This window comes from Shewanella indica (genome assembly GCF_033842865.1).
Taxonomy (GTDB): Bacteria; Pseudomonadota; Gammaproteobacteria; order Enterobacterales; family Shewanellaceae; genus Shewanella; species Shewanella indica.
Map to the genome: position 1 here is coordinate 2,719,886 of NZ_JAWXXR010000001.1, position 57,671 is coordinate 2,777,556.

Annotated in this window: 51 protein-coding genes, 1 pseudogene and 1 riboswitch (2 of these 53 running past the window's edge); of the genes and pseudogenes, 26 read left to right on the top strand and 26 right to left on the bottom strand. The window is 51.9% G+C overall.

Annotated features, from left to right (window positions below; all coding sequences use genetic code 11):
* On the bottom strand, positions 1-429 hold the 5' portion of the coding sequence (locus SIL79_RS12235) for a trimeric intracellular cation channel family protein (RefSeq protein ID WP_039034237.1). 213 nt of this gene lie to the left of the window's left edge; only the first 429 of its 642 coding nucleotides appear in the window; it begins with the start codon at positions 427-429; the stop codon falls past the left edge of the window.
* 362 nt (positions 430-791) lie between these two features.
* On the opposite strand from SIL79_RS12235, the gene ltaE reads away from it, so the two are divergent.
* The gene (gene ltaE, locus SIL79_RS12240; RefSeq protein WP_039034238.1) at positions 792-1,808 is read left to right on the top strand and encodes a low-specificity L-threonine aldolase; all 1,017 of its coding nucleotides are present in this window, start codon (positions 792-794) and stop codon (positions 1,806-1,808) included.
* Positions 1,809-1,974: 166 nt separating this feature from the next.
* Positions 1,975-2,343, top strand: a complete 369-nt coding sequence (locus SIL79_RS12245) for an acyl-CoA thioesterase (RefSeq protein WP_025009448.1) — start codon at positions 1,975-1,977, stop codon at positions 2,341-2,343.
* Between the two features lie 91 nt (positions 2,344-2,434).
* Here the strand turns inward: SIL79_RS12245 and SIL79_RS12250 are convergent, their stop codons facing one another.
* The 3 genes from SIL79_RS12250 to trhP all read right to left on the bottom strand — a co-directional run bounded on the left by SIL79_RS12250 (position 2,435) and on the right by trhP (position 4,528).
* Complete coding sequence (locus SIL79_RS12250) at positions 2,435-2,632, bottom strand: hypothetical protein (RefSeq protein ID WP_373297519.1); 198 nt, start codon at positions 2,630-2,632, stop codon at positions 2,435-2,437.
* 10 nt (positions 2,633-2,642) lie between these two features.
* A complete protein-coding gene (locus SIL79_RS12255) occupies positions 2,643-2,894 on the bottom strand; it encodes a YfhL family 4Fe-4S dicluster ferredoxin (RefSeq protein ID WP_028779037.1) in 252 nt (83 codons plus the stop codon).
* Positions 2,895-3,163: 269 nt separating this feature from the next.
* Positions 3,164-4,528, bottom strand: coding sequence for a prephenate-dependent tRNA uridine(34) hydroxylase TrhP (gene trhP, locus SIL79_RS12260; RefSeq protein WP_039034240.1), 1,365 nt, complete (start codon positions 4,526-4,528; stop codon positions 3,164-3,166).
* 430 nt (positions 4,529-4,958) lie between these two features.
* On the opposite strand from trhP, the gene SIL79_RS12265 reads away from it, so the two are divergent.
* The gene (locus SIL79_RS12265; RefSeq protein ID WP_039034241.1) at positions 4,959-5,801 is read left to right on the top strand and encodes an HDOD domain-containing protein; all 843 of its coding nucleotides are present in this window, start codon (positions 4,959-4,961) and stop codon (positions 5,799-5,801) included.
* Between the two features lie 47 nt (positions 5,802-5,848).
* Complete coding sequence (locus tag SIL79_RS12270; protein WP_039034242.1) at positions 5,849-7,342, top strand: putative bifunctional diguanylate cyclase/phosphodiesterase; 1,494 nt, start codon at positions 5,849-5,851, stop codon at positions 7,340-7,342.
* 11 nt (positions 7,343-7,353) lie between these two features.
* Here the strand turns inward: SIL79_RS12270 and SIL79_RS12275 are convergent, their stop codons facing one another.
* Both SIL79_RS12275 and SIL79_RS12280 read right to left on the bottom strand, forming a co-directional pair.
* Positions 7,354-7,779 (bottom strand): thioesterase family protein, encoded by a 426-nt coding sequence (locus SIL79_RS12275; RefSeq protein ID WP_101095192.1) that lies wholly within the window; start codon positions 7,777-7,779, stop codon positions 7,354-7,356.
* A gap of 62 nt (positions 7,780-7,841) precedes the next feature.
* The gene (locus tag SIL79_RS12280) at positions 7,842-8,588 is read right to left on the bottom strand and encodes a substrate-binding periplasmic protein (RefSeq protein ID WP_052248088.1); all 747 of its coding nucleotides are present in this window, start codon (positions 8,586-8,588) and stop codon (positions 7,842-7,844) included.
* 189 nt (positions 8,589-8,777) lie between these two features.
* On the opposite strand from SIL79_RS12280, the gene SIL79_RS12285 reads away from it, so the two are divergent.
* A complete protein-coding gene (locus tag SIL79_RS12285; RefSeq protein WP_039034245.1) occupies positions 8,778-9,203 on the top strand; it encodes an OsmC family protein in 426 nt (141 codons plus the stop codon).
* A gap of 208 nt (positions 9,204-9,411) precedes the next feature.
* On the top strand, positions 9,412-9,765 hold the full coding sequence (locus SIL79_RS12290) for a DUF1428 domain-containing protein (protein ID WP_162206959.1): 354 nt from the start codon (positions 9,412-9,414) through the stop codon (positions 9,763-9,765).
* Positions 9,766-9,848: 83 nt separating this feature from the next.
* Here SIL79_RS12290 and SIL79_RS12295 read toward each other — a convergent pair whose 3' ends face one another.
* On the bottom strand, positions 9,849-12,968 hold the full coding sequence (locus SIL79_RS12295; protein WP_101095190.1) for a multidrug efflux RND transporter permease subunit: 3,120 nt from the start codon (positions 12,966-12,968) through the stop codon (positions 9,849-9,851).
* Positions 12,968-14,059, bottom strand: coding sequence for an efflux RND transporter periplasmic adaptor subunit (locus SIL79_RS12300; protein WP_162206958.1), 1,092 nt, complete (start codon positions 14,057-14,059; stop codon positions 12,968-12,970). Before SIL79_RS12300 ends, SIL79_RS12295 begins: the two co-directional genes overlap by 1 nt.
* Before the next feature lie 525 nt (positions 14,060-14,584).
* Here SIL79_RS12300 and SIL79_RS12305 point away from each other — a divergent pair.
* Together SIL79_RS12305 and SIL79_RS12310 are read left to right on the top strand one after the other, a co-directional pair.
* Entirely contained in the window at positions 14,585-18,172 is a 3,588-nt protein-coding gene (locus SIL79_RS12305) for a PilC/PilY family type IV pilus protein (RefSeq protein WP_162206957.1), read from the top strand.
* A gap of 10 nt (positions 18,173-18,182) precedes the next feature.
* Entirely contained in the window at positions 18,183-18,497 is a 315-nt protein-coding gene (locus tag SIL79_RS12310) for a TapY2 family type IVa secretion system protein (protein WP_039034255.1), read from the top strand.
* A gap of 50 nt (positions 18,498-18,547) precedes the next feature.
* Here the strand turns inward: SIL79_RS12310 and ettA are convergent, their stop codons facing one another.
* Positions 18,548-20,215 (bottom strand): energy-dependent translational throttle protein EttA, encoded by a 1,668-nt coding sequence (ettA, locus tag SIL79_RS12315; RefSeq protein ID WP_025887609.1) that lies wholly within the window; start codon positions 20,213-20,215, stop codon positions 18,548-18,550.
* 228 nt (positions 20,216-20,443) lie between these two features.
* Here ettA and glyA point away from each other — a divergent pair, with 228 nt between their 5' ends.
* The 12 genes from glyA (at position 20,444) to SIL79_RS12375 (ending at position 31,695) form a co-directional block, all read left to right on the top strand.
* Positions 20,444-21,697, top strand: coding sequence for a serine hydroxymethyltransferase (glyA, locus tag SIL79_RS12320; RefSeq protein ID WP_162206956.1), 1,254 nt, complete (start codon positions 20,444-20,446; stop codon positions 21,695-21,697).
* 109 nt (positions 21,698-21,806) lie between these two features.
* Entirely contained in the window at positions 21,807-22,259 is a 453-nt protein-coding gene (gene nrdR, locus SIL79_RS12325; protein WP_025009434.1) for a transcriptional regulator NrdR, read from the top strand.
* Between the two features lie 40 nt (positions 22,260-22,299).
* Positions 22,300-23,424, top strand: a complete 1,125-nt coding sequence (gene ribD, locus SIL79_RS12330) for a bifunctional diaminohydroxyphosphoribosylaminopyrimidine deaminase/5-amino-6-(5-phosphoribosylamino)uracil reductase RibD (protein ID WP_039034257.1) — start codon at positions 22,300-22,302, stop codon at positions 23,422-23,424.
* A complete protein-coding gene (locus SIL79_RS12335; protein WP_162206955.1) occupies positions 23,425-24,081 on the top strand; it encodes a riboflavin synthase in 657 nt (218 codons plus the stop codon).
* A gap of 81 nt (positions 24,082-24,162) precedes the next feature.
* Complete coding sequence (gene ribBA, locus SIL79_RS12340) at positions 24,163-25,269, top strand: bifunctional 3,4-dihydroxy-2-butanone-4-phosphate synthase/GTP cyclohydrolase II (protein WP_028779054.1); 1,107 nt, start codon at positions 24,163-24,165, stop codon at positions 25,267-25,269.
* A gap of 119 nt (positions 25,270-25,388) precedes the next feature.
* The gene (ribH, locus tag SIL79_RS12345; RefSeq protein WP_025009431.1) at positions 25,389-25,865 is read left to right on the top strand and encodes a 6,7-dimethyl-8-ribityllumazine synthase; all 477 of its coding nucleotides are present in this window, start codon (positions 25,389-25,391) and stop codon (positions 25,863-25,865) included.
* Between the two features lie 13 nt (positions 25,866-25,878).
* Positions 25,879-26,286, top strand: a complete 408-nt coding sequence (nusB, locus tag SIL79_RS12350; protein WP_039034259.1) for a transcription antitermination factor NusB — start codon at positions 25,879-25,881, stop codon at positions 26,284-26,286.
* Positions 26,287-26,374: 88 nt separating this feature from the next.
* Positions 26,375-27,331 carry a thiamine-phosphate kinase gene (thiL, locus tag SIL79_RS12355; RefSeq protein ID WP_071476817.1) on the top strand — a complete coding sequence of 319 codons (957 nt, stop codon included), beginning with the start codon at positions 26,375-26,377 and terminating at the stop codon, positions 27,329-27,331.
* Entirely contained in the window at positions 27,332-27,826 is a 495-nt protein-coding gene (locus tag SIL79_RS12360; RefSeq protein WP_039034260.1) for a phosphatidylglycerophosphatase A family protein, read from the top strand. It begins immediately after the preceding gene.
* Positions 27,827-28,091: 265 nt separating this feature from the next.
* Positions 28,092-29,537, top strand: a complete 1,446-nt coding sequence (locus SIL79_RS12365) for an NfeD family protein (protein WP_218152595.1) — start codon at positions 28,092-28,094, stop codon at positions 29,535-29,537.
* Position 29,538: 1 nt separating this feature from the next.
* On the top strand, positions 29,539-30,333 hold the full coding sequence (locus SIL79_RS12370) for a slipin family protein (protein ID WP_039034261.1): 795 nt from the start codon (positions 29,539-29,541) through the stop codon (positions 30,331-30,333).
* Between the two features lie 156 nt (positions 30,334-30,489).
* Positions 30,490-31,695, top strand: coding sequence for an IS256 family transposase (locus SIL79_RS12375; protein ID WP_319619207.1), 1,206 nt, complete (start codon positions 30,490-30,492; stop codon positions 31,693-31,695).
* Between the two features lie 251 nt (positions 31,696-31,946).
* Here SIL79_RS12375 and SIL79_RS12380 read toward each other — a convergent pair whose 3' ends face one another.
* The 3 genes from SIL79_RS12380 to SIL79_RS12390 form a co-directional block, all read right to left on the bottom strand.
* Positions 31,947-32,309 (bottom strand): hypothetical protein, encoded by a 363-nt coding sequence (locus SIL79_RS12380; protein WP_233962536.1) that lies wholly within the window; start codon positions 32,307-32,309, stop codon positions 31,947-31,949.
* Positions 32,310-32,430: 121 nt separating this feature from the next.
* On the bottom strand, positions 32,431-32,958 hold the full coding sequence (locus SIL79_RS12385) for a hypothetical protein (RefSeq protein WP_162206954.1): 528 nt from the start codon (positions 32,956-32,958) through the stop codon (positions 32,431-32,433).
* Between the two features lie 86 nt (positions 32,959-33,044).
* A complete protein-coding gene (locus SIL79_RS12390; RefSeq protein ID WP_152608465.1) occupies positions 33,045-33,236 on the bottom strand; it encodes a hypothetical protein in 192 nt (63 codons plus the stop codon).
* A gap of 419 nt (positions 33,237-33,655) precedes the next feature.
* Here SIL79_RS12390 and SIL79_RS12395 point away from each other — a divergent pair.
* Both SIL79_RS12395 and SIL79_RS12400 read left to right on the top strand, forming a co-directional pair.
* A pseudogene (locus SIL79_RS12395) lies at positions 33,656-33,766 on the top strand (IS5/IS1182 family transposase); the annotation flags it as partial.
* 86 nt (positions 33,767-33,852) lie between these two features.
* On the top strand, positions 33,853-34,059 hold the full coding sequence (locus tag SIL79_RS12400) for an energy transducer TonB (RefSeq protein ID WP_162206953.1): 207 nt from the start codon (positions 33,853-33,855) through the stop codon (positions 34,057-34,059).
* Between the two features lie 71 nt (positions 34,060-34,130).
* On the opposite strand, the gene SIL79_RS12405 is transcribed toward SIL79_RS12400, so the two are convergent.
* The 6 genes from SIL79_RS12405 to nadK all read right to left on the bottom strand — a co-directional run bounded on the left by SIL79_RS12405 (position 34,131) and on the right by nadK (position 43,210).
* Positions 34,131-34,700, bottom strand: a complete 570-nt coding sequence (locus tag SIL79_RS12405; protein ID WP_039035940.1) for a LutC/YkgG family protein — start codon at positions 34,698-34,700, stop codon at positions 34,131-34,133.
* A 4-nt stretch (positions 34,701-34,704) separates the two neighbouring features.
* Positions 34,705-36,081, bottom strand: a complete 1,377-nt coding sequence (locus tag SIL79_RS12410) for a lactate utilization protein B (RefSeq protein WP_039035939.1) — start codon at positions 36,079-36,081, stop codon at positions 34,705-34,707.
* Positions 36,082-36,091: 10 nt separating this feature from the next.
* Complete coding sequence (locus SIL79_RS12415; RefSeq protein WP_039035938.1) at positions 36,092-36,835, bottom strand: (Fe-S)-binding protein; 744 nt, start codon at positions 36,833-36,835, stop codon at positions 36,092-36,094.
* Between the two features lie 311 nt (positions 36,836-37,146).
* Complete coding sequence (locus SIL79_RS12420; protein ID WP_039035937.1) at positions 37,147-39,951, bottom strand: FAD-binding and (Fe-S)-binding domain-containing protein; 2,805 nt, start codon at positions 39,949-39,951, stop codon at positions 37,147-37,149.
* An 80-nt stretch (positions 39,952-40,031) separates the two neighbouring features.
* The gene (locus SIL79_RS12425) at positions 40,032-41,678 is read right to left on the bottom strand and encodes an L-lactate permease (protein ID WP_052248277.1); all 1,647 of its coding nucleotides are present in this window, start codon (positions 41,676-41,678) and stop codon (positions 40,032-40,034) included.
* Between the two features lie 653 nt (positions 41,679-42,331).
* Positions 42,332-43,210, bottom strand: a complete 879-nt coding sequence (gene nadK, locus SIL79_RS12430) for an NAD(+) kinase (protein ID WP_039035936.1) — start codon at positions 43,208-43,210, stop codon at positions 42,332-42,334.
* Between the two features lie 94 nt (positions 43,211-43,304).
* Here nadK and grpE point away from each other — a divergent pair, with 94 nt between their 5' ends.
* Positions 43,305-43,922 (top strand): nucleotide exchange factor GrpE, encoded by a 618-nt coding sequence (gene grpE, locus SIL79_RS12435; RefSeq protein WP_039035935.1) that lies wholly within the window; start codon positions 43,305-43,307, stop codon positions 43,920-43,922.
* Positions 43,923-44,082: 160 nt separating this feature from the next.
* Here grpE and SIL79_RS12440 read toward each other — a convergent pair whose 3' ends face one another.
* The 8 genes from SIL79_RS12440 to SIL79_RS12475 all read right to left on the bottom strand — a co-directional run bounded on the left by SIL79_RS12440 (position 44,083) and on the right by SIL79_RS12475 (position 54,076).
* The gene (locus SIL79_RS12440) at positions 44,083-45,801 is read right to left on the bottom strand and encodes a proline--tRNA ligase (RefSeq protein ID WP_144361718.1); all 1,719 of its coding nucleotides are present in this window, start codon (positions 45,799-45,801) and stop codon (positions 44,083-44,085) included.
* Between the two features lie 100 nt (positions 45,802-45,901).
* The gene (locus tag SIL79_RS12445; protein ID WP_162206952.1) at positions 45,902-47,080 is read right to left on the bottom strand and encodes a GGDEF domain-containing protein; all 1,179 of its coding nucleotides are present in this window, start codon (positions 47,078-47,080) and stop codon (positions 45,902-45,904) included.
* Positions 47,081-47,178: 98 nt separating this feature from the next.
* Positions 47,179-47,832, bottom strand: coding sequence for an acyltransferase (locus tag SIL79_RS12450; RefSeq protein ID WP_144361716.1), 654 nt, complete (start codon positions 47,830-47,832; stop codon positions 47,179-47,181).
* A complete protein-coding gene (gene tsaA / locus SIL79_RS12455; protein WP_144361715.1) occupies positions 47,829-48,563 on the bottom strand; it encodes a tRNA (N6-threonylcarbamoyladenosine(37)-N6)-methyltransferase TrmO in 735 nt (244 codons plus the stop codon). Before tsaA ends, SIL79_RS12450 begins: the two co-directional genes overlap by 4 nt.
* A gap of 10 nt (positions 48,564-48,573) precedes the next feature.
* Positions 48,574-48,954 (bottom strand): Rcs stress response system protein RcsF, encoded by a 381-nt coding sequence (rcsF, locus tag SIL79_RS12460; protein ID WP_039035930.1) that lies wholly within the window; start codon positions 48,952-48,954, stop codon positions 48,574-48,576.
* Positions 48,955-49,015: 61 nt separating this feature from the next.
* Positions 49,016-50,284: an amidohydrolase family protein gene (locus tag SIL79_RS12465; RefSeq protein ID WP_071477129.1), complete on the bottom strand. Its 1,269-nt coding sequence runs from the start codon at positions 50,282-50,284 to the stop codon at positions 49,016-49,018.
* Between the two features lie 32 nt (positions 50,285-50,316).
* Positions 50,317-53,421, bottom strand: a complete 3,105-nt coding sequence (locus SIL79_RS12470; protein WP_319619307.1) for an amidohydrolase family protein — start codon at positions 53,419-53,421, stop codon at positions 50,317-50,319.
* Between the two features lie 259 nt (positions 53,422-53,680).
* The gene (locus SIL79_RS12475; RefSeq protein WP_039035928.1) at positions 53,681-54,076 is read right to left on the bottom strand and encodes an H-NS histone family protein; all 396 of its coding nucleotides are present in this window, start codon (positions 54,074-54,076) and stop codon (positions 53,681-53,683) included.
* 319 nt (positions 54,077-54,395) lie between these two features.
* Here SIL79_RS12475 and SIL79_RS12480 point away from each other — a divergent pair, with 319 nt between their 5' ends.
* From SIL79_RS12480 to SIL79_RS12490, 3 genes are all read left to right on the top strand, one after another.
* Positions 54,396-55,145: an electron transfer flavoprotein subunit beta/FixA family protein gene (locus SIL79_RS12480; RefSeq protein WP_162206950.1), complete on the top strand. Its 750-nt coding sequence runs from the start codon at positions 54,396-54,398 to the stop codon at positions 55,143-55,145.
* Entirely contained in the window at positions 55,146-56,069 is a 924-nt protein-coding gene (locus tag SIL79_RS12485) for an electron transfer flavoprotein subunit alpha/FixB family protein (RefSeq protein ID WP_071477123.1), read from the top strand. It abuts the gene before it with no gap.
* 90 nt (positions 56,070-56,159) lie between these two features.
* Positions 56,160-56,358, top strand: a riboswitch (Lysine riboswitch).
* 81 nt (positions 56,359-56,439) lie between these two features.
* Positions 56,440-57,671 carry the 5' portion of a Na+/H+ antiporter NhaC family protein gene (locus SIL79_RS12490; RefSeq protein ID WP_039035925.1) on the top strand. The gene runs 340 nt beyond the window's last position, so only the first 1,232 of its 1,572 coding nucleotides appear in the window; its start codon is at positions 56,440-56,442; its stop codon lies beyond the right edge, outside the window.

Here is a 57,671-nt window from a genome sequence, read left to right on the forward strand (position 1 = left end):
CTGATTACAGAGAATATCGCGAATAATACCGCCAAAAACCCCGGTAATCACTCCCATCACCACAGCGACAACTGGGCTGAAGCCCAGCAGCAGGGTCTTTTGAGCTCCGACAATGGAAAACACTGCCAGGCCAAGAGCATCGATTGCCAGAAACAGCTTTGACAGGTAACGCATCACAGGGGCGATTATCACCGTCAGCAGTGAAGCAAAGCCGATAGCCACCAGATAATGCCAGTTTTCTACCCAGATTAACGGGTAGTTACCCAACAAGATGTCTCTGAGCGTGCCGCCGCCTATGGCGGTAGCACAACCTATAATTACCACGCCAAAGAGATCCATCTGTTTTTTACCCGCCGCCAAGGCACCGGTCATAGCTTCGGCCAGTACACCAATCAGCCAAAGTATGGCGATAAACTGAGCTTCTTGCATAATATTCGCATCAAAATAACAGAGGATCAGAATTCTGCCGGAAAACACCGCAGTTTAATAGTGATTTTATTTAAATATTTGGATTAGTTTTATTTATGTTTTATTTGATTTGTTTAGATTCTTGTTTTTTAGTTTTATGATTTTAAATGGTTTTGTATTTTTTTGCGCATGAGGATTACTGATTGATTTTTATCTTTGTCTTGCTGTCGGTTTGTTTGGGTTTATTGTTGCTCCCAATTAGGTGAAAACTCCAGTTATTCCGCTTTGCGCTCCTGGCGCTGTACAGTCAAGCCGAGCAGCGCTAGAGTGTTTTGGCCTCATGTATCTTAATGTGGGGCAACTGGATGTGATATGGGGGATAGATGATAGATTTCAGAAGCGATACCGTGACTCAACCTACTGCTGCGATGCGTCAGGCCATGGCGGCCGCGCAGGTGGGCGATGATGTTTACGGCGATGATCCTACGGTAAATCGCCTCGAAGCTATGGCCGCCGAGATGTTCGGCTTTGACAGTGCCTTGTTTACCAGCTCGGGCACTCAGGCCAACCTGTTGGCACTCATGTCCCACTGCGAGCGGGGCGATGAATATCTGTGTGGTCAACAAGCCCACAATTATAAGTTTGAAGGCGGTGGCGCGGCCGTGTTAGGCAGTATTCAGCCTCAACCACTGAATAATCAGGCCGATGGCAGCATAGCGCTTGAAGATATTCGCGCTGCCATCAAACCCGATGATTTTCACTTTGCCCGCACCCGTCTATTAAGCCTGGAAAACACCATAGGCGGAAAGATATTGCCGCAGGAGTACCTGGCCAAGGCGCAGCACCTGGCCTTCAATCACGGTTTGAAAATCCATCTCGATGGCGCCAGGGTGGCCAATGCGGCTGTGGCGCAGGGGTTGGAGATAGCCGATATAACCCAGTATTTCGACTCGGTATCCATCTGTCTATCCAAGGGGTTGGCGGCACCGGTTGGCTCTTTATTACTCGGGGATGAGCGGCTTATTCACAAGGCGCGTCGCTGGCGCAAGATGCTGGGTGGCGGAATGCGCCAGGCCGGGATCCTGGCTGCTGCCGCTGAGTTGGCCTTGACTGAGCAGGTGGCGCGTTTGGCGGAAGATCACGCCAATGCCAAGGTTTTGGCCGAAGGTTTGAGTCAGTTGGATGAGCTGGCACTGGATATGAGCCAGGTACAAACTAATATGGTGTTTGCCACTTTGGCCGATGAAGTGGATATTGAAGCTCTGGTCAAAGGCTTGTTGCAGGAAGGAGTGCGTATCAGCGGCGCTCGGCAACTACGCTTGGTGACGCACAAAGATATCAGCGCCGCCGATATCGACAAGACTCTGCAGGCCTTCAAGCGGGTGCTCAGTCAGGTTTGAGCATGGTCCATTACGGTGCAGCAGGAGTTATCCTGGTGCACCGTAATGGCATTTATGAGCATAAGTGTGGTGTAACTTATTGAATTATATTGATTGAATGTTTGGCGTCCAATTTGCTTTAGTTCAAGTGAGAATTCCAATCACAGGTGAATGCGAGGACGCAAACATGAAATACTACAGTCGGCGTTTGGTTAAACACGAACATCTCAACCCGGCGGGAGCCTTGTTCGGTGGACAGTTGATGAGCTGGATTGATGAGGAAGCCGCCATCTTCGCCGCATGCCAGATGAAGAGTGTCAGCCATGTGACCAAGCTTATCTCGGAAATCAACTTTATGACCCCGGCCAAGCTTGGGGATGTGATTGAGTTTGGCCTCGAGCTTATCAGCCTGGGACATACTTCCATCACTATTCGCTGCGAAGTGCGCAATAAATTGAATCTGGCACCTATTGTCAGCATTGACAAGATGGTCTTCGTTAATGTGAATGAAGCCGGTTTGCCCGTGCCTCACGGTATGAGGGCCAATGCCGCCTGATAACTCTGATGTTTGAATGTGCTTGCCAACCGGGCAGAGCTTTGCCCTGTTGGCTGGCGAGAAAGGGCTTGAACTTCTTGGACGTGATGGCTCAGTCTTTTAATTCTTCCTTGACCGATTTGGCGGCATCACGGGAGGCGTGGCCGATTTCACGGGTCACATCCCGGGTGGTGTGGCCTATCTCCTTGGTCACGTCTCTGGTGGTGTGGCCTATGGTTCGGCCGGTTTCCTTGAGCTCGGCACAGGCGCCAAGACTGAGTAATGCAGCAATAAGCAGTAATGTTTTCATCATTTTATCCTTATAGCTTGCCGGTCAGTTGAGCGTATTTTACCAGCAATTCGTCTTGGGTTTCCTGATGTTCGGGATCCTTGTCGATACAGTCTATAGGGCAAACAGAAACACAGGTTGGGTTGTCGTAGTGGCCAACACATTCGGTGCAGCGCGCCGGATCTATCTCATAGATCTCTTCCCCCATAGTAATGGCTTGGTTGGGGCACTCGGGCTCACACATGTCGCAGTTAATGCAGCTGTCATCAATGATTAAGGCCATTGCCTTGTATTACCTCGGAATTACTTATCCTGCCGAGCAGGTTTTCGGTCAACGCTTGGCGCACAAAACAGTAGCAGGTGCAGCCCAAACTAAGTCATAGCACAGATTTTATCACAGGGGGAGCACCTCTGTCGGCAGCACTATTATTGATAACCAATACGCATGACTACAACGGGATTGTTATAGAGCACTATGACTTGCGTAAAACGAAAGACTGCCTGAAGGCAGCCTTTCGTGTAAGGTTGGGAATATACTCAGGAAGACAGGACTCACTTGGTTGCGGCGTGGGGATTGCGGGTGTCCATCCCCTCCGGCAAGTTACGCAGCAAGATGGCTGAGTCCAGTTCCAAATCGGCCGGTACCGGCATGTAGACGGTATGGCCCGAACCTAAACCTGCCTCAATGGCTTCACCCTTACGGTTTTGCAAGCTTTCCAATATCAGGTTGATGTTGCCCTGCGGCGTCATCATCTCCAGGCTGTCACCCAGCAAAAACTTGTTCTTCACTTCGATTTCGGCCAGGCCTTCGGCGTTACGCTTACCGGTAAACTCACCGACAAACTGCTGGTTGTCACTGATAGAGTGGCCGTATTCATAGTTCTGGTACTCATCGTGAACGTGACGCCGCAGGAAGCCCTCGGTGTAGCCTCTGTGGGCCAAGCCTTCCAAGCGATTCATTAAGCTGCGATCGAAGTCTTTTCCGGCTGCGGCATCGTCTATGGCCTGACGGTAAAGCTGCGCCGTGCGGGCCACGTAGTAGAAGGACTTGGTGCGGCCTTCAATCTTCAATGAATCCACGCCGATACGGCTCAGGCGCTCCACATGCTGAATGGCGCGCAGATCTTTGGAGTTCATTATGTAGGTGCCGTGCTCGTCTTCGAAGGCCGGCATATATTCGCCGGGACGGTTGGCTTCCTGCAGCAGGAAAATCTGATCGCTGCTAGGGCCCTGGCCCAAAGTCGGCTGCTCTATCTGCACCGGGTTGACTGCGACTATGTCGCCGGTTTCATTTTCCTTGGCCTCGTGGGCATCATACTTCCAGCGGCAAGCATTGGTGCAGGTGCCTTGGTTGGGATCGCGCTTATTGATATAGCCGGACAACAGGCAACGGCCGGAATAGGCCATACACAGTGCGCCGTGAACAAACACTTCCAGCTCTATGTCCGGGCAACGCTGACGGATCTCTTCAATTTCATCCAGTGATAGCTCGCGGGAGAGGATCACGCGCTTGATCCCCTGAGACTGCCAGAATTTAACCGAGGCCCAGTTGATGGCGTTGGCCTGTACTGAAAGGTGTACAACCTGTTCGGGAAAGGCTTCACGAACCATCATGATGAGACCGGGATCTGACATGATGAGGGCATCCGGCTGCATAGCAACCACTGGCTCCATATCCTTGATATAGGTCTTGAGCTTGGCATTGTGGGGAGCGATATTGCTGACCACATAGAGTTTTTTACCCAGAGCATGGGCTTCCTGAATGCCTGTAGCCAGATTTTCCATCTTAAAGTCGTTGTTACGTACCCTTAAGCTGTATCTGGGTTGGCCCGCATATACGGCGTCTGCACCATAGGCAAAGGCATAACGCATATTTTTCAGGGTCCCGGCGGGAGACAGAAGCTCTGGTTTAAACATAATTTACTCTCAATTAACGGCAGTCCGGCGGTTGCGCGACTTGGCAGCAGGGGCGGCATTTTACTTAATAAAAGTGGGGCTATGCAAACATCGCAAGATAAGTGTTTTAGTAAAGGATGTTGATTATAGCATTTCGGAGCAGCAGTTCATCTCGCCGGGGAATATCTGCTAAGGGTATTTTATTCTATAAATCAATATTCCCCCCCACAGCGTCGTCGGCCTGGTGATACTCTCCGCCACTGTTTGGCACAAATCCTAGAGATAACTTATTACTTAAATAAATTAGTATTAATCTGTGACCTACTGTCGATTTCAGGTGTTGGCTTTAAACGAATTGATATCATTTGACGCTTTTTTACGCTCGCGGCCACCTGGGTTACTGATATACTGAGTCACAGTATTTGAACAGTTTTTTTACATTGGAGAGTGCATGTCTACCGAACATCAACTCTTGGTTGGTTTGTTGCGGAAACTCAAGAACGATACCCTGGTGCTGCCAACCTTGCCGGAAGTAGCCATGCGGGTGCAGGAAGTCGTCAGTCGTCCCGATTCAAGCTTGAGGGAAGTTGCCGATATCATAGGTCAGGATGCCGCCATATCGGCGCGTATGATCAAGGTAGCCAACAGTGCTTTCTACAGCCGGGGGATCCCGGCGGAAAACATCAACAGCGCGGTGACCCGTATAGGTTTGGCGCAGATAAAATCTATCGCTACCTCTATCGCCATGGAGCAGTTGTTTATCTCCACCAACGAGATGGTGTGGGAGGTCATGGACGAAGTGTGGCGCACTTCAATAGATGTTACTGCTGCGGCCGGAGCCATGTTACTTATCTATAACAAGACCCATCCGGGTAGCGGCCTGAATTATGATACTTTGACCCTGGCCGGGTTGGTGCACAATATCGGTGCCTTGCCGGTACTGACCGAGGCCGAGGCTCACCCAGAGCTTTTTGGCAGTATAGATCAGCTAAGAGCTTTGGTGCGCAAGATGCAAGGGCCGATAGGGAGAGCGGTACTCAAGAGCTGGGACTTTGCCCCGGATGTGATGGAAGTGGTCGAACGTTGGGCTGATCTGCCCTATCTGCCGGATCATGTGACTTACCTGGATTTTATTCGCTCGGCGGCTTTTTATACCGGTGAGTTACGAGCCGGCGCCGAGCTTGAACAGCGTCTGGAAGTCTTTGTCGACAGAGGCTTACCCGTCAGTGCCGAACTACTTGGCTGTGATGAGTTTTTGGACAAATATCACTCAATCAAGCAAAGCTATGAGTAAAAGTTAAAATAATTCATTTCGATCATTAACGGGAGAATACCGCTTTGATGATAGGCCCATGGTTGCTTTCTATCGCGTTAATTACTGTGTTTATTCTCCTTTTGTGGCGCCGCCAGCGTCAAAAAGAGCGGCGTTTTATCAAACAGCTCGGCAAACAACTCGACAATCAGATAAAAGCCCGCGCGCCACTCGATCTCCCTTGGGTGCCGGTCGCTTTTTATGATTTGGTTAATAGCCTGGAAAAGTTGCTGCAGGCGCTTCCGCCACCTGTGGGGAAAGATAAACTCACAGGCCTTGCCAATCGGGTAGGGCTCAAGCGCAGCGTGACCGCTTTGATGCCGCTGCAGCAGGGGACTATGGTGCTGCTGGACATCTACCGTTTCCGTTACGTCAACGACCTGTTTGGCTTTGCCTTTGGCGATCAACTGCTCAAGCAGATGGCAGATCGCCTGCTGGGGTTGCAACATGCGCCCAGGTTATTGGCGCGAATGAATGAAGATGAGTTTTTGCTGTACTTTGAGCAACAACAGACAGAGGAGGATCTTCATCGGTTGCGGGGACGGCTACAGGTTCCTTTTGATATTAAAGGTACGCCTTTGAGCCTCCGCATCCAGATGGGCTATCTGGATTTGCATGCGCATCATACCGATCTCAGCTTGATGTTGCGCCGCCTGGATCTGGCGCTGAAAAAAGCCCGTAATAGCCGTGATCTGCTGGCCGGTTATCAGACGGGTGAAGACAGCATTCAAATGCGTGAGTTGGAGATCATCAATAGTCTACCCAAAGCGTTGAAAACCGGTCAGTTGTATCTGGTTTATCAGGCCAAAGAAGAAGTGAGCAGCGGCCTTTGCCGCCAGGTCGAAGCGCTTATTCGCTGGGAACATCCTAAATTCGGCGCCATTTCTCCAGCCGAGTTTATTCCGTTGGCCGAGTATTCCGGCATGATAGGCCTGGTGAGTCATTGGGCGCTTGAGCAAGTGATGTTACAGCAGCGTAAGTGGCGCAGTGGCGGCTTTAAAGTACGAATTGCACTTAACCTATCGGCGCAGGATCTCAACAACGGCTGTATGTTGCAGGAGATTGAACGCCAATTGCAAGAATACCAGTTGCCGGGTGATGTGCTGGCGCTTGAGATCACCGAGAGCAGCTTGATGGCCGACCTTGAGCAGGCGATTAAAATTTTACAACGTTTGCGGCAACTGGATATTCGTCTGGCGATAGATGATTTTGGTACCGGGCACTCGTCATTGGCCTATTTGAAGAATCTGCCGGTAGATGAAGTTAAGATCGATAAGGCGTTCAATGAAGAGCTGCTCAGTAACAGTAATGCCAAGCATATAATGCGCGCCAGTATCCAGATGGCCAAGTCATTGGGTTTTGAGGTTACAGTTGAGGGGGTTGAGTCGATGGCGCTGAAACAGGTGCTAATTTCTATGGGGGCCGACCAACTACAGGGAGATATTATCGCCAAACCCAAAACGGCGCCGGAATTGGAATACTGGTACGCTAAACACAGCATTCATGCCAAGACCGCAGGCTGAGTTCAAAGGAATTAAATCTGTTGTAGTTGAGCGCCCAATTGTTCAAGCAGCGTTGCCGGCATGGGGCAAAGTTGGCGCTGACGATTCATGCACACCATTTCCACTCGGCCGTTGACTGCTGCTCTGACAGCGTTTTCACGCCAGATCTCTTGCTCCCACACGGTGCGATATTTGCTTTCGAAGGCAAAACGGGTGCGGATATCCAGGATATCGGCAAACTCGACTCCCTCCTGACAAATAAGCTCGGAGCGATAAACGGCAAAGCCCACTCCCTCAGATTGCCACAGGCGTTTTAATTCGTTGGCACCTATGACTTGCTCACGGGCGCGTTCGAAATATTTCAGAAAATTGGGGTGATACACCACGCCGGAAAAGTCCGTATCTTCATAGTAGATCTGCAATTGAAAATGAAACCAAGGGCTGAAGCTGAGCTGCATGCAAATACCTGTAATTGAGTCGCGCCCGGCAGTTTAACACTGTGATAGGCAAAGATGAGCACTCAGAAGCGACCATTGTTGATTATTTGCTGATATTGACCGCTTTGTTTCATCTGTCGCAACCCTTTATCCAATGCCTTGGCCAACGCAGGTGAATCGGCGTCCTGCAGTGAGAATGCCAGGAATATTCGGCTCTGATGGTTGGGAAATGCCGGCAGAATCTCCTCTTTCACCCCCATACGTTTGATAACGCCTTCGGCTACCTTGTCGAACATAATGGCGGCATCGATACGATTGAGCAGCAAGAGATTGAGCAGTTGCTCCTGACTGGCAACCTGTACCAGTTGCAACTGTTTGCTCAGCTCGGAAAACTCATCGCCATATTCATAACCCTTGATAACCCCAACGACACTCCCCCTCGGAAGTTGCCATTTGTTTTTGGCACTCAGTGGCCGGTTTTTGTTGTAGTAGAAGGAGGCGTTGGCAATAAACAATGGCTCTTCACCGAACAAAAAAGCCGCCTCAGTACTGCGCTCACGAGTCACATTGAACACTCCTTGAACCTGTCCCTTTCGGGCCATCATCAAGGCTCTGGAGTAGGGCACCACCAAGCTTTCCACTTGGATATGTTCAATAGAAAAAGCCGCGGCTATCAGTTGGTGAGATAAGCCTTGCCCGGTTCTGTCGGCGAAAGGGGGCCAACTGTCTTCGGCGGCGAGTAAGACTTTATTCTGAGGGGTTGCCCTGGTTGACTCGGTAGGTAATATGCAAAGAAAACAAATTAATACAGTTATTATTCCAGATCTCATTCTCGTCCTTGGGTTGAGCGGCCCGGTTATAAAGACTAAAAATAGTACCTGAGTCTTAGTCTTTTCGATAGTCTCAGCGAGACAAGTTTTTGAGTTGTGAGCTTGGCGACATTTACGTTATACGGGTTTGCATTACAATAATCATTAGATTAATCTCATTAAAAATTTTCTAATGGATGAGGTAGTACCATGCCAGAAAAGATCATTGAACTCGAAACCAAAATGGGCAAAGGCTGGAAAGTGACGGCGCAGGTGCGTGAGCATACCTTGGTCATTGACCAAGCTTCCGCCGGTAACGAAGGAGCCAATCCGCTGGAGACCTTCCTGTTTTCTCTGGGCGGCTGTATTTCTGCTATTGCCAGAATGGTAGCCAGAGAGCAGAAAATCGATCTCCGGGGAATGAATATCAAGGTGCGTGGCGAGATGAATTCCGACGGGTTGCTTGGGAAACCCAGTGAGGATCCTGTTGGGTTTCGCCGTATTACCCTGGATGCCGATATCGATGCCGACTTGACGGCAGAACAAAAGCAGCAGTTTCTCGATACTGTCTGCCATCGTTGTCCCGTGCATGACAACCTGTTGAGCGCTTCCAGAGTAGAGCATCAAAGCGTCTGAGGCCTGAAGCTTCAATTGCTCTTGGCTTGAGCACAGCCAATCCTGACCAAGCCCGGGCTAAATAAAATAAAGCGCTGAACCAGGCCTGCTGCGTGAATACTGACAGGCTGACAGATAACCACTGACTCAGACGGCAAAATGCCGTTGCGCCTCCTACACTTGCAAGGGAAGATGCAAGTTCAGGGAGAACAGAGCAAAGGAGGCGAAAATGAGTTATATCGATGTGATGGTCGCTCCGGTTCCAACGGCCAAGAAGCAGCAGTATCTTGAGCATGCACGCAAGGCGGCGGGGCTGTTTAAGTCTCAGGGCGCTTTGGAGCTGGTAGAATGCTGGGGGGATGATGTCCCGGAAGGTAAGCTTACTTCCATGCCTATGGCGGTAAAGCGCCAGGATGACGAGACTGTGGTGGTTTCCTGGATCGTTTGGCCGGACAAGGCTACGCGCGATAGAGGCATGCAGTTCATCATGACAGATCCTTCCGTTTCCGAGACTCTCGGTGATATGCCGTTCGATGGCAAGAGAATGATCTGGGGCGGCTTTGAGATGCTACTCAAGGATTAGTTTTTCTTTGACGCCTCAATAAAACAAGGGATGCCGTTTGGCATCCCTTGTTTTATTGAGGCTCCTTATTGACCCAGACAGAATCAATCTGAACCTGAGCCTATGTTTATCTGCGCCTGCTGCCGGGCGATAGCGGCATTGAGCCTGTCTTTGACATGGCCGGGCGACTTGGTGTTATAGGACAAGAGTCGATACATGGCCGGGATTACCAACAGGGTGACAAAGGTCGCAAACGCCATACCGAAGAACACCACAGTACCCACTGCAATACGGCTCTCAGAGCCGGCACCGGTGGAGAAGATAAGGGGAATCGCGCCGACAATCGCGGTGAAGGAGGTCATCAGGATCGGCCGCAAACGCCGCGCCGAGGCATCGATAACCGCCTGTTCGAAGGCCAGCCCCTTGTCTCGCAGTTGGTTGGCAAATTCGACGATCAGAATACCGTTCTTGGTTACCATGCCTATCAACATGATCATCCCTATCTGGCTATAGAGGTTGAGTCCTTGTTGTGTCAGCCACAGACCAAGGAAGCCGCCGAATACCCCCATGGGGACGGTCAACATCACCACCAGTGGGTTGATAAAGCTTTCGAACTGAGCCGCCAGTACCAGATAAACCACCAAGAGGGCCAAACCGAATACCAGCAGCATGCTGCTCTGGTTTTCCTTGAAGTCTTTCGACTCACCTGTGTAGCTGATACTGATATCACCGGGCAGGGATTCAATCGCCTTGGCGTCGAGGAAATCCAGTGCTTCCCCCAGAGTGGCGCCATCCATGAGGTTAGCCTTGATGGTGATGGATTTTTGTTTATTGGTATGGCTCAGTCGCTGCGGCGAGGCGACTTCTTCGATATGCGCCAGGCTGTCGAGGGTAACCAGCTCGCCCTTGCTGGTACGCATATAGATCTGACTGAGGTCGCTCATGTTGCTGAACTGTTTTTCATCTCCGCGCACGTAGACATCATACTCTTCACCTCTGTCCACATAGGTGGTTTGTTTGCGGCCGCCGAGCATCACCTCCAGGGTTTCCGAAACATCGGCAACACTGACACCAAGCTCTGCCGCCCTTTGTCTGTCAACCGTGACCAGAAGCTCAGGGGTGGTTTCGGCATAATCGAGATCGGCGCCGCGCATCAGGCCGCTGCTGTTGGCCTCCTGTTGCAGCAGTTGTGCCCATTTGAACAGCTCTTTATAGTCGGATCCGCCGATCACAAACTGCACCGGCTCACTGGAGCGGCCACGGAAGCCGGGTAACATGGGACGCACCATCACATCGGGAATATCTTTCAATACCTGGGCTATCATCACCAGCGCCTGCTCGGCGTTGATATCCCTGTCTTTCCAATCCTCGAGCTGCATGATCACAAAACCTGTCTGATCACCGGCGCGGCCACCAAAGGCCGGCGCCTGCACACTGAAGGACTTGAGCACGCCCTGGCCCAGCAGCGGCATCAGCCTGTCCTGTACTATATCCATGTTGGCTGTCATGCGGTTATAGCTGGTGCCTTCGGCGCCCTTGATAAAGGCGAAGATCACCCCGCGGTCTTCCTGTGGTGCCAACTGAGCTGGAATATGGTTTACCAGCAAGGCACTGCCGCCGATACAGGCGAGGATCACCAAGGGCGCCGCAACCTTGTGACGTATGGCAATGGCCACCATGGCGCGATACTTAAGCTCGAGCGCCGCAAAGAAGCGATTCAAGGCGCGGTTGAAGGCGTTGGGTTTGACATTGGCCTTGAGCAACTGGCTGCTGAGTACAGGTGTCAGCGTCAGCGCGACCAGGGATGAGAACAGTACTGATACCGCCAGTAGCACGGAAAACTCGGTGAACAGTAAGCCGACCATGCCTTCCATAAAGGAGATGGGCAGAAATACCATCACCAATACCGCCGTGGTGGCAATAACGGCAAAACCCACTTCGCGGGTGCCCTTGTAGGCGGCCAGCAGCGGATCTTCCCCGCGCTCTATGTGGTGAAAGATATTTTCTACCACCACAATGGCGTCATCCACCACCAGGCCTATGGCCAGGATCAGTGCCATCAGGGTCAGCAGGTTGATGGAAAAGCCCATGAAGTAGGCGGCCATAAAGGCCGAGATCAGCGATACCGGCACAGTCACTGCCGGAATTAGCGTTGCCCGCAGCTGGCCGATAAAAATATACAGCACCAGCAGTACCAGCGCCGCCGTAATATAGAGGGTGTAATACACCTCGTCTATGGCCTGATCGATAAACACGGTCGAGTCGTAGTCCACATACAGCTCGGTACCGGCCGGCAGAAACTTTTGCAGTGCGTCCACCTGCTTGTAAACATCTTTGGCGACATCCAGCGGGTTGGCATCCGATTGCGGCACTATCCCCAGGCTGAGGTTGACTATGCCGTTGCTCTTGAAGGTGGAGTTCTCATTTTCGGCGCCGACAAACACTTCGGCCACATCCTTGAGATAAACCGGCGAGCCGTTTGCGCTGCTGACCTGCAGATAGTCGAACTGTTCAGGACTCAGATAGAGGCGGGCGGTGCGCACCGTCATCACAGTGGTGTCGTTACGCAGCTCGCCGCCGGGGGATTCCATATTCTCCGCCTTGAGGGCTGCAAGGATATCCTGCACAGTGACATTGCGACCGGCCATCTGCTCAGGCTTGAGGCGCACATACATCACCTTGTAGAGGCCACCTGAGATATCCACCGAGCTGACCCCCGTGATCAGGTTGAACTTATCTTCCAGTACCCGGCGGGAATAGTCGGTGAGCTGGGTACGATCCATCTCGCTGGAGCTCAAGTTGACATAGATGGAGGGCTCGCCCGAGCCGTTGTCTTTGGAGACTATCGGGTCGTTGGCCTCTTCCGGCAGCCGGCGCTGCGCCCTGGCCACCGCATCACGGACATCGCTCACCCCTTCGGTGAGGTTCCAGCCCAATTTGAAGGTCACTGTGATCCGCGACATGCCGTTGCGGCTCACCGAGGTGATTTCATCGATACCGCTGATGCCTGTCAGCTCATCCTCAAGGTTTTTGGTGACCTGACTCTCCATGATAGAGGCGCTGGCCCCTTCATAGGTGGTCATCACAGTGACGACCGGGCTCTCCACATCCGGCATTTCCCGCACCGACAGCTTGCTGAAAGACACCAGACCAAAGACACACAAAAGCAGGCTCAGCACTATGGCACTGATCGGCCGTTTGACCGAGACATCGGATAACAACATCAGTGAAGCTCCCCGGTCTGCTGTACTGCTTCGGCGGTCAAGGGTTTGACGCTGGCGCCATCACGAATATTCACCAGCCCCTGCACCACAATGCGATCTCCCAGGCTGACGCCATCTGTGATCAGCACCAGATGTTCGACCCGGGCGCCCAGATGCACTTCGGTGCGGTGGGCTATGTTGTTTTCATCTATGCGATAGACATAGCGCTTGGTGCCGGAATACTCCAACGCCTGCACCGGCACTACCGCCTGGTGCAGTGGTGGGAAGGTCAGGGTGGCCGATAACATCATGCCAGGTCTCAAGCGTTTGTTTTTATTTTTGAATTCCACTCTAACCCTGACATTGAGGGTATCCGGGTTGACTCTGGGATCTATGGCAACCACCTTGCCCTGAAATAGTTGGCCGTTCCAGGCACTGCTGCTGCCTTGAACCTGCATGCCGACACTCAGTTGCGACAGATAAGACTCGGGTACCTGCAGATCGAGCCGCAACAAGCTCAGATCATCGAGACTCAAGAGTTCGGTTCCCTGGCTCACCAGCTTGCCCTTGCTGAAATCCACCAGGCCCACTGTACCGGAAAAGGGAGCCCGCAGATGATGGTAGGAAAGTTCGGCCCTGGCCGAGGCCAGTCTGGCTTCGGCGATACTGACGCTGGCGCGTTGGGCATCAATTTCTGTCTGAGTAATGGCGTTACGGCCGATCAGTTTTTCATATTCGCCCAACTTACGCCGCTCATCGGCCAGATAAGATTCGGCTTCCATCACCGCCGCTTTGGCCTTGGATTCTTCCAAAACCAGCAAGAGCTCACCCGCCTTCACCTCTTGATTGGAGCGCACCGCGATAGCGTCTATCTTGCCGGCGACTTGAGGCGCTATGGTGACAGAGCGTTCAGCTTCCAGCTTGCCGATCAGAGTCAGGGATTGCGCCAGGGATTGCTCTGTGACTGTGGCGGTAATTACGGGAACGGCGGCTTTGCCCATCCCCATGCCTGAGCCGGGCTTTTTGACGGTATTTTCTGCCGTTGGAGTTAATAGGAGATAGGTGGCCACACAAAGGCCAAGGACCAGGAGTCCGATATAAGGTTTTTTCATTGTGTCCCATCTGATGCCGTTAGAGATCCGCTAGGATCTGATTGCCGCCTATTTTACGGGAGCCTCGAGCATAAAACTGGTAAATCAATGTAAAAAAGCGCAAATTCCGGTGCGAAAATGTGACTGAAAAACTTATCTTGGAAATGTTTGTCATCAGTCGAACTAAGCAAGGTGCGAACAAGTCCCATGTGTGCTCTGCGTCGACTTACAGGCCTGGATGTAAGGCGTGGTTCGCAGCAAATGGTCTAGTCCTTTGCAAGAAGCATTCCCTAAGTAAGTACATAAAGTGACCTTAATAGATGAGTCAGATATTTGGCTAAGGTCAATATTGTTTGTTTTTTATGAGGTTTGGTCGACACATTATTGATAATAATGTGAATAAATCTATTTATTTGTTGTTTGCTTGTTTTTTGCCGTGGTAAATAGAAGGCTAAAGAGATAAAAGCCTTATTTTACAGTCTAGTGTGTTGTTTGTCTCTCATCGAAAAGTGGAATAAACACAGGGTGAAATACAAGCTGGTTACCATGAATAAGCAAATATTTATCAGTCCTTATTGGCGTTTTGACGGCAAACAATTCTTAACCTTACTGCTTTCCTGTATTGGCAGTTTTATATTGGTCAGCCCGTTATTGGCCGATGACACAGAGCTCTATGTTTACGAGTCTTCATCGCGTACAGGTGCTCGACCGCAAATGCTGATTATTTTCGATAACTCCGTCAGTATGGGTAATTATGTATACGATGTGGATGAGAGTTATTTCCCCGGCGCAGGTGGTGGCGCCCTTGAGCCCAAGAAAGAGTTTATTTATTTCACCAAAGGAGCACCGGATTCAGATAATATGCCGGTTCCGGGTAAGCAGGATAAAACCTGGCGTTTTCTGCGCAGCAATAACGGCTGTCAAACCTCCTGGGAGTATCTGAATAAATATGGAATTTATACCGGGTTTGTTCGTGAGTACAGTTTCTCCGGGCAAAATGGCACCTGGAAAGAGTTGCCGGAAAATAATGGCGCCAATATCACTCTGGTAGATTGTTTGGAGGATATTCAGGATGAGCGTTATGGCAATGCGGCTGGGATACCCGATGGTTTGCCGCTGGATAGCGTTGGTAACCGCAATCAGGTGATCAGCTACACCCAGGTCAGCAATCGTTCGACCGAAGCGCAGAAGAAGGCGGCCAAGGACGCTGCAGGGCGTACAGGTTTTGGCACTGGCCGCGTGGTAACCCTCTATACAGAAGATTATTTGCGCTGGCATCACAGTGATAAGAAAAAGGTCACCAAGACACGTTTGCAACTGGCTCAGGAAGCGATTCAGAACGTGATTGTGACAACTCCCGGGGTAGATTTGGGGCTGGCCATTTTCAACTTAAACCATGATAGGGAAGGCATGCGCGATGGTGGGCGGATTATCTCCGGGATTAAACCGCAGAGTGCCGACAGTAAGATAGCGCTTATTAAAAGCGTCAATGATATTACCTTCGCCCAGAATACACCCTTGTGTGAAACTCTCTATGAAGCCTATCGATACTTTAGTGGCCAAGGGGTGTATTTCGGTGATGATGATAGTGATTACACTTATTACCGGCGTGATGAATGGGGAAGGCTCAGAGTCGTAGGTTATTATGATTCCGCCAATACCCCGCAGCAGGATATGAGCATTATCAAGAACGGCATTTATGAGTCGCCGTTCAAAAAGTGTCAGAACCAAGCCTATATAGTCTATATCACAGACGGTGAGCCGACGTTGGACAAGGCCGCCGACGGCTTGGTGCAGAGTATGACCGGGGGCAAGGATGCTTATGTGAGCAGTAATCGTCGCCGAAGTTATCTCAGTGCCCTGAGCAGTTGGATGGCCCGTAATGACGTTAACCCCAATATGGCCGGCAAACAGACGGTCAATACTTTTACCATAGGCTTCAGTGAGGGGGCGGCCAGGGCGGAAGCCTTATTGAGAAAGACTGCTGAAAAAGGCGGCGGCCGTTACTTCGATGCCCAGAATGCCAGCAAGCTGCAGTCGGCAATTCAGTTGGTGGTCAATCAAATTCTGGAAAAGAATGCCAGTTTCACCTCGCCCTCAGTGGCCAGCAACAACTTCAACAAGGTACAGACCTTTGACTCTGTGTATTACTCCATGTTCCTGCCCAACAAGGGCCCCCGTTGGCGTGGCAATCTCAAGAAATTCAGGGTGACAGGCACAGGGGATGTGGTAGACAAAAACGGCAATCCGGCCATTGCCGACAATGGCAATATCAATACTTCGGCCTGCTCTTTCTGGAGTTCTCAGGCCGTTTGCAACGCCGGTGGTGATGGCGACGATGTTACCAAAGGTGGGGTGGCCGAGGCCCTCTATAACCAACAACAGCGCACTTTCTACGGCAATTTTGCTGCCAAAGGTGGTTTGTCGCCCCTGACCAAGGTCGCGGCCAGCAGTTACGCCGGCGGCGAGGCCAAGCTGGCGCAGCATATGGGAGTAGATAAAAGCCAACTGCAGGATCTGTTCGACTGGGTTATCGGCAAGGATATTGACGATGACAACCAGAATAACAGCCACAGCGATAAGCGCCGTGACCTTCTTGGCGACCCCTTGCATTCCAAACCTTTGGCGATAGATTTCGGTTCGTCCGCAAAGAACCCGGATATCCGTATTCTGCTGGGCAGTAACCACGGTATGCTGCATATGTTTCAGGACAAAGGGGACTCGGTCAATGAGAGCTGGGCCTTTATGCCCTGGGAGTTTTTACCCAATCTGGCAACGCTCAGGGCCAACGTACCTTCCGGCGTGCATTCGGTTTATGGTTTTGATGGCTCACCCGCAGCTTATATCAAGCGCAGCGGCAACAAGATGGAGAAGGCCTGGGTATTTATGGGGCTGCGGCGTGGCGGCCGTGGTTACTACGCCATGGATGTGACCAATCCGGATAAGCCTAGTCTGATGTGGCATATCAGCGCAGACTCGGCCGGCATGAGTGAGTTGGGGCAAAGCTGGGCCAAGCCTGTGGTGACCACCATTCCAGGTCAGGGTGACAAGCCGGTACTCATCTTTGGAGCAGGGTACTCTCCGGCCAAGGATACTCTTGAGGTCGGTGGCGCCGATAGCCAGGGCCGCGGGGTGTTCATTCTGGATGCCGAAACCGGCAAGTTACTGCACAGATTTGGCCCCGGCGGTGATACGCCAATGCCGGGGCTGAGGGACAGCATTCCCAATTCGGTCGCGATTCTTGACAGCAATGGTGATGGCGTTACTGACCGTATCTATGCCACAGATACCGGGGCCAATGTTTGGCGGCTGGATATGGCCGGTGCCGACAGCAAACAATGGAGTGCCTTCAAGTTTGCTTCTCTTGGCGGCAGCACAGAAAATACCGACAGGCGCTTCTTTGCCGCCCCTGTGGTGGCGCAAACCATGTTTGGCAATCTGAGCGAGAACCGTGTCACGGTCAATGGCCAGTCAAAGATGGTGATTTCGGCGCAGCAAGTCCCTTACGATGCCGTGGTGGTCGGCTCCGGACTCAGGCCATCTCCATCGAACACCAGTCGCTCGGACATGTTCTTTGTTCTGCAGGACAGAAATACCCTCAGCCGGAGTTTCAAGGGCAAGGCAGTGCCTCAGGCACTGACGTTGGCGGATCTTTACGATGTGACTGCCAAGGCACCGGCTTCAGAGAAAGAGCACATCGCTTTTGGCCGTAAGCGTGGTTGGTATTACGACTTTACCCGCAATGGTGAAAAAAGCCTTGCCGATGCCAGTATCATCAAAGGGCGGGTTTTCTTTACCTCCTATGTGCCTGGCTCGCAGACTTCCAGCAACCAGTGTTTGGTTGCCGGGCAGGGCTACCTCTATGGCTTTGATCTGCACAAGGGCACCCGCAGTTTCACAAAAACCTATCTGGAGATGGGGGAGAGTGTCCCGGATACACCGCAGTTGGTTGTGCCGCCCAATATCAGCAGTGATGGCACTGTGGCCGATAGCTATATGTATTTGATAGGCATTGGCAATGCCGGCGAAAAGATGGAGAAGGTGAAGTCGGAACCAGGCTGCCCACCCGGCGATCACAAGTGTGTCGGCGGCGGCCCGTCTACCAACAAGATTTATTACTATCAGGCCAATTGAGGAGCGGATGATGAACAAGCTGATATTGCCTTTGGCCATACTCTTGAGCCTGCCTCTGGCTGCCGCACAGCCCAAGGGGCAACGTCAGGACTATAAGTGCCTGGTGGAAACAACAAGAGCGGCGCAGGAGATTATTCGGGTCTCTTGGGATCCGGCCAAGGCCGAGCTCTACCAGCGGCAGATGCCGGGAATGAAGCTGGAGCGGATAGGTAACCGCGGCAAACGCCATTATGTGCGTGAAGTGTTTGAGTGTGTGCCAAGAGAGCAGGCGTTTCGCTCGGACAGTGGCAGGCAGTTGGACGATTCTGAAGCCGGCCTGGGTTAAAGGAAATAAAAAACGGAGGCGTTTGCCTCCGTTTTTGTACGGTTTTTCTATTACTTGGTCATCCGCTTGTACTTGAGTCTGTGCGGCTCAATCACATCGGCACCGAATTGGTTTTTCAGCCAGGCCGAGTATTCTGTGTAGTTACCTTCGTAGAAGTTAACCTGCCCCTCGTCACGGTAGTCGAGGATGTGAGTACAGATACGGTCGAGGAACCAACGGTCGTGCGAGATCACCATGGCGCAGCCGGGGAATTCCAACAGCGCTTCTTCCAGTGCCCGCAGAGTTTCCACGTCCAGATCGTTGGTCGGTTCGTCGAGCAGCAACACGTTGCCGCCGGCCTGCAGCAGCTTGGCCAGATGCACCCGGTTACGTTCACCACCTGAAAGTGAGCCGATGATCTTCTGCTGATCGCCACCACGGAAGTTGAAGCGACCGACATAGGCGCGGCTCGGGATCTCCAGATTGTTGATCCGCATTATGTCCTGACCGCCGGAGATCTCTTCCCAAACCGTGTTCTTGTCGTTCATCGAGTCACGGAACTGTTCCACAGAGGCGATTTGTACCGTATCACCTATCTCGATTTCACCGCTGTCCGGTTGCTCGGCGCCGCTGAGCATTCTGAACAGGGTCGACTTACCGGCACCGTTGGCACCGATAATACCGACTATGGCGCCCTTGGGAACGCTGAAGCTTAAGTTGTCTATCAGAATCCGGTCACCATAGCTCTTGGTGAGATTGCGCACCTCAATCACCTTGTCACCCAGGCGAGGACCGGGCGGAATAAACAGCTCATTGGTCTCGTTGCGGCGCTGATAATCTGAGCTGTTCAGCTCTTCGAAGCGGGCCATACGGGCCTTGCCCTTGGACTGACGTCCCTTGGCACCCTGACGCACCCACTCCAATTCCTTGGCAATCGTCTTTTGGCGGGCGCTTTCGCTGGCGGCTTCCTGCTTCAGACGGGCATCTTTCTGCTCCAGCCAGGAGGAGTAGTTGCCCTGCCATGGGATACCTTCACCCCGGTCCAGCTCCAGGATCCAGCCGGCGGCATTGTCGAGGAAGTAACGGTCGTGGGTAATGGCGACCACAGTGCCTGAGTATTCCTGCAGGAAGTGCTCCAGCCAGGCAACGGATTCGGCATCCAGGTGGTTGGTTGGTTCGTCCAGCAGCAGCATCTCCGGCTTTTCCAGCAGCAGACGACAGATGGCCACCCGGCGACGTTCACCCCCGGAGAGCACCTCCACCTTGGCGTCCCATTCCGGCAGACGCAGGGCGTTGGCGGCGCGCTCGAGAATATTGTCCAGATTGTGGGCATCCTGGGCCTGAATGATGGCTTCCAGTTCGCCTTGCTCCTTGGCCAGGGCGTCGAAGTCGGCATCCGGCTCAGCATAGGCCGCATAGACTTCATCCAGACGCTTGAGGGCGTTTTTGGCTTCGCTGACGGCTTCTTCTATGGTTTCCCGTACTGTCTTGTTGGGATCAAGCTGGGGCTCCTGGGGCAGGTAACCTATCTTGAGTCCCGGCATGGGACGGGCTTCACCTTCAATTTCTGTGTCCAGACCTGCCATGATTTTCAACAGGGTGGATTTACCCGAGCCGTTGAGACCCAGGACACCAATTTTGGCGCCGGGGAAGAAACTCAATGAAATATCTTTGAGGATCTGCTTTTTGGGCGGCACTATTTTGCCGACCCTCAGCATGCTGTATACAAACTGAGCCATATTGTTTCTCTGTTGTCCTGAACTGAGTTTTCCTAAACTGGCGGCAGTTTACCAATTTGCCAGGGCTCCTGCCAGATGCGGCCGGATAGCGGCACCATTGTTCAGCAAATGAAACATAGTCATCTGCTGACACAAGGATTTTCATCATCCTGCGACTGGGATATTTGTCACACTCAGAGTAGAATACCGCGCAACCCTACCAATAAGATTTGCCAGCTGGAGTGACAGATGCTGAAGAAAAGTATGAACATTGCCGACTATGATCCTGAGCTGTTCAAGGCGATTGAGGATGAAACCCGTCGTCAGGAAGAGCACATTGAGCTGATCGCCTCCGAAAACTACACCAGCCCCAGAGTCATGGAAGCCCAGGGCTCACAACTGACCAACAAGTATGCCGAAGGTTATCCAGGCAAGCGTTATTACGGTGGTTGTGAGTATGTCGATGTGGTGGAGACTCTGGCAATTGAGCGTGCCAAGCAGCTGTTTGGCGCTACTTACGCCAACGTTCAGCCACACTCAGGTTCACAGGCCAACAGCGCGGTTTATATGGCGTTGCTGCAACCCGGCGATACCGTACTGGGGATGAACCTGGCTCACGGTGGTCACCTGACCCACGGCTCTCCGGTTAACTTTTCCGGCAAGCTGTACAACATCATCCCTTACGGTATCGATGAGTCCGGCAAGATTGACTACAGCGAACTCGAAACGCTGGCGCTGGAACACAAGCCCAAGATGATCATCGGCGGCTTCTCGGCCTACTCAGGCATAGTTGACTGGGCCAAGCTGCGCGAAATCGCCGACAAAATTGGCGCTTACCTGTTTGTCGATATGGCCCACGTGGCCGGTCTTATCGCTGCCGGTGTTTATCCTAACCCTGTGCCGCACGCCCACGTGGTGACTTCGACCACTCACAAGACGCTGGCCGGTCCCCGCGGTGGTGTGATTCTGTCGGCTGCCGACGATGAAGAACTGTACAAGAAGCTGAATTCCGCAGTATTCCCGGGCGGTCAGGGTGGTCCTCTGATGCACGTTATCGCCGGTAAAGCCGTGGCCTTCAAAGAAGCACTGGAGCCGGAATTCAAGACCTATCAGCAGCAGGTGGTCAACAACGCCAAGGCCATGGTTGAGGTGTTCCTCGAGCGCGGTTACAAGATAGTTTCCGGCGGTACCAGCAACCATCTGATGCTGGTGGACCTGATTGGCCGTGAGCTGACCGGTAAAGAAGCCGACGCCGCTCTGGGCCGTGCCAATATCACAGTCAACAAGAACTCAGTGCCTAACGACCCCCGCTCACCCTTTGTGACCTCCGGGGTGCGTATCGGTACACCGGCCATCACTCGCCGCGGTTTCAAGGAAGCCGAAGCCCGTGAACTGACCGGCTGGATCTGTGATGTGCTCGACAATGCTCACGATGACGCCGTTATCGAGCGCGTGAAGAGCCAGGTGCTGGAACTGTGCGCTCGCTTCCCTGTTTACGGTTAACCTTTTCAAGGGAATAGGATAAACTTCGATGGCCGCTGAATTCAGCGGCCATTTTTGTTCCTGCCATTTAGCAGCAGCCGCTGCCGGCAACTGAGCACCAGGAGGCATAATGCATTGTCCATTTTGCAGTGCGACGGATACCAAGGTGATAGATTCCAGGCTGGTGGCAGACGGTCATCAGGTGCGCCGTCGCCGGGAATGTACTCTGTGTCATGAACGCTTTACCACCTTTGAAGGTGCCGAGCTCGTCATGCCCAGAGTGATCAAGCGCGATGGCAGCAGGCAACCGTTCGATGAGGATAAGCTGCGCGGCGGTATGCTGCGCGCCGCCGAGAAACGTCCGGTTTCCATGGATAAGATTGAAGAGGCGATCAGCAAGATCAAGTCCACCCTCAGAGCCACGGGCGAGCGGGAAGTGACCTCGGAAATGATCGGCAACCTGATGATGGATCATCTTATTGAGCTGGATAAGGTGGCCTATATTCGTTTTGCCTCTGTGTATCGTGCCTTTGAAGATGTGTCAGAGTTTGGTGAAGCGATTGCCAAGCTGGAGAAAAAATAGGCTGTCAGTCACAGCCAACTGTTAAGTAACGGAAACCCCCATGTGGTCCAATACTGATATCGCCATGATGAGCCGCGCCATAATGCTGGCTCGCCGTGGCCGTTATACAACCCGCCCCAACCCCAATGTCGGCTGCGTCATCATAGATGCCGATGGCAAGATTGTCGGCGAAGGCTGGCATCAGCGTGCCGGTGAGCCCCATGCCGAAGTACATGCCTTGAAAATGGCCGCTGACAAGGCCCGCGGCGCTACTGCCTATGTCACCCTCGAACCCTGCAGTCACTATGGTCGCACCCCGCCCTGTGCCGAAGCCTTAATTAAACATGGCCTCAAGCGGGTGGTGGTGGCTATGACAGATCCCAACCCTCAGGTGGCCGGCCGAGGTATCGGCATGCTGCAGGAGGCCGGGGTTCAGGTGCAGAGCGGTCTCTTGGCTGAGCAGGCCAGAGCGTTGAATCCGGGCTTTTTATCGCGGATGGAGCGAAATCGTCCCTGGGTCACCCTCAAGCTGGCGGCGAGTCTCGATGGCAAGACGGCGTTGGCCAACGGCGAGTCCAAGTGGATAACCGGCCCCGAGGCGCGCCGCGACGTGCAAAGGCTCAGGGCCCGCAGCTGCGCTTTGCTCACCGGCATTGAAACCGTATTGGCCGATGACCCTTCCTTGAATGTCCGGCACTCTGAGCTTGGCAGCCTGGGTGAAACCCTGAGTGAGCAGGAGCTTATTCAACCGCTGCGAGTGATACTCGACAGCAACTGCCGTATGCCGCTCGATGCCAGGTTATTGAAGATTGTCAGCCCGGTACTCTTGGTCAGTTGCCGCCCCTATGAGGATGAGTTCCTGGCCGCTTTGCCGCCTTATGTCACCACATTGGTGCTGGCCGGTGAAGACAACAGAGTCGATATCACAGCGCTGCTGCAACACCTGAGCCAGAGCTGTAATGCGGTGTTGGTCGAGGCCGGGGCAACGCTTTGCGGCGCCTTTATTAGTGCCGGTTTGGCCGATGAGCTGCTGCTCTACCAAGCCCCGAAACTGCTTGGCGCCGCTGGCCGAAACCTGCTGGCCTTGCCCAACTATCAGCAGATAGCCGATACCCCGGCGATACGGGTAACAGATCAACGTAAGCTGGGCAATGATACCCGGCTTACTCTCAAGATAGGTGATTGAATGTTTACCGGAATAATTGAAGCTGTCGGTACAATACGGGCCTTGGAGCGCCGTGGTGATGATATTCGTCTGACAGTGGCCAGCGGCAAGCTGGATCTTGGCGATGTCCAATTGGGTGACAGCATTGCCACCAACGGTGTGTGTCTGACCGTGGTTGAACGCCTGGCGGATGGTTATGTGGCCGATATTTCGGCTGAAACCGTTAGCCTCACCGGCTTTGACCGCTACAGTGTCGGCACCAAAGTTAACCTGGAAAAGGCGGTCACGCCCAGCACCCGCTTGGGCGGGCACTTGGTCAGTGGCCATGTGGATGGTATGGCGCGGGTCATCAGCGTGACCCCAAGGGGCAAGGCGCTGGAGTTTTGGCTCGAGGCGCCTGCTGAGCTGGCCCGTTACATTGCCCATAAAGGCTCCATTACCATAGATGGCGTCAGCCTCACGGTCAACGAAGTCGATGGCTGTAATTTCCGCCTCACCATAGTGCCCCATACCGCCAGCGAAACCACTTTGCTTGATCTGCGTCCCGGAGTTCAGGTGAATCTGGAGGTGGATCAGATAGCCCGCTATCTTGAACGTTTAATGCAGCATAAAGAGGAAGGGCAGCCGAGCGAAGGCGTGACTATGGCTATGCTCGCCAAGGCCGGTTTCATGCGCTAGATGTGCGCAAGCACACTGGTTATCGCGCGCTAACAGGTTAGAATTCATTGATTACACAGAACAAGAGATAAAGGTCTTACAATGGCGCTACACAGTATCGAAGAGATCATCGAGGATATTCGTCAGGGCAAAATGGTTATCCTGATGGACGATGAGGACAGGGAAAACGAGGGCGACCTCATCATGGCGGCGGAGAAGGTCACCCCGGAAGCGATCAATTTCATGGCTCGCTTCGGCCGTGGTCTTATCTGCCAAACCATGACCAAGGCTCGTTGCCAGCAGCTGAATTTGCCGCTGATGGTGAGCAATAACAACGCCCAGTTTTCAACCAACTTCACCGTTTCTATCGAGGCCGCTGAAGGGGTGACCACAGGTATTAGTGCCCATGACCGCGCGGTAACTGTACAGGCGGCTGTGGCTAAAAATGCCAAGCCATCGGACATAGTTCAGCCCGGGCATATTTTTCCTTTGATGGCGCAGGATGGCGGGGTGCTGGTGCGCGCCGGTCATACCGAAGCCGGTTGCGATCTGGCGCGTCTGGCCGGTTTGGAGCCTTCGGCTGTGATCGTGGAGATCCTCAATGAGGATGGCACCATGGCGCGTCGTCCGGATCTGGAAGTGTTCGCCAAGGAGCACGGCGTTAAGATGGGCACCATTGCCGATCTGATCAACTACCGCAATAACACAGAAACCACAGTGGTGCGTGAAGCCAAGTGCAAGCTGCCTACCCGTTTCGGTGAGTTTGAGCTGCACACCTTCCGCGACACCATAGACAATCAACTGCATTTTGCCATGGTCAAGGGCGAGATTGTTGACAATATTCTGGTGCGGGTACATCTGCAAAACACCATTAATGACCTGCTGTTTTCTGAGCGCGATGAAGTGCGCAGCTGGCCGCTTGAGCAAGCCATGGCGCGGATTGCTGCCGATGGTGGTGTGCTGTTGCTGCTGGGTAACCAGGAACCTAATGAGAGCATTATCGCCAAGGTCAAGGCATTTGAGGCCGAAGACAAGGGGGAAGTGCCGGTGACGGCCAAATGGCAGGGAACCTCCCAACGGGTTGGCGTAGGCTCACAGATTCTGGCGACGCTTGGCGTTAACAAAATGCGCCTGCTCAGCTCGCCCAAGCGTTATCACTCATTGGGTGGTTTTGGCCTGGAAGTCACAGAGTATATTCCCGGCGAATGAGCCAACAGAATTAATTAACCATTTCCGAATAATTGCATAGGGCGGAGGGGTAAATTGCGTGCTATTATAGCGCCACTTTTTGCCCCCGGCCGGGTGCTTTAGCTAAGTTAGGTAAGATAATGAACATAGTTCAAGGTAATATCGAAGCAAAAAACGCCAAAGTCGCGATCGTTGTATCCCGTTTCAACAGCTTTGTGGTTGAAAGTCTGCTGGAGGGTGCCGTAGACACTCTTAAGCGTTTCGGTCAGGTAAGTGAAGACAACATCACTGTGGTACGCGTACCTGGTGCTTTCGAGCTGCCTTTGGCCGCCCGTCGTGTTGCCGCCAGTGGCAAGTTCGACGGTATCATCGCCCTGGGGGCAGTGATCCGTGGTGGTACACCACACTTTGATTTCGTTGCAGGTGAATGCAACAAGGGTCTGGCTCAAGTGGGTCTGGAATTCGATATCCCGGTCTCTTTCGGGGTACTGACCACAGACACTATCGAACAGGCCATTGAGCGTTCCGGCACCAAGGCTGGCAACAAAGGCGGCGAAGCTGCCCTGGGTCTGCTGGAAATGGTGAACGTGCTGCAACAACTTGAGCAACAGCTGTAATACAGGAAAAAGCATGAAGCCTTCAGAGCGCCGCAGAGCCCGCCGTTTAGCGGTTCAAGCCATCTATTCATGGCAACTGAGCGGGAACAATATTGCCGATGTGGAGCACGAGTTTCTGACCGAGCAAAACATAGACGGCGTGGATGTCGCCTACTTCCGTGAACTATTCACCGGAGCGACAACCAAAAAGGCTCAACTGGACGAGTTAATTGCCCCCCATCTGGATCAACGTCCCATGGAGGAGGTCGATCCCGTGGAGAAGGCCATTTTGCGTTTGGCGGCTTACGAGCTGACTTTCCGCAAGGATACGCCTTACAAAGTGGTGATCAACGAGGCTATCGAGTTGGCCAAGGCGTTCGGCGCCGAGGACAGCCACAAGTTTGTCAATGGCATATTGGACAAGCTGGTAGCTCGTCGCTGAACCAGAAAGAAATTAGACAAACGGTATCGTCAGATACCGTTTTTTCATTGGAAAACCGGGAGGCTGCGAACCTGTGGCCAAGTCAACAGTGAAAGAATTTCAACTTATCGAGCGCTATTTTCATGGTCGTGGCCAAGCGCGCAAAGATGTCCGCCTCGGCATAGGTGATGATTGTGCCTTGGTGCAACCCGCCGAACACAAATCTATTGCCATCTCCTGCGATACCCTGGTGGAAAATGTCCACTTTTTACCGGATATGCCGGCTCAGGCACTGGGTTACAAGGCCTTGGCGGTCAACCTGTCCGATCTTGCTGCTATGGGGGCCGAGCCCGCATGGATGACCCTGGCGCTGACCATGCCCAGTGTCGATGAAGTTTGGCTGGAACAGTTCAGTGCCGGTTTGTTTGAAGCGGCTGATTACTATGGTATTTCTCTGGTTGGAGGCGATACCACCCGCGGCCCTAAGGCCATCAATATTACGGTTCATGGCCAGGTGCCGGAAGGCAAAGCTCTCATTCGTAGCGGCGCCCGCGCCGGTGACTGGATTTATGTCACAGGTTCCCTGGGGGATTCGGCCCTGGGGCTGGATATCATACGTGGTGAATTGAAGGCGAGGGCAGAACACAAGGAATATCTGGTCAACCGTCACTATCATCCCAGCCCCAGAGTCCTGGCCGGTCAATCCCTGAGAGGCTTGGCATCTAGCGCTATAGATCTCTCTGATGGCTTGTTGTCGGATATCAAGCATATCCTCAAGGCATCGGCTGTCGGTGCGGTTATCGAAGTGGATAAGCTGCCGCTGTCCCAGGCGATGAAAGATACTGTGAGTTTGGAGACGGCGCTCGACTACGCCCTTTGTGGCGGTGAAGATTATGAACTGCTGTTCACTGTGCCGGAAGCGCAGCGCGGTGCGCTGGAAACCGCCTTGGGCCATGCCGGAGTCAAGTTCTATCAAGTCGGCCAGATACTCGCCGGTAATCAACTCAGGCTGCAATATCATGGTGAGGTATTCGAGCCGCAACAGACAGGATTTGAGCATTTTTAAATGAAGTGGTTTGCTCATGACGAGGCGCTCGCAAGGGTCAGCCTTAAGAACCCGGTGCACTTTCTGGCACTTGGTTTTGGCTCTGGCCTCGCGGCCAAGGCGCCGGGGACTTTTGGAACCCTGGCTGCCGTACCTGTGTATCTATTGCTGTCTCAGTTCAGTTTGGAAGTGTATCTTGCCGTGACGCTGCTGGCCTGTATCGGTGGTATCTATCTATGCGGCAAGACTTCCAAAGATATGGGGGTGCACGATCACGGCGCCATAGTTTGGGACGAAGTGGCGGGGTTACTGATCACCATGATTGCCGCACCGGCCGGAGTGCTCTGGTTGTTGCTGGGCTTTGTGCTGTTCCGCATTTTCGATATCTTTAAGCCCTGGCCCATTCGGGTGCTGGATGCCAAGGTGCATGGCGGCCTTGGGATCATGGCCGATGATATCCTGGCCGGCATCTTCTCAATGCTGTCACTGCAGGCGATTGTCTGGGCGGTAGGCTGAATCAGCCTTGAGCCGAAATGTATAAACCTTGAGCCAAAATGTATAAGCTTTAAGAATGGGTTATCAGCGCTTGCGCTCTATCCTTGAAGCAAGCTAGCCCGCTACTCCAGAAAAAATAACAGGCGTCGTCGATTCGGCGCCTTTTTTCTTGTTACCTCCTTCTGCTTATATTTACCTGTTTGGGTTAAAGCCATTATTTGTGTGCTTTATGCCTAATCCCCAAAGCCGACTATCCTTAAGCTAAGGGAACCCTCATGGGGGCAGTATGATAGATTGGCTAGCCAACGCCTTGTTCCGGCGTTGCGGCTGTGTAGGACTCTTGGCTCTGTTGTGGATCTTGCCTGGCTTAGGTGCAGACCACGTCCGGCCAGAATCTTACTCCCCGGCCGCAGCGCCGACCATTACCCTGCTCAGCGTCAAAGGGGCTATAGGTCCCGGTGTCAGCGACTATTTGATCCGGGGTATAGAGAGCGCATCGGATACGCCAAACAGCCAGTTGGTGTTGATCACTCTGGATACCCCTGGAGGTCTGGTGTCCAGTCTACGGGATATCAACCAAGCGATTCTCGGTTCCAGGGTGCCGGTTGCCTGCCTGGTCTATCCATCCGGAGCTCGTGCAGCCAGCGCCGGGACTTACATGCTGTATGCCTGTCATATCGCCGCCATGGCAACGGCCACCAGCCTTGGTGCGGCCACCCCTGTGCAACTGGGCCCCATGGGAAATGAGCCGCAACAGCCCAAGCCGTCAGAGAATGAAACCGAAAAACCTGTGGGCGATAGCAATAGTCAAAAACTTGAGCGCAAGCAGCTCAATGATGCCATTGCTTATATTCGGGCGCTGGCGGAATTGCGTCAGCGTAATGTCGAGTGGGCCGAGAAGGCGGTACGTGATGCGGCGACCCTGACCGCCTCGGAAGCGCTGGAGGCCAATGTTATCGACTATATCGCCGATACGCCGCAGCAACTCTTGACCATACTTGATGGCAAGTCGGTAGCCATGCCTGGTGGTGCTCGGATACTCAATACCGAAAACGCCATAGTGCTGGATCGCAGCCCGGATTGGCGTGCCCGATTCATCAATCTGCTCACCAACCCCAATATCGCTTACATCCTGATGTTATTGGGGATCTACGGTTTGCTGCTGGAGTTTTACAGTCCTGGCGCCATGTTGCCCGGGGTAATAGGAGGGATCTGTTTGCTGTTGGCCTTGTATGCCTTCCAGCTGCTCCCTATCAGCTATGCCGGTGGCGGTTTATTGCTCTTGGGAATTATTTTGCTGCTCGCCGAGGCCATGCTACCAAGCTTTGGAATTTTAGGATTCGGTGGCCTGGTCGCCTTCGTGCTGGGGTCGGTATTTTTGGTGGACAGTGAAGTTGAGGCTTTTCGCATAGCCTGGCCCGTGATAGCCCTGGTCAGCGTCGTGAGCCTGCTGTTTTTCCTGCTGCTGATAAGCTTTGTGTTCAAGACTCGCAAATTGTCCGGGGTGGCCGGCGCCGAGGGGATGGTAGGGGAATATGCCAGGGTGATAGACGGCTTTCCCGGGCGCGGCCGAGTGCACTTTATGGGAGAAGACTGGCAAGGGAGCAGTGAGCAGGCCTTAAGCCCTGGGCAGCGGGTGCGGATTTTGGGGCTTAATGGGTTAGTACTTAAGCTGGCTGAGGTGAAAAGCGCTGATATCGAGCCGACTGAAAATCAACGCAGAGGAGACTGACATGGGTGAAGCTATCAGTGGTAGTTTAAACATTTCTTTTGGGGTGTTGTTGGTGCTGTTTGCGGCCTTGCTTATCAGCATGTTTCGCATCCTCAGGGAGTATGAACGCGGGGTGATTTTCTTTCTCGGGCGTTTTTACCGGGTCAAGGGGCCTGGGCTTATCATACTGATCCCTGTGGTGCAGCAGATGGTGCGGGTGGATCTTCGAACCATAGTGATGGATGTGCCCTCTCAGGATGTGATCAGCCGTGATAATGTCTCGGTGCGGGTCAATGCCGTACTCTATTTTCGGGTAGTCGACCCGCAAAAGGCGATTATTAATGTGGAGAACTTCCTTGCCGCCACCAGTCAACTGGCCCAGACCACCCTGAGATCCGTGCTCGGTCAGCATGAGTTGGACGAGATGTTGGCCAACAGGGAGATGCTCAATGCCGACATTCAAAGGATCCTCGACTCCCACACAGATGCCTGGGGCATCAAGGTGGCCAATGTGGAAATCAAGCACGTGGATCTCAATGAAAGTATGATCCGCGCTATTGCCCGTCAGGCCGAGGCCGAGCGCGAGCGGCGGGCCAAGGTGATCCATGCTCTGGGGGAGATGGAAGCCTCGGAAAAACTGGTGGAAGCGGCGCAGACGCTGGGCAAAGAACCCAATGCCATTATGCTGCGCTATCTGCATACCCTGACCGAAGTGGCGGCAGAAAACAACTCGACTATCCTGTTTCCGCTGCCGCTTGAGTTACTGAGCAAATTAAATGGTGCATTTAGCAATTTAAATGAAAAATCCAAAAATTAGCCTGAAACTGTTTGAAATGTCGCCCATTTACAAGGGGGTTAATATATTGTTATTTTGAGCGTTTGGGGATAGCTCAATAATAGGCCTCCGGCCTAAGTTAGGTAGTGTTCATAAATCTGTGTCATTTGAGTAATATACACCCAAAAGGATATTCAAATGACCAAACCTACATTTGACATGGAAGCCGCCATTGAAGCTCTGCGTGCAGGTAAAGACCTGACCGGCAAAGATGGTATTCTCACACCACTCATTAAACAGCTTACTGAAGCGGCCCTCAATGTTGAGCTCGACCAACATCTTGAAGATAAGCAGCCTGGTAATCGCAGAAATGGCAAGACCAGTAAGACACTGAAGACCGCTACCGGTAGCTTTGAGCTGCATACTCCGCGTGACCGAGATGGCACCTTCGAGCCTCAGGTTGTAAAAAAGAACCAGACATACCTGACCGATGAGATGGAGCGGAAAATCATTGCGCTATTTTCACTGGGCACAAGTTATCAGGATATTCGTGCCCATATCGCCGATATCTACAGCATTGAAGTCCCCAATGGCACCATCAGCGCCATTACTGATAAACTGCTACCTGAGCTTCAGGCTTGGCGTGAACGTGATTTAGAAGCCCTGTATCCCATCCTCTGGCTTGATGCTATTCACTATAAAATCAAAGAGAATGGCCGCTTTGTCAGCAAAGCTGTGTACACCATTCTGGCGCTCAATGTAGAAGGAAAAAAGGAGCTGTTGGGCTTGTATATCTCAGACACTGAAGGTGCACATCAGTGGCTAAGTATACTAACCGATCTTCATAGTCGCGGTATTAAAGACATCCTGATTGCCTGTGTTGATGGCCTTAAAGGCTTCCCTGAAGCCATTGAAACCATTTACCCACATACAGAGGTGCAGTCATGCATCATTCATCAAATTCGTAACTCAATGAAATACGTAGCGTCTAAAAACCAGAAGGCGTTTATGGCTGATTTAAAGTGTGTCTATAAAGCCACAACCCTCAATGCAGCTGAGATGGCGCTGGACGAGCTGGAAGCCAAATGGGGCGACAAATATCCTGTGGTCATCAAGTCCTGGCGCAACAAGTGGGCGCTGTTATCGACCTATTTTAAGTACCCGGAATACGTGCGTAAGGCTATCTACACCACGAACGCGGTTGAGGCCGTACATCGTCAGTTTCGTAAACTGACGAAAACCAAGGGTGGTTTTGCCAACGAGAACAGTTTACTCAAACTGCTCTACGCCGGTATATTGAAGGCTCAGGAGCGGTGGTCACACCCGATTCAAAACTGGAATTTAACGCTATCTCAGCTGTCCATCCATTTTGAAGGACGACTGGATGCTCACATCGATCTGTGATTTTTAACGTGACACAGAATTTTGAACACCCTCCGTGACACAGAATTTTGAACACCCTCCTAAGTTATTTTAGTCGCGACTTGATCTGACACATTATCTTGAAAAGGTGAGAGTTACCCGTTTTGATAAAGGTGTCAAAGCTTCAATCAAAACAAAAGAGGTAACTCTCATGCTGCATACTAACAATCCCATCATTAAACACAAAGCAGATCACACATGGGACTTGCTTGTATCTTCCTTAGGCTCTAATTTCACAATACCATAACGGCTATAATTGCTGCACCTAGTATATATAGGCCACTAGTTAATGAAATTGATTTAATCACGCTAAACTCTTTCATCTCTATCTTCTTGATATTATCTATTTTTACAGAATTCCCTTCTCCGGATAACGTCGAATCAGTTGTGCTCTCGACTTTAAACTCAATTATTTCATCTGAGGTAGTGGTTATTTTGATATCCTTTCCTATATAGTTTGATGTGGGGGTGGAATCAAGTTTAACTTCGTTCAATGATGTACAGCCAGATAACATCAAACTGATTAAGAAGATCATGGTTAAATTTTTCATAGTAACCTTAACTTTATGGTTCATAACATCCATGGCTTGCGCCACCTGGTCTCGCGCATGGGTTTATCCAACTTCCTGTATCATAAACGGCTTGGTTTTCGTAAGATATTTTATAGTTTCCTGATATATCAAAATCAACTTTGTTCATGTAGTACTCTCTGTAATTCTAACCAGTGTAATATCTATGGTTTTTTTCAGATATTGCTATTGATATATACTTTTCAGGATGTATTCCTTTAAGTGTGTTTTTTATTTCAAAACCTAAGTCCATACCATTAATAATCCAAGTGTTATCAGGTATAACGCTTTCAATGCCAGCTACATAATATTTATGGTTGTGAATACTGCTTAAAATTGAGTTCAATTCTTGTTGGAAAAAGTTAGGCTTAAAAACCTTTAGCAAGGACTTTGTTACCTTTTCTGCTAACTTGTTGAATATTCCATTTCCGTCAATATCTACAAGGACTCTAAGGTTTCCATTATCTCTAATATTATAGACTTGACCATTAATAGGGTTGTAATCTGCAGAAAGATTTAACTCAGATGTTTTGATTTTTGTGTATAATGTCAGGCCAGATATGTCAATTTTTATCTCAGTCGATATTGTAAATCCTTTCACAGTTGCTGTTATTATTCCATCTGGCTGTGTCATTATTTTGGTTTCTAATGGCCCATTTAAAGTTACATGTTTCAACTCTCTATACCTGAATGTTGGTAGCTTGTTGATTTCCGTTCTTGCGCTTGATTCTATAGATGAGAAGAACTTTTTATTAATAGATTTTAATGTTTTTTTGTTTCATTATGTATAGGGAGTCCTATGGATTCATTGTTGATAACCATCAAGCTATTCCATTGGCCTGATTGTTTTTCACTAATTTCAACAAGATGGTTAGTTCTAGATACATAAGTTGGATAATAAGCCGTACTTGATGTTGAAAAAAACAACGTTAATATTAGTATGATTTTTCTCATAAAAACTCCTTTTTCGTATTTGCCCTTGAGCATAATTTGTAAATTATGCATTTCTTAAGTAATCAAAAAAATGTGTATAAGGCAATCAAAAAAAATCAATCTTTAACATTTTTGCATTTGTTTTTCAGTTGTTAAGGTTATGTGTTGATTGGCTTTTTTTTTGATCTTGGTTTGTTTTTATTGTTGCTTGCTTAGGGCGCCTTGTGTTTTTGTACTTTTCCAACACCAAAGCTTTACCAACCTGAGTATTGTAATCTCACAGGCTTAGTGTCGGGTTTATCAGTTGTATGTATCGGCGCATAGGCTGTCAGATCCATTAATTTTCCTTGCCAGCCTTAAAGGCGTTGTTGTCTAAAACAGCGGAACCTTTTTGGCACTTCATGATCAGAGCTTGCATCGCAAGGTTTACGGTCAATATCATGGGCAAGTCAAAGCGCACTGTCACCAATTGGAAGTAATACAATCAGGCATTAGTTAACCGTGGCTCTATCACTTTCTGGTTGGACAAAGCGACTCAACACTGTCAGGCGATAGGCAATATGCGCCCCTGGAGTGTGGATCAGGAGCAGCGGCCCGTGTTTCGTGCCGTGCCCGGTTATCCAATCAGTTCGCCAGGATGAGCCGAGAAGGTTGGGTCAACGTGGAAGAGACAGTAAACGAACAGGGCTTTGTCAGCCATGTGGAAGTGCTGGACTCCAAGGGTGGCAAGCAGTTTGAAACTGAAACCGTCAAAGCCGTGTCAAAGTGGCGCTATGCACCTAAGTTTGTCGATGGTAAGCCTGTTGGTGCTAAAACGTGGTCGAAGATTTCCTTCACGCTTTAAGGCTGCAAAGCGGATTGTTGCCCAATAAAAACGCCGGCAGTTGCCGGCGTTTTTGTCCTCCTCATCCTGAGTTAGATAAGGAACACATTCAGACTACAGGCGCCGTGGGCACCAACTACCAGTGCCTGCTCAATGTCAGCCGTCTTGGATGGGCCGGCGATAAACACCCCAAACTCACCCGAGTCCAACATTATCTTGTCGGCCGCTTCATGCATGTTAGCGACAATGGCATCGGCTTCCAGTACCAGAAACAGGTTCTCACAGATAAAAGGTGTGATCCTGTGAGATAGAGACTTCTGACTGACCCAGATGGCACCGTTTTCAGCAACACCCACTTGACCCTTGATTACGGCATAATCGATATCACGCAGATCATGGCTGTCAGCGGGCACTTCACGGTTACCTGTTACCCCTTCTACCTGAGAGATAATCTGCTTGCCTTCGGCAATCAAGGCATCGACTTGCTGCTGCAGTTCGGTAAAACCACCACGCTTATGCAGTTTGCCGGCAACGGTTCCCAGGTTGGTTTCAAACTGGCCAATCAGGTCGTCCAGTCTAGGGGCCACATCTATGGCCGGCATATTGTGTCCTTCAAGTGCGCAGGACTTAAGGGCATCCAAAATAAAAGATTTGCTGGACATCTGATTAGCTCCTGTTTTTCTTGAACCAGGCCTCGAAACTAGAGGCGGGTGCCTTGGGCAGTTCACGGTATTTACCCCAAGCGCCAGAGAATGGCTTGAGCAGGCTACCTGGCAGTATTCTCAAGCCCAGTCTTGCCATGCTCATGGAGCAGTTCAGCATAGTGGTACTGGCCATAAACTTACCGACCAATGGCATATAACTGCCTTTACCGTAAGGCAGTTTACCTGACTCGGCCTTTAGACGACGCTGACGGAAGATGATCTTGTCCAATGGCACCTTAGTGGGGCATACATAGGAGCAAGAGCCGCACAGGGTACAGGCCCAGGCGATGGAGTTGGTGTCATCGTCCTGCGCACCGACTGCGATGCCAATTGGACCTGGAATAGTGTAGTTGTAGCTGTAACCACCGCTGCGACGATATACAGGGCAGGTGTTCAGACAACCGCCACAGCGGATACACTTGAGCGACTCGGCAAGGATCTTGTCCTTGAGCATCTCAGTACGGCCATTGTCCACTATGATGACGTGCATCTCACCACCGGCCTGCGGGCCGCGGTAGAAGCTGGAGTAAGTGGTTACCGGCTGGCCGGTGGCGTTGCGGGCCAGAGTACGCAGGTAAACTGCGGCGCTTTCCACCGATGGTACCAGCTTGTCTATTCCCATGGAGTGCAGCTGCAGCTTAGGCAGGTTACAGCCCATGTCGGCGTTACCTTCGTTGGTACAAACAACCACTGCGCCCTTGTCGGCGATGGCCATATTCACCCCTGTCATGGCCGCATCGGCACTGAGGAATTGCTCACGCAGATGGGCACGGGCGGCACGGGTCAGGTAAGTCGGGTCGCTGGCACCGGCCTCTGTGCCGAGTTTTTCATGGAACAGTTCGCCCACTTCCTCTTTCTTGAGGTGAATGGCGGGGACCACGATATGTGAAGGTGGCTGTTTTTTCAGCTGAATGATGCGTTCACCCAAGTCTGTGTCTATGACCTCTATGCCCTTGCTTTCGAGGAAGGGGTTGAGGTGACACTCTTCGGTGAGCATGGATTTGGACTTCACCAGCTTCTTCACCTGATGGCTGGCCAGAATCTCATGCACTATGCGGTTATGCTCGGCGCCGTCTTTGGCCCAATGCACTTGAATGCCGTTCTGGATACAGTTGGCTTCGAACTCTTCCAGATACTTGGCCAGATTGGTCAGGGTATGCAGCTTGATAGCCGAACCCAGATCCCTAAGCTGTTCCCACTCGGGCAGGCTGCCGGCAGCGCGGTCGCGCTTTTCCCGCAACACCCATAGGGCTTTGGAATGCCAATCAACTCTGGACTCATCGCGGCAGAAGATCTCTGCCTGGCTGGCGTGGGCTTTGGCCCCTTGTGTCTGTGACATGGCTATCTCCCTAAATGGCAGCGTTGAGGATCTGCGCCAGATGGCGGGTTTCTATCGGCAAGTTTTGGCGACGGATCATGCCGTCCAGATGCATCAGACAGGATGGGTCAAAACCGACGGCATAGTCTGCACCCGTGGCTGCATGGGCCTGAGCCTTGTCTTTGCCCATCTTGGCAGACACAGCACCTTCATCTACCGCGAAGGTACCGCCGAAGCCGCAGCATTCGTCGCGGCGATCCGGATAGGTGATCTCTATGCCGGGAATACGTTCCAGCAGGGCTTCCATTTTGTTGTAACGTGGGCCCATATATTCACTGGGGCTGGCGAGATCCAGCATACGAATACCGTGACAACTCAGTTGTAGGCTCACCTTGTGTGGGAAGGCTTTGGGGAAGCTCTCTACCGGGGCGACATCGTGCAGGAACTCGGTCAATTCGTACAGTTTGGCGATAACGGCCGCGGCTTCCGGGCTGTCGTCAAACTCATGGAAGTTTTCTTTGGCGGCTACCAGGCAGGATGCCGCTGGACATACGATAGCATCGCATTCGACTCCCTTGAAGGCGTTGAGCAGCTTCATAGTGGTCTTGCGGGCTTCGTCAAAACAACCCGAGTTGGTCATGGGCTGACCACAGCAGGTTTGGCCTTCAGGCAGGATCACCTGGTGCCCCAGCTTCTCCAGCAGTTCCAAGGTGGCGATGGCCACATCCGGCAGCATCTGGTTGACCAGACAGGGAATAAACAAGGCTATCTTCATTTGGTGTTTCCTAATTGGATGTTGCTTGCGTTAACCGACATCATCTATGTCCGGTGTGGTCAGATGCTTTCTGACTCTGTATTTGAACATCACCTGACACAGGGTAAATATGCTTGAATATAAGCCTATAACCACACAATAAATAGTGCTAATTCAGTAAATGATTAAAATATTTTTTGCAAAAATGAGAAAGTTTTAACCATTTGATTTTAATGTATTTATTTGTATTTATTTTGTTCGTTAATCCGAACGTGAATCCGTTATATAACACAGATGAAAAAAGAGGGAGCTAATGCTCCCTCTAAGTATAGTCAGCGACTGCATTCCTCCAGCAAATAAGCCAGGTGGCGGTAGGAAATACCACTGTGGTGGCTCAGGCCCACTTCACACATACGGTTGGCGTAGTAACCTTCCTTAAAGTCGGTGGGGATGAGTTTCTTAATGTTACGCAGTGCCGAGGCGTTGATCTCAGGCTTGTAAAGACCTTTCTCACCAGCATAACCACAACAGTCTACACCGGCCGGGCGCAGCACCTTGTTGGAGCAGGCATCGGCAATGGCTTGCATCTTGGGTTCCAGCTTCATCTTACGCGCCGAGCAACCCAGATGCAGTGCCACATTGACCTTCTTAGTGAGGGTGAGTTTCGGCAATACCTTGTCGTGCAGGAACTCGACCAGATCCAACAGTTCAACCTTGGGATTGCCGGAAAGAGCACGGTAGGTGCAGGAGAGGGCATCGACAACCACGGGCAGCTTGCCGCCCTCGGTCATGGCGCTGACTGCGTCAATAAGCTCGTCACGCTTCATATCGGCGTTCTTGAAATCCCCTTTTGATTCCCACATCTGGCCGCAGCACAGATTGCGGGTTTTGGCCGGTGTAATCACGTTATAGCCGGCACGTTCAAGCAAGGTCACTACCACTTCAGGCAAGGTACGGTCATCGGGATCCAGCGGTGTTGGGCCGAAGGTACGACCACCGCAAGCGGCGAAGTAGACCACGGTTTCCTGGTTGGCTTTGGGAGCCGATGGCTTAGGTAGCTTACCGCCTTTGGGGAAGTCAGGGTTCCAGTAAGGCACTTCTTTGGAAATCGCCCGGCCCATGTTCATCAGCCCTGAGGTGATACCCGTGCCCGTGAGTTTGTGTATTGTGCCCAGGGCATCAAAACCTGTGCTCAACACCTGGTTGACAGCGCCCCAGTGCTTGGCCTGGAAGTCCAGAACCTTCTGTTCTGTGGTGGTGATATAAGGGGTACGCAGCTTGCGAACCAGTTGGCCCATGCTATTGTCTACCGGGCAGGCAATGGTACACAGCTGACAGGCGGCGCAGGTATCCACCACATCATATTTGGCGGCGGCACGCATCTTCTCGGCCGCTTCCTTGTCGCCGCTCTGTTCCAGACGCTCGATTTCACGCAAGGTGGCTATCCGCTGTCTGGGTGACAGGTTAAGCGCCGAGGTGGGGCAGGTCTTTTCACAGAAACCGCATTCGATACACTTATCTACCAGGTCGTCCACTTCGGGACAGGGCTTGATATTCTTGATGTGTACCTGCTTGTCGTCGTTAAGGATCACCCCAGGGTTCAGCAGGCCTTCGGGGTCGAAGATCTGCTTGATGTTTTTCATCAGGGTGTAGGCGTCACTGCCCCATTCCATTTCCACAAAAGGTGCCACGGCGCGGCCTGTGCCGTGCTCGGCCTTCATCGAACCGTCGTACTTGTTGATCACCATATCGGCGACCGCTTCCATAAATTGATGGAACTGTTCGATATCGGCCTGGGAGCCGAATTTAGGGGTAATGATAAAGTGGAAGTTACCGGCTAGCGCATGGCCGTAGATCACCCCTTCAGGATAGCCGTGCTTATGGAACAGCTCGGTCAGATCGTGGGCGGCACTGGCTAGGTTTTCAACCCGGAAAGCCACGTCTTCGATGATTACTGAAGTGCCTTTGGGACGCTCGCCACCGATAATGGGGAATAGGCCGGAGCGCATGGCCCAATATTTACCGTAAACGGCCGGGTCACGGCTGAAGCTGATGGGGCGCTCGGTCTCGATATGCGCCAGTTTGGCGATAACGTCCTGGGTATAGCGTTCCAAAGTTTCATCATCGTTGGCGCGGGATTCTATCAGCAAAATCGCAGCGCCTTCAGGCAATTCGGCCAGCCAATCAGGCATGCCCTTTTTGCCTGTTACCGCCTTGATGGAGGCCCAGTCCAGCAGCTCGGCTGCGGCTACGCTTTCGCCCTGAATAGGGGGGATTGCCCGGGCTGCATCTTCCATATTGAAGAATACCGCCATGGCCGAGGCCTTGAATTTAGCCTCTTCCACTGTGTGATAGGTGACTTCGTTGACAAACGCCAGTGTGCCTTCGGCGCCGACTATGATGTGGTTGATGATGTCGAAAGGATCTTCAAAATCCACCAGGGCGTTGAGGCTGTAACCTGTGGTGTTTTTAATGGCGAACTTTTTGCGAATTCGCGCAGCCAGGGTCTCATTACCGCGAGCCATGGCACCTAAGTCTGCCAACGCCTTGAGCAGTTCGGGGTGTGACTGACGGAAGGCTTCTTTGGACTCTTCGCTGCCGGTATCCAGTTCTGTGCCATCGGCCAGCAGCAGTTTTACTGAGGAGATGGTTTGGTAACTGTTTTGGGCGGTGCCGCAGCACATACCGGAAGCGTTGTTGGAGACGATACCGCCTACCATGGCTGAAGCCAGAGTTGCCGGATCCGGGCCGATTTTTTTATTCAAAGGTTTGAGCGCAGCGTTGGCATCGGCGCCAATAACAGCGGCACCCAGAGTGACTTTGTTGCTGTCTTCGCTGATATCCAGGGTACGGAAACCGTCAAATCCGAGGATAAGCAATATGCCTTCTCCTATGGCCTGACCCGACAGACTGGTACCAGCGGCACGGAAAGTCACCGGAGCGCCGTAGCTTCTGGCTACAGCCAGAGTGCGTTTTACCTGCTCCAGATCCTCGGCATGTACCACAACCTCGGGCACTATCCGGAAATAGCTGGCATCGGTTGACCAGGCAAAACGGCGCACAGGGTCGTCACTGACGGCAGCTTCTCCCAACTGTTTACGCAGGTCACGGATCACGGCTTCATAGTTGATAGACATAAGACATTTCTCTACACATTAAATTTGATAATAAAGGCAGCGCCAAGGGCGGCTGCCTTATCGAGGAGTTATTATCGTTATTAGAATCCGCCCCAGAGCATTGCCAAGGTACCGGCCAGCAAAGCATAGCCAAGTGCTACAGGCATAGTCTTACGGATGATTTCAGATTCGCGACCGGCCATACCGACCACGGTTGCCGCCGCGACCACGTTCATCACGCACATCATGTTACCTGCGTTGGCACCAATACCTTGCAGTGCCAGGATAAGTGCATGGTTTGCCCCTATGTTATCGGCCACGCTGTATTGCAGGCCGGAGAACATCATATTGGAGAAGGTGGCCGAACCCGACAGGAAGGCACCGAAAATCCCGACTATCGGGGAAATCCAGGCCCAAACGCTGCCGAGGCTTCCGGCCAGCATATCGGCCAATGCTACCGGCATGGATTGCAGACCGGCACTGTTGGTGCCTGAGTTGAGGAAGATTTTCACCATAGGCACAGAGGCACCCAGGGAGATAATGGTTGGCACCATGGATTTGCAGGAAACCGTAACCGATTCTTTGATGGCCTTGGAGTTCATTCTGAACAGGAAGAAGCCCAGAATACACACGGCAATAAAGAAGGCGCCCGGTGCAAAGAAGGTGGCGAAGCCGGCCTTGAGCTCAGTGCCTAACAGGCCGGTCCAGCTGATGTTGAAGCTGTTCAACCAGGCTTTCAGTGGCTGTACCACACGTGAAAGCACCAAGAGACCTGCCATGATCAGGTAAGGGGTCCAGGCGGCCAACTGGGAGAAACGCGCCTTGCTCTCTACTTGAGCTGTTTCGCCCTCTTTGTCATTTTCAGCGAAGTCATTCCAAGGGGTTTTAGGCAGTAACCAGCCTTTGCGGGCAACCGGGATTACCAATGCCATACCGACCAGGGCACCAATCACGGAAGGGAACTCTGGGCCGGCGAAGAAGTTGATCAACCAGGCAGGAATGGTGAAGGCTAAACCGGCGAACAGGGCAAATTTCCAGATGGCTAAGCCTTCCTTGAAGGACTTGTTGCGACCAAAGAAGCCAGTCAGCACAGACACCATTACCAAGGGGATCAGCGTACCTGTGATCAAATCTATGGTGATCATATGCATGGCAATGAACTGAGCATAATCGCTGAAGTGGCCCCCATGTTCGGCAATTTGCGCCGCAGCCATGCTGGTACCGCCTTCGAGCAGGCCCTGTTCCATACCAAAGAGCACTGGCAGACCAATGGCACCGAAAGACACTGAAGTTGAGTCGGCGACCAGGGCAACCACGGCGGCCGCAATCGGTGGGATACCCAAGAGCACCAACAGAGGCGCGCCAATCGCGGCTGGTGTACCAAAACCGGCAGAACCCTCAATAAAAGAGCCGAACAGCCAACAGATGATGATCACCTGAACCCTGGCGTCTGAACTGATATTGGTAAAACCGGCACGAATGGTATCCATGGCACCCGAGTATTTCAGGGTATTGAGCAGGAATACTGCACCGAAGATGATGGTTAAAGGTGTAATCGCCGACAGCAGGCCTTCAACCACGGAGGCGGCCAGCAGAGTAGTGTCCATCTGCCAGATAAAAACGGCGGCCAGGGCGGTTATCACCATGGAGATTGGCATAGCTCTGGATGCGGGCATCCGGAGCAACACCAGGAACAGCATGACGCTGATCACGGGTGTCAGACTTGCGAGTAACTGAAGAAATGTCATGGTTGCCTCATCATTTCATATGTTGCTTGTGCTTATTGTGGTGTTGAGAAAGTGCTATCGCCTTTCCCATTTGTTGTTGTGCGTGCTTATCATGGTTAATTTACCCGGAACCAAAATGATCTGGATCATCTTGCCTTTCGTATGTGGCTTAAGTTTTCGGTTATGGGAGCCGTGTCTCCGCCGGCAAATGGAAAAGTGTGACGGATATCACTACCGTGCTGGCGTTTATATAACTTTGGGGAATAGATATTTAAAAAATGGCCCACAACCTTAGGAATTATGGCTTTGTTTTACTCAAAAGGGTAATAAAGTGATCCTGTTATTTCATTTATGATGGAATGACAGGCTTATATCGCAAATCTTGAATGTGATTTAAGTCACACTAATTGAGCTTTTGGTGAAGTTAGTTTTTGGGTGTTTTTATTTAAACTAATAAAAATCAGATAGATAAGTTGTTTTTTCTTGCTGGCTTACCGTGATCTTAGTCACCGTTATATCGGGCGTCATAAAACGTGACATTGATCACGTGAGTGCTGTTTTACATTTTTTGAAAATAAATAACAAAAAAGCACCTTTGTTCTCAGGTGCTTTAACCCAGGCCTGTGGCTGAACTGCGTTTGTAGCTGTAAGAGTTTGCTCAGGCCACTCAAGCTTCAAAAGAGTTTACTGCCCCAACCTAACTTGTTGCGCAATACATGAAAGTAGTTGTGCCCCTTTGGGTGGATGAGTTTGAGCCGCTCTTTGCTGCGCCTCAGGATAATTTCATCGCCCGGCATCACAGACAAGGTGACATGGCCGTCACAGCTCACTTCCAGGTTTTCGCCGTTTTCCGGTGACACTACCAGTTTGATGATGCTGGAGGCGTCGACCACTATGGGACGACAGGAGAGGGTATGGGGAAACATGGGCACCAGGATCAGTGCCTCGAGATTAGGGGTCAATATCGCGCCGCCGGCCGACAGCGAATAGGCGGTTGAGCCGGTCGGTGTAGAGACTATCATGCCATCGGCCCGTTGGCTGTACATGAACTGGTTGTCGATATAAACCTCGAACTCGATCATATGGGCTATCTTGCCTGGGTGCAACACGGCCTCGTTGACGGCGGTATTGCTGGCTTTGACTTCGCCGTGGCGATAAACCTCGGCTTCCAGCAGGAACCTGTGTTCTGTGGCGTATTCGCCATCCAGCACCTTGGCGAGCGACTCTTCAAAGGCATCCGGCGGCAGATCGGTTAAAAAACCCAGATTACCGCGGTTGACACCGATAACGCCGAGATCGAAGCGCGCCAGTACCCGAGCTGCACCCAGCATATTGCCATCCCCCCCGACGACTATCGCCAGATCACAGTGCTCGCCGATATCCAATAGGTCTACCGCGCGTACATCTTTCCCGAGTTCAGCCGCGACTCTCTCTTCCACAAGCACATCATAGCCTTGCATTTTCAGCCAATAATGCAGACGCTTGAGGGTCAGGTTGGTCCCCTGATGGTGGGGTTTTCCTATCAGGCCTATAGTATGAAACTCAGTGGACATAGATTTTGGGAACTCTGGGGGTTGAAACGGTCAATTTGATCCCCATAATATGCCCAGAGTATGCAGAAACAAAGCATTTTTAGCTGGAGTAGAAATGAACAAAGAGTCATTTAAAGCAGAGCAGGAACAGGTCGAAGAAGTGGTTGACCAGGTTGAAACCACCGAGGGCGTAGCTGAGGAAGGCGGCATTATCGACGAGTTGACTCAGGCGAACTTCCGTATTGAGGAGCTGGAGCAGGCTTTATCTGACGCACAGGCGACAGTTGAGGAGCAGAAAGATTCTGTCATCCGTGCCGCAGCCGAAGTTGACAACATCCGTCGCCGGGCGGCGCAGGATGTAGAGAAGGCACATAAGTTTGCCCTGGAAAAGTTCAGCAATGAACTGTTGCCTGTGATCGATAACATGGAACGTGCTCTGGTGGGCGCAGATAAGGCTGATGAAGTCACCAAGCCTTTGTTTGAAGGTGTTGAGCTGACACTGAAGAGCTTCCTGTCAGCGGTGGAGAAGTTCGGTGTCAAGCAGATAGATCCTATCGGCGAAGCTTTTAACCCTGATCAGCACCAAGCCATTGGCATGCAACCAAGCGCCGAGTTCCCGGCCAATACCGTGATGCTGGTGATGCAAAAGGGCTATCAGCTCAATGAGCGTTTGCTGCGTCCTGCCATGGTAATGGTGTCCAAGGGCGGTGAGGGTGTTGATACCCAAGCCTGATAGCGCACTAAAACGCCCATAACGGCGAGACTAAAAAACCGCAGATAAGTCTGCGGTTTTTTATTTGCAAGCAGGTTTCCAGCCATGAAAAAGCCGAGCTTAGCTCGGCTTTCTTGTTCCTGGTTTTTTCTGGAGCCTGGGGGCTCTTGAATCCAGGAGCTTACTTCTGGCCAGCGGCTTTTTTGATAAAGTCCACTATCTCTGCCATAGGCACTTCCTGCTTTTCTCCGGTGCGGCGGTTCTTATACTCATAAACACCGGCATCCAGGTTGCGGTCGCCAATCACTATGGTGTGAGGCAGACCCAGGAGTTCCATATCGGCAAACATCACGCCAGGGCGCTCTTTACGGTCATCAAACAGCACTTCGATACCCGCATCGGTCAGCTCTTTATAAAGCTGTTCGGCAGTGTCTGTCACTCTGTGTGACTTGTGCATATTCATCGGCAGAATACCCACTGTGAATGGCGCAATCGCTTCCGGCCAGATGATACCGCGGTCGTCGTGATTCTGCTCGATGGCGGCGGCAACGATGCGGCTGACGCCGACACCATAACAGCCCATCAGCAGAGTCTGAGACTTGCCATTCTCGTCAAGCACAGTGGCGTTCATGGCGGCCGAGTAGTTGGTGCCCAACTGGAAGATATGGCCAACTTCAATACCGCGGGCGAAGGCGTAAGTGCCTTTGCCGTCAGGGGTGGTTTCGCCTTCCACTACATTACGGATATCGGCGGCACTGGCCAGCGGCAGATCCCGCTCCCAGTTGATACCGAAATAGTGTTTATCGTCTAGGTTGGCGCCGGCGGCAAAGTCGCTCATCACGGCAACACTGTGATCTATGACCACAGGAATAGACAGACCGACTGGGCCAAGAGAACCTGGGCCGGCTCCCAAGGCGTCACGGATTTCTGTTTCAGAGGCAAATTCCAGCGGCGCGGCAACCAGTTCCAGTTTGTCGGCTTTGACTTCGTTCAGCTCATGGTCGCCACGGACAACCAGGGCCACCAGTGGGGCTTCTTCGGTGGCGCCTTTGACTATCAGTGTCTTAACCGTCTTGGTGATATCAAGGCCAAACTGCTCAACCAGCTCGTCTATGGTTTTGGCATTTGGCGTGTCGACCAAAGTCATTTCCTGAGTGGGTGCGGCGCGCTCTGTGGTCGGCAGCGGCGCTTCAGCCTTCTCGATATTGGCAGCATAGTCGCTGCCATTGGAGTAGGCAATCAGATCTTCGCCGCTGCTTGCCAGTACGTGGAACTCGTGTGACATGCTGCCACCGATAGAGCCGGTATCCGCCAGTACAGGACGGAAGGCCAGGCCCATGCGTGACAAGATGTTGCTGTAAGCTGTGTACATGGCCTGATAGGTATCATCCATGGTTTGCTGATCCAGATGGAAAGAGTAGGCATCTTTCATCAGGAACTCACGTGAGCGCATAACACCGAAGCGTGGGCGAACTTCATCACGGAATTTGGTCTGGATTTGATACAGGGTCAGCGGCAGTTGCTTGTAGGAACTGACTTCTTTGCGCACCAGATCGGTAATCACTTCTTCGTGGGTCGGGCCCAGAACGAAGTCACGATTGTGACGGTCTACAAAGCGCAGCAGTTCCGGGCCAAACTTGTCCCAGCGACCTGTTTCCACCCAGAGATCCCCCGGCTGTACCATGGGCATCAGAATTTCGATGGCACCGGCCTTGTTCATCTCTTCACGCACAATGGCTTCGACCTTGCGTAGTACGCGCAGGCCGGACGGCAGCCAGCTATAGAGGCCTGAGGCGTTGCGACGTATCATACCGGCGCGCAGCATAAGCTGATGACTGACTATCTCTGCATTGGCAGGGTTTTCTTTCTGTGTTGATAACAGGTATTGACTGACTCGCATTACCTTGGGTCCGAAATGAATTGAATGGCCGCCATTTTATCACTTGCTTCGATGATGTCACGCGGCCAGGGCGGATAAATTCCCCTTTCCTTGTTCGAATTTAGCTCGTCGGCAACTGATTGACACCGGCACTACAGTTGCCGCCGCGATTTTGGGCGCTGAGCAGGGCTTCTTCTGCTTGAAACACTAAACTGTCCCAATTATTTTGTCTGCTGGGTTGGATGTTGGCCACGCCGATAGAGACTGTGAGTCGTGGGCTTTGGGCCTTGGCTCGCAGATTGGCCGCCAACACAAATTGATTGAGGCTCTGGGCGATGCGGATACAGGCTTCCGGATCCTGGTTGGGTAATAACAGTGCCAACTGAGATTGTTGTAACCGTGCCAGAAAATATTCACCCTTGATCTTAAAGTCCAGCAGCCTCTGGGCCAAATGCAGCAGGGTTTCGCTGGCAATAGCCTGATCGCTTTGAATGAGGAGTAAGCCTATCCTGTGCTGCCTTACTATTCCCTTATGCCAGGACTGTTTCATCAACTGGTTGAATGTACGGCGGTTATAAAGCCCCGTGAGTTCGTCTTGTTGCTGCTCGCTGGTCAAGGCTCTCATCTGCGCCTCAAGGGACAACAGCGCATGGTTTATCTTGAGTGTTTCCCGGTTCACCGGGGCTGGCGAGCGGCCACCAAAGTTTTGCTCTACCAGTTCGCTGAGCTTGTTGCTGGTCTGCAATAGAGGCTTGAGCAAGTGGCGGCCAATGACTGTCCAGGCTACAGATTGGCTCAAAACTATCAGCGCCAGTGACCCGATCACCAGCCATAGCAGGGTTTGCATCAGCGATTGGCTGTTCTTTTGCATCTGGGCATCCAGATGGGTCAGGCCTATGCCGGACAGGCGCAGAGAAAGATGATCTATGGCGCTTATCATGCCATTCATATGTGGCGCTCTCAGGGGGTGACCGCTCATCACTGACAATTGCTGCCCCAGAACCAAGGCCTCATCATATTCTTTGGTTGCCAGGGTAAACTGGCTCAGGGTGGATATTATCTGTCGTTGTCTCTGCCTGGTTTCATCAAGAATCGCCTCCCGTTCATTAAGGGGATAACTGGGCCAGTTGTTTTTGAGTTTCAATAGTGCCAGATGCTGCATTTGATTGGCTCTAATGGCTTGCAGCAGCTGTTTTTGCTTCTGCAGTTCGGCGATATGGGTTGTGTTTGTGCTATCTATTATCCAGAGGCTGGCACCGCCAAAAAATACTATCAGCCCGGCCAGCAGGAAAAAACTCAACAGTAATCTGCTGCGGATACCCGGTAACCCCTTTGGTATGCTTCTTGGTGGTTGTGTGTTTGGGCGGGTTTGGCAATCCATGGCGCTCATCTTCCTAATTATTGATTTTTCTCTCTGCCTGTCAGTGGCTTATCGCGTCTATCTCCTACTACTTTAGCAGGGTTTCCCGCCATTATGGCAAACGCGGGTACCGACTTGGTGACAACGGCGCCCATGCCAATGATGGCGCAGTCGCCTATGGTCACGCCATCGACGATTCCGGCCTGGGCGCCAATCCAGACATCTTCGCCAATAACTATTCCCTTGGATTGGCTGCTCTGACGATAGATGGGCATATCCGGCGCCATACCATGATTGAAGGCATAGATAGTGACATTGTTGGCGATGCGGGTCTTGGCACCTATCACTATGCCGCGACTGCCGCCGTCCAGTGAGCATCCGTGGTTAATGCTGACCTCCCGGCCTATCTGGATCGGCCCGTGCAGAAAGCAGTTGGCGGCTATCATGGACTCATCGCCCAGGATTATCGGCCTGCCGGGTTCGGCAAACAGTTCTGCTTCGGGGGCGATAAAGCAGTTCTGTCCTATGCTGATGGTTTCCAAAGCCTGTAATTTGGCCTGAATTGCCTGCTGCCAGGGAAGAGCCCATTCGAGATGCTTGGGTTTGAGGCGATACCAGAGCCAGGGCATCCAGGAGAGGCGCCTCTTGTGCTGTTCCTGATAATCATCCGCTGAGGGCTTAAAATCAATCATGCTCCGGCGCCGGACGCTTTGGCACAAAAGGGCTGTATGGTTTCGACTTCAATGCCTTGCTCTTGGGCATACCAGAAGATATCCAGATCATACAGCGCCACCTGATAACGTTTCGGATCCGGTTTACCTTTCTTGTAAGCGGGTCTCGGGTCCTGGGCCAACACCGCCTGAATAAGCTTATCCAGCCCGGGATAGCGTTTCTCGAGTTGGCTCAGTTGTTCTATTGCGAGATGGCTGAAGCTGACCTCAACCTGCTCGGGAGCCTGCTGCGCTATGCCGCCTATCGCGTCGGGTATCGCATCCGAGAAGGGGATATAGGGCTTGATGTCGATTATCGGGGTGCCATCGAGCAGATCCATGCCGGATATCTCCAGTATGACCTTGCCTTTGACTTGGTGGATTTGATGCAGCTTCACCACGGATTGGCCAATGCCATTGGGCCTGAAGGTGGAGCGGGTAGCAAACACTCCCAGCTTTTCATTACCGCCGAGCCGGGGAGGACGCACGGTGGTTTTCCAGCCCTGGGCCAGATTTTCATGAAAGCAGAACAGTAACCAGAGGTGGGAGTACTGCTCCAGCCCACGCACCGCATCGATATGATTGTAAGGTGCTGTCAGCTCGACAAAACCGCGAACAAAGTCCACCAACCCCGGCTGACGAGGGATACCAAACTTCTGTTTATATGGTGTCCGGCAATAGGCAACCGCTTCTATCTGAGTCGAAAACCCCATAACGTCAGGCTTACTCCTTCGGGGTTGTCAGACGAATAGCCTGGCCGACACACATGGCGCTGGTGTAGCAACCGGCTGCGGCTTCCTGGGTTTCGACACAGTTTTTAATAATGAGACCATTGGCTTTCATATCTGCTGCCGCCCGGCGCGCCTCGGTACGGGCATCAGCCATAGTGGCCGGTACACCATCGGGCTCGGACTGGCAGGCATTACCCTCAACCAATCCCAGCACTTCATATTGGCCCGTTGGTCGGCTGCCATCGAACAACTGTACTTCCGAGGGTTTGAAGTACTCCTCAATAGCCTGGCTGTCTAGGTTGGAATTGAAGCTGTATTCCCCGGCGCAGCCGCCAAGCAGCAGTACCAGAGTGGAAAGAAAAATCGGTTTCATGGCCAGGCCTTATAGTTATTCGTTCATGCTCCCGGCCATCCCGGGAGCTGTATGGGAAATTCTATCGCTTCAAATACTTTTGATAAAGCTGCCGATGACGATTGTTGAGATCCACCTGTCTGCCGTCGATAAACATCAGCTCTATCCTGCTGCTCATGGGATCGAGAATATCGCCGCTGCTGACTACCAGATTGGCCTGAAACCCGGGCGCTATCGCCCCTAGCTTGTCTACGCCCAGTATCTTGGCGGCATCTTGCGTAATCGCCTTGAGCGCCTGCTCTTTGCTGAGCCCCCAAGCTACAGTTTGGCCTGCTGCCAGCGGCAGGTTACGGCTGTCCCAATCGGAGCTGAAGCCGAGAGCGAAGGGAATACCGGCGCGCTTGAGCAACGCCGGTACTCTAAATGCCTGACCTATGGGCTCATCTTCGCGCAGTGGCAAGTCAAGCGTATGGGTATAGATGACGCTTGCCTCTATTTCATTGAGCGCTGCACCCAGGCGCCAGGCATCATAGCCACCGACCAGGGTGAGCTTGAATCCATACTGACGGGCCAGGGCAATGGCCGCCTCTATCTGCCGCTGCCTGTCGGCATGAACAAACAGCCGCCCCTCTTGGCGATACAGCGGTAAGAGCGCTTGCCAGCGGCTGTCTTCAAGGGCGCCTTCGCTGCTTTGCTGACTCAAGGCATAGCGTTTACCCGCTTCAAAGTGTTTGTGTATCTGTGACAGCGCGTCCTGATAGGCCAGTTGTGCCTGTTTATTCGCCTTGTTGGTACCTTGTTTTTGCGGCTCCGTTGGCCAATAGAGGTGGAACTGTGGTCTGGCTGGGACCTGGGCATCTTCTATGGTCCAGGCATCCAGGGATACCAGTGCAGATTGCCCTGCAATGCCTGTGCCTCTTGGGACTATTTGCGCGTGGGTGATACCGTTGGCCCGCACACTGGGCAACAATTCCGAATCCGGGTTGAAGGCGCTGGCGGCTTCAAGCTGTGGATTGGCACTGCCCACATCACGGCTATCGACTGTTGGCCTGGCCATGGCTATTTCCACCAATCCCAGGGTGGTATCCAGTGCTATGAGGCCGGGATAAAGGTGTTTGCCACTGAGATCAAATTCCCGGGCATTTTCAGCCGTTAATCCCGGGCCTACGGCGCTGATAACACCTTGCTCGAGCAGCACATCGGTATTCTCGAGAGTGCCTTGGCTGACGGTGTGAACCGTGGCGTTTTTCAGCAATATGGCTTGTTGCTGATGCTCGGCCGGGATCAGGTTATGGGCCTTTACCGGGGCGAGCATCAAGAGTGAACCACCCAGCAGCAGATGTGCCAGCATAGATGCCATGCGTGGCAATAGAGGAAACTTGGTCACAGGCGGCTCTCCTTATTCTGGCCCCAGGCGTTGAATTGGGTATCGCATTGCCACAAGGGCTCTATGATTTCTGAAGTCGTTTCGCCTTGAAGCCGCGCCGGGTCGCTGCCAAGAATTTTCTGGATCAGCGCTTGGCGCTCGCTGACAATAGCCTGGGTCATTTGCTTATCTTCAGCGCGGTCGAAGTAGCGTTTGCCGCCAATCCACACTGCCTGACTCTTGGCATAAACCGATAGGGGGTTGGCATCCCAGAGCACCAAATCTGCCTGTTTTCCCTCTTCTATAGAACCTGTTATGGCGTCTATTCCGAGCTGTTTTGCGGGGTTGATGGTTACCATCTTCCAGGCATCTTCTGGGGACATATCGCAGTATTTCACCGACTTGGCGGCTTCTTGATTCAGGCGACGCTGCATCTCAAAGTCATCTGAGTTAATCGAGGTGAGCACGCCGGCATTCATCATCAAACAGGCATTTTGCGGAATGGCATCATAGACCTCAAATTTGTAGGCCCACCAGTCGGCAAAGGTGGAAGCACCAGCGCCATGAGCCGCCAACTCGGGGGCCAGCTTGTAGCCTTCCAGTACATGGGTGAAGGCGGTGACTTTGAAATCGTAAGCCTCGGCGAGGCGCAAGAACATCAGGATTTCAGACTGGACATAGGAGTGAATATGCACATCGCGTTCGCCATTCAGCACTTGGGCAATCGCCTGTAAACGATAATCGGGGCGAGGGGAGAGCTGCTTACGTTTCTCCCGAGAACGCAACTCGGCATATTGGGCTTGGGCATCTTTATAGTCTCTGGCGGCATTGAAAGCATCACTCATCAGGGCTTTAACCCCCATGCGGCTTTGCGGGAATCTGCGGGTATAACGCTCACCCCAATTGCTCTGTTTGACGTTTTCCCCCAAAGCAAACTTAATCCCTTGATGGGCTTGGGTGAACTTGAGGCCTTCGGCCGACTCTCCCCAGCGCAGTTGAATGACCTGCGACTGGCCACCTATGGGGTTGGCGCTGCCATGCAGCAGATTGGCGGTGGTGACGCCACCGGCCAAAGAGCGATAGATGGCAATATCATCCGGGTTCAGCACATCGGCTATTTGCACTTCTGAGGTGATGGCATCGGACATCTCATTGAGGCCGCCGTTGACGGCAATGTGGGAATGCTCATCTATGATCCCGGCAGTCAGGTGCATACCAGCTCCCTCTATGACCTGATAACCACTCGGAGTGCTGAGATTGGTACCAATCTTTGCAATCTTGCCGTTGGCCAGAATCAGGTCGCTGTTGCCAATTATGCCGGCCTCGCTTGAGGTCCAAAGGGTGACATTGCGGATATGCAGTTTTTCCGTACCTGGCTGCTCACTGCGGCCATAGGCTTGCAGTGGACTCGTTAAACGGCTGAGATACTCGGGTTCAGTTTTACTGATTGTCTTTGACTGAGAGTTGACTGCCGCTGCTGAGGCTTTCGTTTCTTCAGCTGTTTCTGCCGTTAAAGGTGCGTGCGGCAATCTTGAACCGGCCAATTGGGTGATGGCACCGTCGGCATGCAAGAGTCTGCCCTGCAGCCCTTCATCATCTTGCCAAAGGGTTATTCGACTAATGCCACCGATACCGGCATCTTGCAAATTGGCACTGAAGCTCAGGCGTTTGCTATCGGTAGTTAGATGAGCGAGTTCTACTTGTTGATCACCGCTGCTGAGGCTACCCCTGAGCGTTCGGGGCTTTTGTTGACTCAGTTGTAGTTCAAGATCCAGTTCCAGTTCAGCTAGATGCAGGCGATAACTGCCTTGCCACTGATATCCAGGTGGCATTAGTTTTTGCTCTTCCCCTTGTAGCCAAACGCTGATTATTTCGCCGTCCTGAAACAGATTGCCTTTGGCTATCACCAGATCGGCCATATAGCCAGGTGCCAGTTTACCGACTAAATCCTCTATGCCGGCAGCTGCAGCGGCCTGGGTTGTCAGCGCTGCCAATGCGGCTTCTTCATCGAGGCCGGCCTGCAGCGCCATTCTTAATCTGGGCCAAAAGGCTTTGCCATCCATGCCATATTGGGTGAAGGAGAAAGGAATGTTATTGGCGGCGAGGACGGCGGGATTACTCGGTGCCCGCTCCCAATGTCTCAAGATGTTGAGTGGCACTTCTCTGGCATAGTCTTCGTCACTGACCTGAGGAGCTGCAGGAAAGTTCAACGGCAATATCAACACGGGTCGATATTCTAGCAGTTCTTTCACTCTTGCATACTCCTGGCCATTTCCCAGTAAGATTGGCTGGATATCTGATTGGCTCAAGAGCTTAGCTGCACGCAACTGGTTATTGAGATTTCGGGTGTCAAATATCACACCACGAGTTTTTATATCGTGTAAGCGCTCAAGGGCGGTATTAAATTCCGGTGATAATAAACCCTCGCGTCCGGCTGCATTCTTTTTATTCTGGTTATACCAGTTGGCATCACTGAGAGTCTGTCTTATTAACGCTATGCTTCCCATCAGAGAATTGGGATAATCCTGTGGTGAATTGCCTTTATCAAATGCCATAAAATGTCGGCTTCTGGGGCGATATATCACTTGGTTACTCTTTTTGTCGGCCAAAGAAAGTGAGACGCCGACTCCCCTGAATATTCCGTCAAGATGTGCACTCTGGACACTGGTGAAGCCATTACTTATCCAATTTGATGCAGTTTTGTTGTCCGGCAAGACATAAGTAAACCATTCTTTCTCTGCATGAATGGCGCCATTTGCGGCTACCGCCCCTTTTGACTTAATTTGATAGACTGGAGCTTCAATTGCGGCCGCAGATTCTGAATACTCCAAACCATATTTGGCAAAGGGATCGATAAATCCCGGATAGATGGTGTAACCATTGAGATCTATCTTATAAGCATTTTGTGGAATTTCATTATTGGAAATTACTTGTTTTATTCGGTTATTTTCAATAAGTAATGTAGCGTTATCCAGCTGTTCTCCAGGTGAAAGTATAAGCTTGGCATGGGTTAAGGCGGTCAATCTCGGGGTATTGTCTGTCAGCTGTGTCTCATCGGCAAAGGCGCTACAGGCCACAAGACTGAACAACAGTAGGTTTATGGCGGGGAAAGAAATTCTCATCTGTTGTGGCTACCTTGTCATAATTCCTTGGGGAGAGTCATTGTCATCAGAGAGGAACAGGCTGCGATCAATCAGTACGTTTCCCCTACGAGTGATAAAAAAGCGGACGAAAGCCTCGCTTTAAGTCGGCAGTCGTAAACTTAACTCAGCCTAAATGTAAATGCCAAGGCGTAATTGTAAGGCTTTTTAACAGATGCCAGACGTCTATCAGACATAAAAAAGCCCCGACACTGTCGAGGCTTAAGCTAGGAAAACCTGATTAAATCAGGAAATCATCCATTGAACGACCTTTATCTACTTCGTTCTTGAATACAGTTGGCATACGGCCTTGGCCGGTCCAAGTAATAGTTTGACCATCTACAACGATTTTGTATTTTGGTGGGCGGGGAGCACGCTTCTTGGGAGCAGCCTTGGCGGCAGCAACATTACCCAGATCTTCAACAGATAGGCCAACGGCTTCCATCTGCTTACGGATCTCTTCAATTTTAGACAGACGTTCAGCCTGTGCCTTTTCTTCTTTCTTGGCTTCTTCTTCACGATCAATAATGATCTTATCCAATTTGACTGCCAGATCGCGCAGATCTGCAACGCTTAACTCTTTTACTGCGGCTTTAAAACGACGGCCGTGAGTCAATATATCAAGAAAATCGCTCATAAGTATTTAGGTCCCACGCTAATTTATAAATTGGGTTAAGGTGAATATCGCTATAAATAATAGAAACTATAAGTGTCAGGATCAAATATTTTTACGTCAATTGACATTAATTTCTTTATTTATTTCAATTCTACGACCATAAAAGTTGCCAAGTGTTCAAAAAACTGACCATAAAGTGTGACAGAATTGGCAAACGAGCGTTTAAACTACTGTTGACGTTAACGTCAACAGCACGTAAAGTTGAGCCATCCTGTACTGATGTATCTGGTATCATCGGTACGTAATCCACATAAGATACAAGGTGTAGGAAGGAAACCCTATGAAAGTATTGGTGCCAGTAAAACGTGTGGTCGATGCCAATGTTAAGGTCAGGGTCAAGGCTGACAATACAGGCGTTGAAACAGCCAACCTGAAAATGGCGTTGAATCCATTTTGTGAAATTGCGGTAGAAGAAGCCGTACGTCTAAAAGAAGCCGGCAGTGCTTCTGAGGTCGTTGTTGTCAGCATAGGTCCCAAGGCGGCACAGGAGCAACTGCGTACCGCATTGGCTCTGGGCGCCGACCGTGCCATTCACATTGAAACCGATGAAGAGCTGGTGCCCCTTTCTATTGCCAAGTTACTCAAGGCAGTGCAGGACAAAGAGCAGGCGCAGCTAATTCTGATCGGCAAGCAGTCCATCGATGGTGATAACAATCAGACCGGACAGATGCTGGCAGCGCTCGCCGGTATGCCTCAGGCAACCTTTGCATCTGAAGTGAAGCTGGAAGGTGAAACTTTGCTGGTTACCCGTGAAGTGGATGGTGGTTTACAGACTCTGTCCATGCCTCTACCGGCTGTAGTTACAGCGGATCTGCGTCTGAATGAGCCTCGCTATGCTTCTTTGCCCAATATCATGAAGGCCAAGCGCAAGCCGCTGGAAACCATGAGCATTGAGGATCTGGAAGTGACTCTCAAGCAGCACGTACAGGTGTTGGAGGTAGCAACGCCGGCCAGCCGTCAGGCGGGTGTGATGGTGGCTTCCGTTGAGGAGCTGGTGGACAAGTTGAAAAACGAAGCGAAGGTGATCTAAATGGCCGTATTAGTAATAGCAGAACACGATAATGCCAGCCTGAAACAGGACACAGCCAAAGTCGTCGCCGCGGCCAAAGCCATAGGTGGAGATATTCACCTCTTGGTTGCCGGTCAGGATTGCAAGGCCGCAGCCGATGCCGCCGCCAAGCTTGAAGGTGTCAGTAAAGTACTGTTGGCCGATAATCCTGCCTATGGTGCTCATCTTGCCGACAATATTGGTGAGCTCATCTTGTCTTTGAGTGGCGACTACAGCCATATTCTGGCTGCAGCCTCAAGCCAGGGTAAGGATATACTGCCAAGAGTGGCGGCTTTGCTGGATGTGGCTCAACTTTCTGAGATCACCAAGGTGATCGATGCCGATACTTTTGTCCGTCCCGTCTATGCCGGTAACGCCATGGCGACCGTTAAGAGTCTGGATAACAAGAAAGTGGCCACAGTGCGCGCCAGCGCCTTCGACGCCGTTGCCGAGACAGGTTCAGCTGAAATCAATCAGCTCGACAGCGTCTTTGACGCCAAGAGCAGCTTTGTCTCTCAGAGTTTGACCGAGTCGGCTCGTCCGGAGCTTGGCAGTGCCAGAGTGATTGTTTCCGGTGGTCGCGGTATGGGCAGTGGCGAAAACTTTGCCATGCTGGAAACCTTGGCCGATAAGCTTGGCGCCGCCGTAGGTGCATCACGGGCCGCCGTAGATGCCGGATTTGTTCCCAATGATTTGCAGGTCGGTCAGACAGGTAAAATTGTGGCGCCAGAGCTGTATATTGCTGTGGGTATCTCCGGAGCGATTCAGCATCTGGCCGGGATGAAGGATTCAAAAGTCATAGTGGCTATCAACAAAGATCCTGAAGCGCCTATTTTCCAGGTTGCCGATTATGGTCTGGAAGCTGATCTGTTTGATGTGGTGCCCAAGTTGAACGAGTTGATTTAATCTGTGATCTAGGTCACGATAGGCGGCTTTGGGGTAGCATCCTCAAAGCCGCCTATGTTTTTATGTGCCTCACGCCTGAAATCAGGCGTCCTGAGAAGTAGAGGCGCACTAAATATCAGTAGCGGTAAGCAGGGTGATTCCGTTTATGTATCGCGAAAGGATTTGGTGCCGAAGGGGTTGCGACTCATCAAAGTCCACCGCTGGGGCTGTTACCAAATAGGGGCAGCACTGCCATAGTATATTCTGTCGGGATGACAGATTGACGTTACTATGGAGCGCTACTGAAAGGACAGGTGCTACTCGGTATGTTTTTGCCTTTTCCCACCAGTTCAGTTGCCCTCCATTCGTATTTAACGAAGAACAAGACTCAATGACAGTACTAAGTTATGCCGACTCGGCACTCTCTTTGTTGCCGCCGGTTGTGGCAATTTTATTGGCGATCTTCACCCGGCGGGTGTTGTTATCTCTAGGGCTGGGAATACTGATCGGAGCCTTGTTGCTCAATCAATGGTCGGTGTTGGATACCGGGGTTTATCTGGGGCAAAGGGTGCTTTCCCTGGTTTGGGACGATGGCGCTTTTAATGCCTGGAACCTGTATATTCTGGGTTTCCTGGTGCTGCTGGGAATGATCACTGCACTGATTACTGTTAGTGGCTCTGCCAGAGCCTTTGCCAACTGGGCCAGACAGCATATCCGCAATCGTCGTGATGCTAAGCTGCTAACCATGTTTCTCGGTTGTGTGGTGTTTATCGATGACTACTTCAACAGCCTGGTGGTGGGCAGTATCGCTAGACCGCTGACCGACAGATATTATATCTCCCGCTCCAAACTGGCGTATCTTTTGGATTCAACCGCAGCGCCTGTGTGCGTTATCTCGCCGGTTTCCAGCTGGGGTGCCTATATTATTGCCCTTATCGGCGGTATTCTCACGGCTCATGGTTTTACCGAGACCGGACATCTGAGCGCTTTCGTGCAGATGATCCCGATGAACTTCTATGCCCTGTTTGCCCTGGCGCTCTTGCTATGCGTGGCCTATATGGAGCTGGATATCGGCGCCATGCGCAAACACGAGCTTAATGCCCGTAAAGGCAATCTCTATGATGAGTCCAAGGGACTGCCTCCCGGTGCCAATGCCGATCTGCCCGAGGCGGAAACCGGTCAGGTGCACGGCCTGTTCCTGCCCATAGGTGTCTTGGTGGTGGCGACTTTCTACTTTATGGTTTCCAGCGGCGCCGATGCCCTGGCGGCAGAAAGCCTGCCTTTCAGCATCATAGGTGCCTTTGAGAAAACCGATGTGGGCTCGTCACTGTTTTTTGGCGCTTCCATCGGACTGGTGGTAACGCTGCTGCTGGCCTTTATCCAGAAGATTGAAGCCAAGATGATCCTCAAGGCGCTCACCTCGGGTGCCCGTTCTATGTTGCCGGCCATCTATATTCTGATGTTTGCCTGGACCATAGCCGGGATCATAGGCTCATTGGAAACCGGCAAGTTTATGGCCAGTCTCGCCAGTGGCAATATTCCCTTTGCCTTGCTGCCGGCCGTGTTATTTATTTTGGCTGGGCTTACCGCCTTTTCTACCGGCACCAGCTGGGGCACTTTCGG

Excerpts from the sequence above, each read along its gene's own strand:
- ltaE (WP_039034238.1), top strand. The coding sequence starts at position 792 with ATGATAGATTTCAGAAGCGATACCGTGACTCAACCTACTGCTGCGATG.
- SIL79_RS12245 (WP_025009448.1), top strand. The coding sequence starts at position 1,975 with ATGAAATACTACAGTCGGCGTTTGGTTAAACACGAACATCTCAACCCG.
- SIL79_RS12250 (WP_373297519.1), bottom strand. The coding sequence starts at position 2,632 with ATGAAAACATTACTGCTTATTGCTGCATTACTCAGTCTTGGCGCCTGT.
- SIL79_RS12255 (WP_028779037.1), bottom strand. The coding sequence starts at position 2,894 with ATGGCCTTAATCATTGATGACAGCTGCATTAACTGCGACATGTGTGAG.
- trhP (WP_039034240.1), bottom strand. The coding sequence starts at position 4,528 with ATGTTTAAACCAGAGCTTCTGTCTCCCGCCGGGACCCTGAAAAATATG.
- SIL79_RS12265 (WP_039034241.1), top strand. The coding sequence starts at position 4,959 with ATGTCTACCGAACATCAACTCTTGGTTGGTTTGTTGCGGAAACTCAAG.
- SIL79_RS12270 (WP_039034242.1), top strand. The coding sequence starts at position 5,849 with ATGATAGGCCCATGGTTGCTTTCTATCGCGTTAATTACTGTGTTTATT.
- SIL79_RS12275 (WP_101095192.1), bottom strand. The coding sequence starts at position 7,779 with ATGCAGCTCAGCTTCAGCCCTTGGTTTCATTTTCAATTGCAGATCTAC.
- SIL79_RS12280 (WP_052248088.1), bottom strand. The coding sequence starts at position 8,588 with ATGAGATCTGGAATAATAACTGTATTAATTTGTTTTCTTTGCATATTA.
- SIL79_RS12285 (WP_039034245.1), top strand. The coding sequence starts at position 8,778 with ATGCCAGAAAAGATCATTGAACTCGAAACCAAAATGGGCAAAGGCTGG.
- SIL79_RS12290 (WP_162206959.1), top strand. The coding sequence starts at position 9,412 with ATGAGTTATATCGATGTGATGGTCGCTCCGGTTCCAACGGCCAAGAAG.
- SIL79_RS12295 (WP_101095190.1), bottom strand. The coding sequence starts at position 12,968 with ATGTTGTTATCCGATGTCTCGGTCAAACGGCCGATCAGTGCCATAGTG.
- SIL79_RS12300 (WP_162206958.1), bottom strand. The coding sequence starts at position 14,059 with ATGAAAAAACCTTATATCGGACTCCTGGTCCTTGGCCTTTGTGTGGCC.
- SIL79_RS12305 (WP_162206957.1), top strand. The coding sequence starts at position 14,585 with ATGAATAAGCAAATATTTATCAGTCCTTATTGGCGTTTTGACGGCAAA.
- SIL79_RS12310 (WP_039034255.1), top strand. The coding sequence starts at position 18,183 with ATGAACAAGCTGATATTGCCTTTGGCCATACTCTTGAGCCTGCCTCTG.
- ettA (WP_025887609.1), bottom strand. The coding sequence starts at position 20,215 with ATGGCTCAGTTTGTATACAGCATGCTGAGGGTCGGCAAAATAGTGCCG.
- glyA (WP_162206956.1), top strand. The coding sequence starts at position 20,444 with ATGCTGAAGAAAAGTATGAACATTGCCGACTATGATCCTGAGCTGTTC.
- nrdR (WP_025009434.1), top strand. The coding sequence starts at position 21,807 with ATGCATTGTCCATTTTGCAGTGCGACGGATACCAAGGTGATAGATTCC.
- ribD (WP_039034257.1), top strand. The coding sequence starts at position 22,300 with ATGTGGTCCAATACTGATATCGCCATGATGAGCCGCGCCATAATGCTG.
- SIL79_RS12335 (WP_162206955.1), top strand. The coding sequence starts at position 23,425 with ATGTTTACCGGAATAATTGAAGCTGTCGGTACAATACGGGCCTTGGAG.
- ribBA (WP_028779054.1), top strand. The coding sequence starts at position 24,163 with ATGGCGCTACACAGTATCGAAGAGATCATCGAGGATATTCGTCAGGGC.
- ribH (WP_025009431.1), top strand. The coding sequence starts at position 25,389 with ATGAACATAGTTCAAGGTAATATCGAAGCAAAAAACGCCAAAGTCGCG.
- nusB (WP_039034259.1), top strand. The coding sequence starts at position 25,879 with ATGAAGCCTTCAGAGCGCCGCAGAGCCCGCCGTTTAGCGGTTCAAGCC.
- SIL79_RS12360 (WP_039034260.1), top strand. The coding sequence starts at position 27,332 with ATGAAGTGGTTTGCTCATGACGAGGCGCTCGCAAGGGTCAGCCTTAAG.
- SIL79_RS12365 (WP_218152595.1), top strand. The coding sequence starts at position 28,092 with ATGATAGATTGGCTAGCCAACGCCTTGTTCCGGCGTTGCGGCTGTGTA.
- SIL79_RS12370 (WP_039034261.1), top strand. The coding sequence starts at position 29,539 with ATGGGTGAAGCTATCAGTGGTAGTTTAAACATTTCTTTTGGGGTGTTG.
- SIL79_RS12375 (WP_319619207.1), top strand. The coding sequence starts at position 30,490 with ATGACCAAACCTACATTTGACATGGAAGCCGCCATTGAAGCTCTGCGT.
- SIL79_RS12390 (WP_152608465.1), bottom strand. The coding sequence starts at position 33,236 with ATGAGAAAAATCATACTAATATTAACGTTGTTTTTTTCAACATCAAGT.
- SIL79_RS12400 (WP_162206953.1), top strand. The coding sequence starts at position 33,853 with ATGAGCCGAGAAGGTTGGGTCAACGTGGAAGAGACAGTAAACGAACAG.
- SIL79_RS12405 (WP_039035940.1), bottom strand. The coding sequence starts at position 34,700 with ATGTCCAGCAAATCTTTTATTTTGGATGCCCTTAAGTCCTGCGCACTT.
- SIL79_RS12410 (WP_039035939.1), bottom strand. The coding sequence starts at position 36,081 with ATGTCACAGACACAAGGGGCCAAAGCCCACGCCAGCCAGGCAGAGATC.
- SIL79_RS12415 (WP_039035938.1), bottom strand. The coding sequence starts at position 36,835 with ATGAAGATAGCCTTGTTTATTCCCTGTCTGGTCAACCAGATGCTGCCG.
- SIL79_RS12420 (WP_039035937.1), bottom strand. The coding sequence starts at position 39,951 with ATGTCTATCAACTATGAAGCCGTGATCCGTGACCTGCGTAAACAGTTG.
- SIL79_RS12425 (WP_052248277.1), bottom strand. The coding sequence starts at position 41,678 with ATGACATTTCTTCAGTTACTCGCAAGTCTGACACCCGTGATCAGCGTC.
- nadK (WP_039035936.1), bottom strand. The coding sequence starts at position 43,210 with ATGTCCACTGAGTTTCATACTATAGGCCTGATAGGAAAACCCCACCAT.
- grpE (WP_039035935.1), top strand. The coding sequence starts at position 43,305 with ATGAACAAAGAGTCATTTAAAGCAGAGCAGGAACAGGTCGAAGAAGTG.
- SIL79_RS12440 (WP_144361718.1), bottom strand. The coding sequence starts at position 45,801 with ATGCGAGTCAGTCAATACCTGTTATCAACACAGAAAGAAAACCCTGCC.
- SIL79_RS12450 (WP_144361716.1), bottom strand. The coding sequence starts at position 47,832 with ATGATTGATTTTAAGCCCTCAGCGGATGATTATCAGGAACAGCACAAG.
- tsaA (WP_144361715.1), bottom strand. The coding sequence starts at position 48,563 with ATGGGGTTTTCGACTCAGATAGAAGCGGTTGCCTATTGCCGGACACCA.
- rcsF (WP_039035930.1), bottom strand. The coding sequence starts at position 48,954 with ATGAAACCGATTTTTCTTTCCACTCTGGTACTGCTGCTTGGCGGCTGC.
- SIL79_RS12465 (WP_071477129.1), bottom strand. The coding sequence starts at position 50,284 with ATGCTGGCACATCTGCTGCTGGGTGGTTCACTCTTGATGCTCGCCCCG.
- SIL79_RS12470 (WP_319619307.1), bottom strand. The coding sequence starts at position 53,421 with ATGAGAATTTCTTTCCCCGCCATAAACCTACTGTTGTTCAGTCTTGTG.
- SIL79_RS12475 (WP_039035928.1), bottom strand. The coding sequence starts at position 54,076 with ATGAGCGATTTTCTTGATATATTGACTCACGGCCGTCGTTTTAAAGCC.
- SIL79_RS12480 (WP_162206950.1), top strand. The coding sequence starts at position 54,396 with ATGAAAGTATTGGTGCCAGTAAAACGTGTGGTCGATGCCAATGTTAAG.
- SIL79_RS12485 (WP_071477123.1), top strand. The coding sequence starts at position 55,146 with ATGGCCGTATTAGTAATAGCAGAACACGATAATGCCAGCCTGAAACAG.